This is a genomic window from Kitasatospora sp. NPDC059722 (assembly GCF_042733235.1).
Lineage (GTDB): Bacteria > Actinomycetota > Actinomycetes > Streptomycetales > Streptomycetaceae > Kitasatospora.
Map to the genome: position 1 here is coordinate 78181 of NZ_JBHWGD010000013.1, position 44087 is coordinate 122267.

Below are 44087 nucleotides of genomic sequence, written 5' to 3' on the forward strand. Positions count from 1 at the left end.
GCCCGGGGGCCGGGGGGCGGCGGGCTCCGCACCCGGGCCCGGTCCAGGGCTCGGTCCCCGCTCCCCGATCCCCTCACGTCCCTTTCCCCGTACGCCCTAACTCCCCTTACGCCTTACGCCGCCTCGAAGCCGGCGTGGTCGGCGATCTTCTTCAGCTCGGCCAGCGCGTGCTTCTCGATCTGCCGGATCCGCTCCCGGGTGAGGCCGTGCTGCTTGCCCACCTCGGTGAGGGTGCGCTCGCGGCCGTCCTCCATCCCGTAGCGGGAGCGGATGATCGAGGCCGTGCGGTCGTCCAGCCGTCCGATCAGGTCGTCCAGCTCCTCGCGGCGGAGCATGACCATCACGGCGTCCTCGGGGGACGTCGCCCCGGTGTCCTCGACCAGGTCGCCGAACTGGGTCTCGCCCTCGTCGTCGACCGACATGTTCAGGCTGACCGGGTCGCGCGCCCAGTCCAGCACGTCCTTGATCCGGGCCTCGGTGGTGTCCAGCTCGGCCGCGATCTCGGCCGGCTCGGCCTCGCGGCCCAGTTCCTTGGACTTCTCGCGCTGCACCCGCCGGATCCGCCCCAGCTCCTCGACCAGGTGCACGGGCAGCCGGATGGTGCGGGACTGGTCGGCGATCGAGCGGGTGATCGCCTGCCGGATCCACCAGGTCGCGTAGGTGGAGAACTTGAAACCCTTGGCGTAGTCGAACTTCTCGACGGCCCGCACGAGGCCCGCGTTGCCCTCCTGGATGAGGTCCAGCAGCGGGAGGCCGCTGCGCGGGTACCGGCGGGCGACCGCCACCACGAGCCGGAGGTTGGAGCGGATGAAGACGTCCTTGGCGCGCTCGGCGTCGTCGGCTATCGCCTCCAGCTCCTCGCGCGTGGCGCCCTCGGGGAGCCCGCCCTCCTCCAGCAGGTGCTGGGCGTACACACCGGCCTCGATCCGCAGCGAGAGCTCGACCTCCTCGGCGGCATCGAGCAGGGGCGTCCTGGCGATCTCGTCGAGGTACATGCCGACCAGGTCACGGTCGGCCTCAAGGTTGGTCGGGCGGGCCGCGCGAGTCCGGTCGGCCCTGTCGCGAACGACGGCACGGGTGGCCATGCTTGCTCCCTTTGCTGGTGTTGCCGAGGAATGCCTGCCTGCCCCGAGAGGGCAAGAATGCGGGCCCCGGGGGGCTCACACGTAACGATCCAACGAACAGATTCCGGACAACATTCCCAAGTTACTCAGATTCTTCCCCGCGATGCAGTATCCTGCCGGTTTTCACCCCGGTTCTGAACGCAGGGTGACCAGCCGGGCGCGTCGGGTGCGCGCGACGCGACCATTTCGGAGCGGATATCCGGAGAACCCCCCGGGCGCCCCGCTCGTTCCCGCACACCCCACTCTCCACCCGCTCCCGCACCCCTGCGCACGCAGATCCTCCGCACAAAAGATGCGGAATCGCTATCACCTGGGCGCCCGATCAGCACAGGACGCTGGGAAGGTGTCAGGCATGCACCTGACCAACAGCGCGACTGCCGCCACTGTGCGTCACCGCCGGGCCCTTCGGGGCACGGCGCTGGCGGTGGGCTGCGCCCTGCTGTTCGGCCTGCTGGCCGTCCTGGTGACCCGACACTGGCAACCCCTCTACCGGTTCGACCACGGCTGGATCGCGGAGACGCACTCCTACGCCCGTGGGCACCGGGCCTGGACGGCCGCGGTGCAGACCCTCTCCGACATCGGCGGCACGGTCACGATGCGTGTCCTGCTGGCCATCGCGGCCTGCTGGCTCTGGCTGATCGGCGCCCGGGTGCTCGCCGGGTGGGCCGTCGCGCAGGCCCTGGTCGGGTGGGGCGCCCAGTGGGCGCTGAAGCTCGCCTTCGGCCGCCAGCGGCCGTCGTTCACCGACCCGGTCTCGCACGCGGGCGGGCCGGCCTTCCCCTCCGGGCACGCGATGGCCTCCGCGATCACCTGCGCGGTGCTGGTCGGGCTGTTCTGGCCCCGGGCCGGACGCTCCGGGCGGATCGCCGCCTGCGCGGTGGCGACCGCGGCCGTACTGACCGTCGGCTGGACCAGGATCGCGCTCGGCGTGCACTGGCCGAGCGACGTGCTGGGCGGCTGGCTGGCGGCCGGCTTCGTACTGGGCGCCGTCACCGCGGCGGTCGAGCTCTGGCGCCCGGGCGCCCTGGCCCGCGACATCCGGCGGGTCAACTGGCGGACCAGGCCCAGGGTTCAGCGCGTCATCGCGCCCTCCTTCCGGCCCGCCCGCGGCGACCGTCCAACCGACGGCGCCGATCACCCCGACGGGGCCGCCCTCTGACCGCCGTCCAGGGCCACGGCACTAGCGTGGCGGGCATGTCCCGTACCCAGGAAGCCCCCACCGAGTCCGCCGCCCACGCCCGCTACCCCGAGCGTCCGTTGCGGATCGCCACCGTCCAGGACCAGGCCGTCGCGGGCGACATCCCCGCCAACGCGGCCACCGCCGCCGGGCTCATCCGCGAGGCCGCCGCGGCCGGCGCCCGGCTGGTGCTGTTCGCGGAGAAGTTCCTCGCCGGCTACGAGCCCGGGCTGATCAGCGCCGATCCGCTCAAGTGCGCCGTCCAGCCCGGCGATCCGCGTCTCGCGCCGATCGCCGAGGCCTGCCGCGAGACCGGCACCGCCGCCGTGGTCGGCGCCGCCGCCCAGGACGGGCCGGACCTGCTCGTCTCCGCCTTCGTGTTCGGCCCGGACGGCACGGTCGTCACCCGCTACGACAAGCAGCACCTCTTCAAGACCGAGCAGTCCTACTACCGCCCGGGGACGGTCGGTTGCAGCCTGGAGCTCGACGGCTGGCGGCTCGGTCTCGGCATCTGCTACGACTCCGGCTTCCCCGAGCACGCCCGCTCCGCCGCGCTGGACGGCTGCCACGCCTACCTGGTCGGCGCCCTGTTCAGCACGGGGCACGGCCACCACGAGTCCCGCACCTGGTTCCCAGCCCGCGCGCTCGACAACACCCTCTACACGGTGCTCGCCAACCACATCGGCGTCACCGGCGGCTGGCACACTTGCGGCGGCAGCGCGGTCTGGGGCCCGGACGGCCGCCTGATCGCCGAGGCCGGCGAGGACCGCCGCGAGATCGTCCTCGCCGACCTCGACCCCGCCGTCCTGCGCGGCGCCCGGGAGACCGAGACCCTGCTCGCCGACCTGACCGCCCACCCCACACCCGCCGCCCGCGCCGGGCACGTCCTCGCCTGATCCCGCCTCAGCCGCGGGAGCCGCGGGAGCGGCCCGGGAACGCCGAGAGGCCCCCGACCACACGGGTCGGGGGCCTCTCGCTGCTACGTGCCCCAGGCAGGATTCGAACCTGCGACACCGGCTTTAGGAGAGCCGTGCTCTATCCCCTGAGCTACTGAGGCGGGCCGTGTGGTCACAAGGCCGTCCACAGCGTACCGGATCAGGGGTGGGGGCGGTGGCGGTGGCGGATGGTACGGGCGCCGACGGGGTGTCAGGGTGGGGCAAGTAGCCTTCAAGGAACGTGTTCGAAGTTCGGCTTTCCGATCGAAGGTCCAGATGCGCCCTGCTGTGCACCCCCTCGGCCGACTCCTGCGGTCCGTGTGGCTGTGGCCGGCGGTGGTGATGCTCGGCCTGGGGCTGTTCCGGCTGGGGACGCCGGTGCTGTGGCGGGACGAGGTCGCGACGTGGACGGTGGCGACCCGCTCCCTGCCGGACCTGCTGCGCCTGCTCCAGCACGTGGACGCCAGCAACGGCGCGTACTACCTGCTCATGCACGCCTGGACGGCGGTGTTCGGGGACTCGGCGGTCTCGCTGCGGCTGCCGTCGGTGCTGGCGATGGCCGGGGCGGCGGCGTTCGTGGGGCTCGCCGCCGAGCGGCTGTTCGGCGGGCGGGTGACGGCGGTCGGCTCGGGGCTGCTGTTCTGCGCGGTGCCGCAGGTGTCGCGGTTCGCCCAGGAGGCGCGCGCCTACGCGTTGGTGACCTGCGCGATCGCGGCGGCGACCTGGTTCCTGCTGCGGGCGCTGGAGCGGCCCGGGTGGCGGCGGTGGGCGCCGTACTGCGTGGCGATGGCGGTGGCGGGGGTCCTGCACCTGGTCTCGTTCAGCACGGTGGCCGGGCAGGCCGCCGTGGTGCTGCTGCACCTGTGGCGCACCCGCGGGACGGCGGACCGGCGGCTGCTGTGGCAGTACCCGGCGGCGGTGCTGGTGGCGGCGCTGCCGCTGGTACCGGTGGTGGTGCTGGGCGCCCGGCAGTCGGAGCGGCAGCTGGGCTGGATAGGGACGCCCACGCTGGACGCGCTGTGGCACTTCGGGGAGACCCTGGCCGGGGCGCCGGACGTGTTCATCGCCGTCGTCCTGCTGGCCGTCCCGGCCGTGGTGCTGCCGGGCCGGCGGGTGCAGGCGCTGCAGGCGCTGCTGCTGGCGGTGGTGCCGGTGGTGGGCGTCTGGCTGGTGTCGCAGGGCGGCACGTCGTACTTCGTCGACCGGTACCTGCTGTTCACCGTGCCCGCCTGGGCGGCGCTCGGCGGGGGCGGCGTCGCCGCGGTCTACAAGGCGCTGACGGGCCTCGCCCGGCGTGGCCCGCGGCGCAAGCGGCTGCGCGTGGCCGGGATGGCGCTGGCGCTGGCGCTGCTCGCGGTGCCCTCCTGGGCGGCGCTGCCGCGGCAGGCCACGGTGCGGTACGAGTCGGCACACGCGCACGAGCCGTTCCGCGCGGCCGCCGGGCTGATCGCCGCCGGCTACCGGCCCGGGGACGGGCTCGCCGTCCCGCTGGGCGACCAGAGCTGGGCGATGATCGGCCCCGGCGTCGCCTACTACCTGCCGGCGGACGTCCGCCCGTACCCGGTGTTCGTCGCGCAGGGCGCGGTCGAGGCGGCGGAGCTGTCGCCGACGGCGTGCGCCGTCCCGGCCGACTGCCTGGGGCGGGCCGACCGGATCTGGCTGGTCGTCCTCGGGCAGACCACGGACCCGCTCGCCGCGATGCTGCCGGACGACGCCCAGGCGCTGCGGGCCCGCTACGGCGCCCCCACCCGGGTGACGCCGCTGGACGGTGCCACCCTGGCGCTGCTCGACCGCCGGGGCTGATCCGCGCCGACCCCGGATGCGGCCCGACCGGGCCCGGGCGACCATGGAGCCTCGTGACCGAGGAGGGCGCCCGTGACCGACCGGCCGAGCGGCCCGCCCGACGGGGTCGGCCACCGCGGTGGACGGACGGCGCGGCTCAGGGAGCGCGGCGCCGGGGCGGCCCGGTACGCGCGCGGCCTGCCCGACCGGGTGCCGCTGGTCGGCCGGGCGGTCCACCAGCTGGTCCGGGTGAACCTGCTGGACTGCGCCACCCGGCTCGCCGCACAGGCGTTCCTGAGCGCGCTGCCGGCGCTGTTCGTGGTGGCGGTGTTCACCCCGGTGTCCTTCCGCGACCACGTGCTGCGCGCACTGCGCAGCGAGCTGGGGATCCGCGGGGCGGCGGAGCAGTCGGTCGACCAGCTGCTGGCGAACGGGACGGGCGAGGCCGGCTTCGGCGTGCTCGGCGCACTGTTCACGCTGCTGTCGGCGACGGCGCTGAGCCGGGCGATCCAGCGGGTGTGCGAGCGCTGCTGGGAGCTGCCGCGGGCGGCGACCAGGCTGGCCGCCTGGCGCTGGCTGGTCTGGCTGCTGGTGTGGCTGGCCGCCCTGGTCTTCCAGGTGGCGCTGTGGGACGGCTTCGGGGCCGGCCGCTGGCTCGGGCTGCCGCTGACCTTCCTGGCCTCGACGGCGCTGTGGTGGTGGACGCAGTACCTGCTGCTGGGCGGCCGGGTGCGCTGGCCGCCGCTGCTGCCGGGCGCGCTGCTGTGCGGGGTGGCGGTGGTCGGCCTCCGCGTGGCCGGCCACGTCTACCTGCCGCGCGCGATGGCGCACAGCGTGGCGCGGTTCGGGACGTACGGGGTGGTGTTCACCGGCCTGTCCTGGCTGATCGCGAGCTTCACCGCGTACACGCTGGCGCTGGCGCTCGGGCGGGTACTGGCCGAGGAGGAACCCCTCGCGCGCCGGCTCGGGTCCGGAACGGGTTGAGGGCCCGGAACGGGTTGAGGGCCCGGACGCGGTGAAGGCCCGGACGCGCTGAAGGCCCGGAACGCGGTGAAGGCCCGGAACGCGCTGAAGGGGGAGCCGGTGGGCCCGGCTCCCCCTTCACCTTCGTGTCCTACGGCGTGGACTCAGAGCATCCGGGTCAGCCGGGACTGGATGGACGGCGGGTTGAGGTCCGCCTGGAGGGCCACCCGCACCTCGCTCTTGCTGTCGCCGTCACCGACGCGCAGCGTGCCGATCTCGGTGCCCGCCGCGGCGTGGTGGTCGACCTTGCCGGCGTCCAGGGTCACGGTGCCGCCGATGCCGGGGAAGCCGGCCACGACGAGGTCCTTGGTCGCGACGACCGCGACCTTGCCGCCGAGCCCGTTGTCGACGTAGCCGACGACGTCGCCCTTCTTGACCACGGTCTGGCCGGTCACGCCGTTCTGCGCGGCCTGGATCTGCTTGCCGCTGACCTTCAGCACGGTCGGCAGGATGCCGTCACCGGGGTTGGGCGAGGTGGCCTGCTGGCCGAGGGTGACGCCGAGGATCAGCCGCTTCACGCCGCCGACCTCCTTGTAGGCGGCCCACATCAGGCAGCCGCCGGCCGGGGTGCTGGAGCCGGTCTTGACGCCGATGACGCCGGTCTTGGGGTTGATCAGGTTGTTGGTGTTGGGGATCTTCTGGTTGTTGAAGGTGGTGTCCGGGGTGGACACGATCTGCCGGAAGATCTCGTCCTGCATGACCTGCTCGGCCAGCTTCAGCTGGTCCTTCGCGGTGCTCTTGGTGTCCGCGTTGTAGCCCGCCGGGTCGGCGTAGGTGGTGTTGGCCATGCCGAACTTGGCCGCGGTCTCGTTCATCAGCTTGACGAACTCCACCTCGGAGCCGGAGTGGAAACGGGCGAGCAGCCGGGCCACGTTGTTGGCCGAGGGGAGCATCAGCAGTTCCAGGGCCTGGTACTCGGTCAGCACCTGGTTCTCGGTGAGCGTCACCTTCGACTCGTCGACGTTGCCGGACTCCTGCGCGGCCTGCTTGTCGACGACGATCTTGGGGCCGCTCTCCCCCTTCTTCAGGGGGAACTTCTGCAGGATCAGGTAGGCGTTCATCACCTTGGTGACGCTCGCGATCGAGGCCGGCGTCTCCGGGCCGGAGCTGCCGAGGCTGCCGACGCCGACCACCTCGGCCGCGGACTGGCCCTTGGCCGGCCACGCGAGGTCGAGCGGGTCGCCCGGGAAGCTGTAGCTGCCGGCGGCGGACATCCGCACCTTCGCGTCCGGCAGCGGGCGCAGCAGCTGGGCCACGACCGCCGCGCCGAGCACCACGGCGAGGAAGACCGTCCAGATGGTGATCCGCTTGAGCGCGCGCCGCAGCGGGGAGACCGGGCGGGCGTTGAGGGCCGCCAGGACCTCCATCGCCTCGGCGGTGTTCTCCGGCGAGGGCAGCGGCTCGGGGACGGGCAGCGGCTCGGGCTTCGGCAGCGGCGGGACGGGCGGCACCGGCCGCGGGTCCGGCGCGGGCAGCGGTTCGGGCGCCGGGGCCGGGCCGGGCTCCGGAGCGGGGGCCGGCTTCGGCAGCGGCTCCGGGCCGGGCTGCGGCTCGGGCTCGGGCAGGGGGCCGGGGGCGGGCGGCTCGGGGACCGTGCCGGCGGCGGGGGCGGCCTTGAGCGGGGTGAGGCGCGGCTTCTCCAGCTTCTCGGACTTCACCCGGCCCGGGGCCTTCTCGGCGGGGCCGGACTCGTCGGCGTCCCCGGACTTACCGGACTTCTCGGCGGCCTCGGACTTCTCGGCGGGCTCCGGCTTCTCCGCAGAAGCAGCGGAAGCCGGCTTCTCCGGCTTGCTCAGCCGCACCGCCACGACCGGAGCGTCCGCCTCGGCGGCGTCCTCGACGGCCTCTTCCACTTCTTCCACCGGAGCGTCGCCGTCGGGCGTGTCGTCCTCGGGCATGTCGTCCTCGGCCGTCGGCTCGGCGTCCTCCCCCGGCGCGTCGCCGTCGGCGGTGGCTTCGTCCGCCTCGCCCGCCTCGTCCGCCGGCTGCGCGACGGTCGTCCGCATGCCGAGACGCGGGTCGGCGCCCGCCGGCTTGCCGGACGGCTTCGCGTCCTCCTCCGGGGTGGCATCCGACGCCTCGTCCGGTGCCTCGGGGGCATCGGCCTCGGAACTCCCGGCACCGGACGGCTTCACGAGCTCGTCGGGCAGCCGCAGCGCGGTGGTGCGGTTGTCCACCGGCAGCCGCAGCATCGTGGTCTTGCTGTCCACATCCCGGACACGGAGCTGCACGGTCGAACCGCCCTTGCCCCCCGCCTTGCCCCCCGCCTTCGGCGCGTCGCCGGAAGCGGAGGCGGCAGCGGAGGCGGGAACCGGGGCCGAGGTGTCGGCCGGAGTGTCGGCGGAGGCGCCGTCAGCGGCCGTTCCGACGGCGGTCGATCCGGTCCGTCCGCGCTCCCGGTCCTGTCCGCTCCCGCCGTCCCGCAGCACCCTGTCGGGGGACTCGCCCACGTAACCCAGCCTCCTCAACGCCCGGCGGGGCACCGGCAGACCCGATTTCGGGAAGCCGACGCCCCGCCCCGTGTACCTGTACAGTCTCCGCCACCGACCGGCGACCGGCCGCGCACACCCCGCCCGACCGGCCCTTATTGCCGTCACACGGCGGTATCGCGGTTCGCTCATCGAACAGACGCCCGGCCCGCACCCCCTGGTTCCAGGCCTTCACCGCAAGGTCACGATTCGGAGGCGTACTCGACAAGCCCGTGTGAGAGGCGTCACCCTGTCTCTCATCCACGCGGGGAGGCTTGGATGGGCAAGAGCCGCAGAACTGTTCCCGAGGAACTCTTGCTGCTCGCTTTGGACCCGACCACGGGTACCACGGCGCAGCCGCAGACCCTCGACCTCGGACTCGCCGGGGCGCAGCTCGTCGAGCTGTCCCTGGCCGGACGGATCGTACCGGAGGGAGACCGGATCGCCGTCGTGCTCGCACGGCCGACCGGCGACCCGACCCTGGACCACGCACTGGAACTGCTGCGACGGCGCGGCAGTCCGGTCCGCGCGGCGCACTGGATCGGCGGGCCCCGGCTGGGGCTGCGCCAGACCTACCTGGCGCACCTGGAGCGCTGCGGCATGGTGACCGCCGTGCCGGGCCAGGTGTGCGGGGTGCTGCCGACGACGCGCTACCAGGCGTCCGACGACTGCACCAACGCCGCGATCAAGCAGCGGCTGGACACCGCGATCCGCACCGGTGTGCCACCGGACCCCCGGACGGCCGCGCTCGCCGCGCTGGCCCACTCCGTGGGGCTGGGCAAGCACCTGTACCCGGGCAACGAGGGCCGGTCCTCGCGGTCGCGGCTGCGCGACCTGATCCGGTACGACCCGCTCGGCGGGATGGTCGCGCACGCCGTGATGGACGTGCAGAACGGCCTGCCGGCACAGCAGAACCGCTCGGACCAGGGTTCGTCGGCGACGGGCACGGGCCGGTCCGCCGGCTCCTCCGGCGCCCGCGCGGCGGGCCGGGGCACCGGCGGCCGGGTGGCCGCCTCCCGGGTCGGCGTCCGCTGACGCCCGGTCCGGGGTCCGGGGGCGCACCCGGGCACGCCGGGCGGATCGTCCGGCGAGACGTCCGGCGTGAGGTCCGGCTTCACACCCGGCAGCGCGCGCCGCGGCGTTCGCGCCGTCCGTGAGCGCTGAACGACCCGACGCACCACCAGCGGTACCCGCACCACCAGCAGTACCAGGAGCGAGGAGGGGCGGTCGCCCGCGACGGAAGTCGCCCGGCGACCGCCCCTCTGCCGTCCCCGAGGGGCCCCCGGGTCGCCCGGGGACGTCCGGCGGAGCCTGCCGCAGCATGTGCCACCAGCACGTGCACCGCCGGGAGCCCACACGAATCAGCGCCGGTAGCAGTACCGGTTCGAGCCGCTGAGCCGCATTACCACCTGGGGGGCTTCGCTGTCTCACAGAAGCGCTTTTCCGATGATCAGTTCTATTGCGCTGCTGTGAATCCCCGGCGCCGACCTGGCCCAAGGTGTCATGCTGCTCCGAGTCAGGGGGGTTGGTCCCAATGTCCGAAGTGTTCCGAGGACTGCCGTTCCAACGATCACCAGAGGTCCGGCCGGAGGTCGACGTGTCCGCCAACATCAATCCCACCGTGCGCCGACGGCGCCTGGGCTCCGAGCTGCGCAAGCTCCGCGAGGGCCTCGGGATGACCGCGGAGGAGGTGGCCGGCCGGCTGATGGTCTCCCAGTCGAAGATCAGCCGACTGGAGAACGGCCGCCGCAGCATCAGCCAGCGGGACGTCCGCGACCTCTGCGACGTGTACAACGTGTCCGACGAACAGATGCGCAACAGCCTCATGGAGATGGCCAAGGAGTCCCGCCAGCGTGGCTGGTGGCACGACTTCAACGACATGCCGACGCCGTACAGCGTCTACATCGGCCTGGAGGCCGAGGCCTCCTCGATCCGCGCCTACGAGTCCTCGTTCGTCCCCGGACTGCTGCAGACCGAGCAGTACGCCCAGGCCGTCGTCGAGGGCACCCAGCCGGACACCGACGCGCTCGCCGTCCAGCGCCGGGTGCAGGTGCGGATGAAGCGCCAGGACCGCGTCCACGGCGAGCACCAGCTGGGCAGCCTGTGGACCGTCATAGACGAGGCGGTGCTGCGCCGCGAGGTCGGCAGCCGCGAGGTGATGGCCCACCAGCTCAAGCACATGCTGGAGCTGAGCCAGCGGCCGAACATCACGATCCAGGTGATCCCGTTCGCCGCCGGTGCCCACCCCGGTATGACCGGGACATTCTCCCTGCTGGAGTTCCCCGAGTCAGCCGATTCCACGGTTGTCTACTTCGAAGGGGTGACGAGCGATCTTTACCTGGAGAAGGAGGCCGACGTGCGCCGCTATACCAGTCTCTACGACCACCTGAGGGCGGCGGCGCTCGGTGTGGCGGAAAGCCGGACACTGATAGCAGAGATTGAAGAGGGATTCCACCCATGAGCACCACCATCGAGAGCGGCGCACCCTGGCGGAAGAGCAGTCACAGCGGTGGCAACGGCGCCTGTGTGGAGATCGCCACGCCGGCCGCGGGGGCCGTCGCCGTCCGGGACTCCAAGGACCCGCACGGCCCACAACTGCGCTTCTCCGCCGAGGCCTGGAACGCGTTCGCCGCCGCCGCCGGAGCGGGGGCGTTCGGCCCGGGCGAATTCGGCGCAGGGCAGTTCGGCGCAGGGCAGTTCGGCGCAGCCTGAACCCGGGCCGCTCTCGGCCCAGTTGCCCGTAGCGGTGCCCGTCGCCCCCTCGGCGGCGGACACGGCTACGGGCAACTGTGTTTCCCGGGGCCCGTCCACACCGGGACCGCTCAGCCCACCACCGGGTAGCGGGCCGTCCACGCGGCGCCCTCCGGGGTGTCCCGGCCGTGCAGCTCGGCGCCGTGCACCAGCTCCAGCACGAAGTCGTCGGCGAGTTCGAGGATCGCGCCGCGCCCCTCCAGCCCGGCCACCAGGCCCGGCGGCAGCGCGGTGTCGCCGTGCAGCACGCCGAGCAGGCTGCCGCAGATCGCGCCGGTGGAGTCGCTGTCCCCGGAGTGGTTGACGGCGAGCAGCACACCCGACCGGACGTCGTGCGCGACCAGCGCGCAGTACACCCCGATCGCCAGCGCCTCCTCGGCGACCCAGCCCTCCCCCAGTGCCTCCACCCGGGCCGCGGACGGCTCGCCCGCCCGCACGGCGTCCAGCGCCGCCCGCAGCGCGGCCGTCGTCTCCTCGTGCCCCTGCCGCTCGGAGAGCAGCGCCAGGGCGAGGTGGACGCCCTCCTCCAGGGTGCCGCCGCGGGCGACGCTCTGGACGATCACCGCGAACGCGCCGGCCGCGAGGTAGCCCGTCGGGTGGCCGTGGGTGAGCACCGAGCACTCCACCGCGAGCTGGAACACCAGGCCCGGTTCCCAGGTCGTGAGCAGCCCGAACGGCGCCGCCCGCACGACCGTGCCGCAGGCCTTGGAGTGCGGGTTCTTCGGGTGCTCCAGGGTGCCCAGGCGCTCGCCGTCCGGCCCGCCGAGGGCGGTGAGGCTGCCCTGGCCGGGGGCGCGCTGGGCGTACAGCCACTCCTCGCGGCCGAGCCAGCCGAGGTCGGGGCGGCGCTCGTCCGGGCCCCAGTCGCGCTGCGTCGCGGCCCAGCGCAGGTAGGCGAGGTGGAGGTCGGTGGGCGGGTGCCAGCTGCCGGTGTCGCGGCGGATGTGGGCTCGGATCAGGCCGTCGACGGTGAAGAGCGTCAGCTGGGTGTCGTCGGTGACCGCGCCGGTCCGCCCGTGGGCGGGGACGTAGCCGGTGACGCCGTGCGGGCCGTGCTGGGCGAGGATCTTGTCCAGCGCCTCGAACTCGACGGCGGCGCCCAGCGCGTCCCCGATCGCGCCGCCGAGCAGACAGCCCCGCACCCGGCTGCGGAAGTCCTGCTGCTGTGCGCGTGACCACAGTGGCATCACGACGGGTGCGCCTTTCGTCCGGAATCGGCGGGGGTACGGGGCGGCGCGACGCTCGGGCCGGTCGCGCGCCCTGGCACCTTATGCGAAGACCCGTGCGGCTCGACGGGTTCCGTCGCACACCAGTCTTTCAACAAATTGTTGCTACGTATCCATCCCGGGGCCACGGACGACCACCCCGCGCTGCCTACCGTGCCGGGCCATGACCACCTCCCGCACCCGCGCCGCCGCCGTGGCGGCCCTCACCGGCGCGCTCCTCCTCGGCACCCCGGCGCTGGCCTCCGCCGCCGCCCCCGCCGCGGCGACGCCGCGGGGGGTCCGGCACACCGTGCGGGCGGTGTGCCGGACCCCTCGTCGCCGTGCGGAGCGCGTCAGTCCAGGACGGGCAGCAGCTCCGGCAGGTGGCCGTCCGAGGCGAGCGCGGCGGCCCGGCGCTCGGCGGGCACCTCGCCGTAGGTGGTGGTGCGCTGGCGGTGCGGACGGCCCGCGGCCTCGGCGATCGCCTGGAGGTCGCGCACCGACTTGTAACTCCCGTACGCCGAACCGGCCATGCGCGAGATGGTCTCCTCCATCAGCGTGCCGCCGAGGTCGTTGGCGCCCGAGCGCAGCATCTCGGCCGCGCCCTCGGCGCCCAGCTTGACCCAGCTGGTCTGGATGTTGGGGATGTGCGGGTGCAGCAGCAGCCGGGCCATCGCGACCACGGCGCGGTTGTCGCGGGCGGTGGGGCCGGGCCGGGCGATGCCGGCGAGGTAGACCGGCGCGTTGGTGTGGACGAACGGCAGGGTGACGAACTCCGTGAAGCCGCCACTGCTGTTGGATTCAAGCGAGCGTTGCTGGATCTCCGCGAGCAGCCGCAGGTGCCCGAGCCAGTGCGCCGGGGTGTCCACGTGCCCGTACATCATGGTGGACGAGGAGCGGATGCCCAGGTCGTGCGCGGTGGTGACGACCTCGACCCAGGTGGCGGCGGGCAGCTTGCCCTTGGTGAGCACCCAGCGGACCTCGTCGTCGAGGATCTCGGCGGCCGTGCCGGGGATGGTGTCGAGGCCGGCCTCCTTCGCCCGCTGGAGCCAGTCGCGGATCGAGAGGCCCGTCCTGGTGGCGCCGTTGACGACCTCCATCGGCGAGAAGGCGTGCACGTGGATGCCCGGCACGCGCTCCTTCACCGCGCGGGCGATGTCGAAGTAGGCGGTGCCGGGGAGGTCCGGGTGGATGCCGCCCTGCATGCAGACCTCGGTGGCGCCGACGTCCCAGGCCTGCGCGGCCCGGTCGGCGACCTGCTGGAGCGAGAGGGTGAAGGCGTCGGCGTCGGTGCGGCGCTGGGCGAAGGCGCAGAACCGGCAGCCGGTGTAGCAGACGTTGGTGAAGTTGATGTTCCGGGTGACGCAGTAGGTGACGTCGTCGCCGACGGCGTCACGGCGCACGTCGTCGGCGATCCGGCAGAGCGCGTCCAGGGCGGGGCCGTCGGCGTGGAACAGGGCGAGGGCCTGGTCGTCGGTGAGCCTCGCCGGGTCGTCGGCGGCGACCGCGAGCGCCTCGCGGAGGTCCCCGGCGAGCCGCTGCGGCGCGCCCTCCGCGAGCACCTGCTCGCGCAGGACCTCCCAGTCGCCGTAGACGTCCTCGAAGTCGGCCCGGCGGTCGCCGGTGCGGCCCTCGGTGTCGATGGTGGCGTGCAGGTCGGTCCGCCCGTACGACTCCGGGAGGTCCTCGGGCTCCTGCCAGGGCAGGCCGACGACCGGCGCGTGCGGGTTCGCGAGGCCGGTCGCGGGGTCGGCCAGGGCGCGCACGTGCGGCAGGACGCGCGGGTCCAGCCAGGGCTCGCCCCGCTGCACGTACTCGGGGTAGACGGCCAGGCGCTCGCGCAGTTCGAAGCCGGCCGCCGCGGAGCGCTCGGCGAGGCGCTCGATCTGCGGCCACGGGCGCTCGGGGTTGACGTGGTCGGGGGTGAGCGGGGAGACGCCGCCCCAGTCGTCGATGCCGGCCCCGATCAGCCGCTCGTACTCGCCGTCCACCAGGTTCGGCGGCGCCTGGAGGCACGCGGCCGGGCCCAGGACGTGCCGGGCGACGGCCACCGTGGCGACCAGCTCGTCGAGTTCGGCGTCGGGCATGCCGCGCATCGCGGTGTCCGGCTTGGCGCGGAAGTTCTGCAGGATCAGCTCCTGGATCCCGTGGTAGGCCCGGGAGACCTTGCGCAGCGCGAACAGCGACTCGGCGCGCTCCTCGTACGTCTCGCCGATGCCGATCAGCAGGCCGCTGGTGAAGGGGACGGAGCTGCGGCCCGCGTCCTCCAGGACCCGCAGCCGGACGGCGGGTTCCTTGTCCGGGGAGCCGTGGTGCGGGCCGCCGGGCTCGCTCCACAGGCGGGTGGCGGTGGTCTCCAGCATCATGCCCATGGAGGCGGAGACGGGCTTGAGGCGCTGGAAGTCCGTCCAGCTCAGCACACCGGGGTTGAGGTGCGGGAGGAGGCCGGTCTCCTCCAGGATGCGGATGGACATCGCGCGGACGTAGGCGACGGTGTCGTCGTAGCCGTGCGCGTCGAGCCACTCGCGGGCCTCGGGCCAGCGGTCCTCGGGCTTGTCGCCGAGCGTGATCAGGGCTTCCTTGCAGCCGAGTTCGGCGCCGCGGCGGGCCACCGCGAGGACCTCGTCGGGGGACATGTACATCCCGTGCCCGGCCCGGCGCAGCTTGCCGGGGACGGTCACGAAGGTGCAGTAGTGGCACTTGTCGCGGCACAGCCGGGTGAGGGGGATGAAGACGCTCTTGGAGTAGGTGATGACGCCGGGGCGGCCGGCGGCCTCCAGGCCGGCGTCCCGCACCCGGGCGGCGCTCGCGCAGAGGTCCCGCAGGTCCTCGCCTCTGGCCTGGAGCAGCACGGCCGCCTCGGCGGCGTCGAGCGCGACGCCGTCCCGGGCGCGGCGCAGGGCGCGGCGCATGGCGTTGGCGGTGGGGGGCGGCGAGGTCGGGGAGTCGGTGCGGTCGGCGGCGGTTGCGTCCATGCGGCGACACTACGCCAGGAGTCGTACACCGGGAGGAGCCAACCCTGAGGACGTCTCAGGGTTGACGTACCCCGGCGGTTTACCCCGAAGTGGCCCCACAGGGCGATGACGCGCGCGCGGGCCGGGCCTCTAATGGAAGGGCAAGGCAATCGGGCGGGTTCGCAGAGGAGTTGATGACGCCATGACGAATGAGACGGCGGCGGGGGAGAACGTGGACGGCGGCGCGCCGTACCGCTCACGGCGGCGCACCCTGATGCGCGCGGGCGTGCCGGTGGCGGTGGCCGCGGCGGTCGCCACGGGTATCGGGCTGGTGCCCGCACTGGCCGCCGACTCCCCGCCGGACCTCCCCTCGCTGACGGCGGAGCAGGTGGTGGCCAAGGCGCTCGCCTCGGACACCCAGGCACTCTCCGGCACGGTCTCGCTCTCGACCGACCTCGGGGTGCCCAGCCAGCTGCTCGGGGCGGCGGCCGGCGGCCTCGGTGCCGCGGCCGGGCGCGGCGGCGGGCAGGGCGGCTCGTCGGCCGATCCGCAGGCCAAGCTGCTCGGTCTGCTGGGCGGCGACCAGACGCTGCGGATCGCGGTGGACGGGCCGGACCACCAGCGGCTCGACCTGCTGGAGAACATGGCCGGCTACACCCTGGTCCACAACGGCGACCAGGGCTGGGCCTGGGACAGCTCGACCAACCAGGCCGTGCACCTGACCGGTCAGGCCGCCAAGCACCAGGGCGCCGAGCACCCGAAGGCCCCGCTGGCCGGTGTGCCGACGACGCCGCAGGAGGCCGCCAGGCAGTTCCTGACGGAGAGCGCGAGCACCACCTCCGTCACCGTGGCCGGCACCGCCAAGGTGGCCGGGCAGAACGCCTACCAGCTGAGCGTCAAGCCGAAGCAGTCCGGCTCGACGATCTCCGAGGTCCGCATCGCGGTGGCCGCCGACAACGGCGTGCCGCTCGCGGTCAAGGTGCTGGGCACCGACGGCGGCGCCGTACTGGACGTGCGCTTCACCGACGTCTCCTTCGCGAAGCCGGCCGCCAAGACCTTCGACTTCACCGTGCCCAAGGGCGCCAAGGTGACGGAGCACAAGGCGGACGACAAGCAGGCGGGCGAGCAGGCGGGCGGGAAGGCGGACGCCGAGCGCGGCCCGGACGGCAAGAAGGAGGCCGGCGAGCAGGGCGGGACGAACGTGATCGGCGAGGGCTGGACCTCGGTGATCGCCGCGCACCTGCCGAGCGGTCCGGAGGGCACGCCGGCGAGCGGCGCGAACGGCGCGAACGGTGCGAACGGCGCGAGCGGCGCGAACGGCGCGAACGGCGCCAAGGACGGCAAGCACGGCGGCCACGGTTCGTTCCAGAACCCGGCGGCCCTGGCCAAGGCGCTCGGCAAGCCGGTCGCCGGCGGCACGCTGATCAGCACCAAGGTGCTCAACGTCCTGATCACCGACGACGGCCGGGTGTTCGCCGGCGCCGTCACGCAGTCCGTCCTGCAGAACGCGGCCGGGGTGAAGTAGGGGTGACGAAGACTCCCGTAACGGGGGACGTTACGGAGTCGGCCGGGGGCCGGGGCGCCGAGGCGCGCCCGGCCCCCGTTCCCGCTGCCGCCCCCGCCCCCACCCACTCCGACGACGTGATCCGCACGCGCGGGCTCACCAAGCGCTTCCGGGGCGGCCAGCTCGCCGTCGACGGCCTGGACCTGGCCGTCCCGCGCGGCTCGGTCTTCGGCTTCCTCGGCCCCAACGGCTCCGGCAAGACCACGACCATCCGCATGCTGATGGGCCTGATCGTCCCCACCTCCGGCGCGGCCACCGTGCTCGGCGAGCCGATGCCGCAGTCCGTCGCGACCGTGCTGCCCCGGGTGGGCGCGCTGATCGAGGGCCCCGCGCTGTACGGCTTCCTGTCCGGCCGCGACAACCTCGCCCGGTTCGACGCCGCCGACCCGACGGCCGACCCGCGCACCCGCGCCCGCCGCGTCGACGAGGCGCTGGAGCGGGTCGGGCTCACCGCGGCGGCGGGCAAGAAGGCCCGCGCGTACTCGCTCGGCATGAAGCAGCGGCTCGGCCTGGCCTCGGCGCTGCTCCAGCCGCGCGAACTGCTGGTGCTGGACGAGCCGACCAATGGCCTGGACCCGCAGGGCATGCGGGAGATCCGGACGCTGGTGCGGGAGGTCGCGGCGGAGGGCACCACGGTGTTCCTCTCCTCGCACCTGCTCGACGAGATCGAGCAGGTCTGCACGCACGCCGCGGTGATGTCCCGCGGCCGGCTGGTGGTGCAGGGCACCGTCGCCGAGCTGGCCGCCCGGGCCCAGGGCCGGCTGGTGGTGCGCACGCCGGACGCCGACCGGGCCGCCGAGGTGCTCGCGGCCCACCAGGTCGCCGACGTCGTGCGCGGCGAGGACCGGGTGGACGCCGAGCTCGCCGCCGTCGACGACTCGACGCTGCCGAAGCTGTGCGCGGCGCTGGTGGAGGCCGGCGTGCGGGTGCACGGGTTCGGCCTGGAACGGGGCACGTTGGAGGACGCCTTCGTGGCGCTGACCGGGGAGGGCTTCGATGTCGCGGGCTGAGGCGGTGGCGGTCGCGCCCGGAGGCGGGTCACGGGCCGCCGGGCGGCGGCCGCAGACGGCGTCCGGCTTCCTGGCGCTGTTCCGCAACGAGCTGCACCTGACCTTCCGCCGGATGCGGACCCTGGTGCTGCTGGCGATCCTGGCGGCGCTGCCGGTCCTGATCGGCGTGGTCATCAAGGTCAACACGGACGGCCCGCACGGGGACGGCGGTCCGAGCTTCATCGCGCAGACCACCCAGAACGGCCTGTTCCTGGTGTTCACCGCGCTCGCCGTGGCGCTGCCGGTCTTCCTGCCGATGACGGTCGGCGTCGTCGCCGGGGACTCGGTGGCCGGCGAGGCCGCCACCGGGACGCTGCGCTACCTGCTGGTCGCCCCGGCCGGGCGGACGCGGCTGCTGGCCGCCAAGTTCACCGCCGGGCTCGCCTTCTGCCTGGCGGCCACCGCGGCCGTCGCGCTGACGGCCCTGGCCACCGGCGCCGCGCTGTTCCCGCTCGGCAAGGTGACGCTGCTGTCCGGCGACACCATCGGCCTCGGCGAGGCCTTGCCGCGGGCGCTGCTGGTGGCCGCGGTGGTGGCGCTCTCGCTGGCCGGGCTGGTGGCGATCGGGCTGTTCGTCTCGACGCTCACCGGCAGCGGCATCGCGGCGATGGCCGCCACCGTGGTGCTGGTGATCACCGTCCAGATCCTGGACAACTTCCCGCAGCTGGACGCGATCCGGCCGTTCCTGTTCACCCACTACTGGCTGAGCTTCGCGGACCTGCTGCGCCAGCCGATGTACTGGGACAGCGTGCTGAAGAACCTCGCCCTGCAGGCCGGCTACGTCGCCGTGTTCGGCTCGGCGGCCTGGGCGCGGTTCTCCAGCCGGGACATCAGCGCCTGACCGCGTCTCCCTGGTGCCGTGGCACCAGAGGTGTCCTACCGGGTGGCCGCCGGGGCGGGGGCCGGTCGCGGCGTGCGTGCCGCGGCCGCCCGCTCCGCGCGGTCGGCCCGCACCCGGCGCAGCGCGTCCCAGGTGAGGACGGCCAGCGCCACCCAGACCAGGCCGAAGCCGGCCCAGCGCGCGGGCGGCATCGACTCGTGGAACACCGCGACGCCGATCAGGAACTGGAACACCGGCGCCAGGTACTGCAGCAGCCCGAGCATCGTCAGCGGCACCCGCACGGCCGCCGCGCCGAAGCACAGCAGCGGGATCGCGGTGATGACGCCGCTGAGCGCCAGCAGGCCGGAGTGGCCCCAGCCGTACGAGCCGGCCACCGCGTGGCCGAAGGTGCCGCGCCCGCTGACCTCCAGGTAGACCAGGTAGGCCAGGGCGAACGGGAACATGAAGGCGCTCTCCGCCGCCAGGCTCTCCACGCCGCTCAGCCCGACCGTCTTCTTCAGCAGGCCGTAGGTGGCGAAGGACAGCGCCAGGGTGAGCGCGATCCAGGGCAGCTGCCCGTACGCGACGGTGAGCACCGCGACCGCCGCCGCGCCGACGCCGACCGCCGTCCACTGCGCGACGCGCAGCCGCTCCTTGAGGACCAGGACGCCGAAGCCGATCGTCACGAGCGGGTTGATGAAGTAGCCGAGGCTGGTCTCGACGACGTGGCCGCTGTTGACCGCCCAGATGTAGACGCCCCAGTTGACCGTGATCACGGTGGCCGCGCCAGCCAGCATCGCGACCCGGCGGGGCTGGCGCAGCAGCGGGCGTATCCAGCCCCAGTGCCGCTGGAAGGCCAGCAGCCCCACGACCGCGACGAGGGACCAGACCATCCGGTTGGCCACGATCTCGTCGGCGGCGGCGGGCTCCAGCAGCGGCCAGAACAGCGGGAAGAGCCCCCAGATGCCGTAGGCCGCGGCTCCGTACCAGATGCCGTTGCCGCTCTCCTGCTTCGTTGTGTCCGGCATCTGCCGCCTGCCCTCCGCGCGCGCGTATGTCGAGGTGACGGTAGCGGGCGGGAGGGCGGACTGTCATCTCCGTTTCCGGATTTTGGTCATGACAGCGCCCAAGGGGCGAGAACGCCCAGGTCAGGGCGGGTGCGGGTCACGCGTTGAGCGCCGCGCGGACGGACTCGGCGAGCGGAACGGTCGGGCGGCCGATCAGGCGGGCGAGGTCGCCCGGGGTGCCGGCCAGCTCGCCGCGCGCGATGCCGGCGTCGACGTCCACCAGCACCTCGGCGAAGCCCTCCGGCAGGCCCGCGCCGACCAGCACCCCGCGGTGCTCGGCCGGGGTCACGTCGCGGTGCGCGACCGGCTCGCCCGATGCCGCGGCCAGCTCGGCGGCGAGCTCGGGCAGGCTCCACGCGGTGTCGCCGCTCAGCTCGTAGACCCGGCCCTCGTGGCCCTCGCCGAGCAGGACGGCGACGGCCGCGTCCGCGTAGTCCTTGCGCGGGGCGGTGGCCACCCGGCCCTCGCCCGCGCTGCCGAGCACCACGCCGCGGGCGACCGTGCCGGCCGCGTCGCCCAGGTAGTTCTCGGTGTACCAGCCGTTGCGCAGCAGGACGGACGGCAGGCCGGACTCCGCGATCAGCTCCTCCGTCGCCCGGTGCTCGTCGACCAGCCGGAAGGTGGCCGCGCCCGGCGCGCTCGTGTAGGCGAGCAGCGCGACCCCGGCCGCCTTCGCGGCGTCGATCACGGCGCGGTGCTGCGGGATGCGGCGGCCGACCTCGCTGCCCGAGATCAGCAGCACCCGGTCGCCGGCCGCGAAGGCGCCGGCCAGGGTCCCGGGCTCGTCGTAGTCGACCACGCGGACGGCGACACCGCGCGCGGCCAGGTCGGCCGCCTTCTCGGCGGAGCGGACGGCGACCGCGACCTCGCCCGCGGGGACGGCGGCCAGCAGGCCCTCGACGACGAGGCGGCCGAGCTGGCCGGTGGCACCGGTGACGACGTACATGGGAGTGCTCCTCAGGGATGCGGTGGTGTTGCCCTCGGAACTCACCCTAGGGACTGCACTAACCTTTCGAAAGTACGCACTTCAAAGTAGGGTACTGACGTGAAGGTAATCGAGAAGCTCCCCCCGGCCGACGTCTTCGACCGCATGTGCCCGTCCCGGGGCGTGCTGGAGCACGTCACCAGCCGCTGGGGCGTGCTCGTCCTGTGGGCGCTGCGCGAGCGCGGCTACCGCTTCAGCGAGCTGCGCCGCCGGGTCACCGGAGTCAGCGAGAAGATGCTCGCCCAGACCCTCCAGACGCTGGAGCGCGACGGCTTCGTGCTCCGCGAGGCCCACCCGGTGATCCCGCCCCGGGTCGACTACAGCCTCACGCCGCTCGGGCACGAGGCCGCCGAGCTGGTCGCGGGGCTCGCACTGTGGTCGGAGCGGCGGGTGCCCGAGGTGCTGGCCGCCCGCGAGGAGTACGACGGGCGGCCTACCACTTCGTGACCAGCGCGGCCAGGCCGTCCAGCACGCGCGCGAGGCCGAACGCGTAGGCGTGGTCCGGGTCGTAGGCGCCGCCGTGCGCCGCGCCCGCGGCGGCGCCGACGCGGGCCGCCACCGGGTAGCGCTCGGCGTCGAAGACCCGGGCCAGCAGATCGGCGTTGGCGGCCCACCACTGCTCGTCCGTCATCGCGCTGTCCTGCTGCGCGGCCCGCTCGTCGGAGGCCATCCGGGCGCAGGTCTGGACGAAGCCGAGCACGTGGGTGAGCGCCGCATCCAGGTCGACGTCCGGCAGGCCGGTGCCCTCGAAGGCGCGCAGCTCGTACTCGTACTTGGCCATCAGGCCCGGGCCCAGCGGCGGGCGGCTGGTGGAGACGGCCGCGATCCACGGGTGGGCCCGGTGCAGCGCCCGGTTGTCGTCGGCGACGGCCGTCACGCGGGCACGCCAGCCGTCGCCGGCGGGGGCGGTGCGGGGCATCGTCGCGTAGACGGTGTCGAGCATCAGGTCGAGCAGTTCGGCCTTGCCGGGCACGTACGTGTAGAGCGCCATCGGGGACAGGCCGAGCTCCTGCGCCATGCGCCGCATGGTGACCGCGTCCACGCCCTCGGCGTCGGCGAGCGCGACGGCCGCCGCCGCGATCTCGCCGGTCGAGCGGGCCTGCCGGGGGCCGCGCCGGCCGGGCTTCTCCTCGGCGGTCAGGCCCCAGAGGAGGGCGAGGGTGCGCGCCGGGTCTCCTGCGCTGGTGCGGTCGGTGGCCATGGGGGGATCCTTTCACGGCGCCCGCTTCGTTACGGTCTCACCATGACCAGCTCCCCCGATCCGCTGCCCGGGACGGACACCCCGGAGGCCGTCCGCCACCGCGTCACCTGCCGCCGCTGCCACCGGCCGCTGCACGACCCGGAGTCCCGCATCCTGCGGCTCGGCCCCGAGTGCCGCGACCCCGCCGAGCGCGTCCCGCGGCACGACGTCGACCAGGATCCGCTGCCGGGCGTCTAGTCCGCGGTCCGGGAGCACGTTCGGGGGCACCTGCGGGTCGGCGGGCTACTGGCGGTTCGACGCCGCCGACGCGCACGTGTGCCCGGAGCGGCCGAGCGCCCGAGCGCGCCTCAGCCGCGTCCGAAGAGCCGGCGCAGGAAGCCCGGCTTCGGCCGCGGTGCGGCCTCGGGCCTCGAAGGTCCCGGCTTCGCCGGCTCGGGCGTCCCGTCCGCCTCGCCGGCGACGAAGCGGCGCGCCCGGTCGAGCTCCTCCGCCGGCAACCACGGCGCCGCGAGCGCCAGTTGGCCCACGGACCGCAGGATCGTCACCACCCGGGTGCGGTCCGCCTCCGCGCAGTAGCGCAGCCGCCGCCCGAGCTGGGCGGCGATGTCGGCGCGCGTCCCGGGGTGCGTCCAGCCGATCGCGACGAGCGCGAAGCCGGCCGCCTCGACCACCCAGTCCTCGGGGCCGAGCAGCAGGTCGAGCAGGACGCGGCGGCGGTCGGACCCGGCCCACGGCTGGTCGGTGCGGTGGTGGGCGATGCCCAGGCACGCGAAGGTCTGGACGGCGCGCACCCACAGCTCGGGCTGGTGGGCGAGCAGCGCCCGCCCGAGCTCGTCCTCGCGCGGCGCGGGCGGGTGCGCGAGGACGCCGACGAGGTCGTCGAGCGGCAGCCCGGCGAGCCGGACGGCGTGGTCGTAGGCGGCGGGGACGGTCGGCCAGACGAGTTCGGCGGTGGCCCGGACGAGTTCGGCGCTCGCGGCGGCGGGCGGGGCGACGGCGGGGCGCGGGTCGGTGCCGTCCCAGGTCCACAGCGTGGTGGTGGGCTCGGCCAGCGGCAGGCGCGGGTCGGGGGTGCCGACCGACCGGTAGCCGACGGTGGTGCGCGGCAGCGCGAGGTGGACGGCCAGCAGCGAGCTGGGCGGCTCGACGGTGGAGGCCGTGCAGTCGATCTCGGTGTCGCGCGTGGTGCCGGGCGCCTCCAGCACCTGGTGGAGCACGTTGACGGTCGCCTCGGTGGCGCCGGGGACGAGGCCGAGCCAGGGTGCGCGGTGGCCGAGGCGTTCGAGGAGGTCCTGGGCGTAGTCGTGGTCGGGGTGGGCACGGTGGTGGTCGGCGAGCGCGAGCAGGTGGGCGGCGTCCCCGTCGACGGCGTGGCGCAGCCCGTGGATCGCCGGTCCGGCCTTGGGGTGGGCGGGGTCGGCCGCGAGGACGCGCTCCAGCCAGGGCAGTCCCTCGGCGGGGCGGCCGAGCGTCCCGTAGAGCTCGGCGACGTCGACGGCGAGGTAGCTGCTGGAGTCGTCCTGGTCCGGCGCGACGCGGCGCAGTTCGGCCTCCCACACGGCGAGCGCCTGCTCCGGGCGGCCGTCGGCGCGCAGGGCGTTGCCGAGCATGACGGACGGCATGTAGCCGGGGGCCAGGCGGTGGGCGTGCTCGGCGAGTTCGACGGCGCGGGCGGTGGTGCCGAGGCGGCGGGTCAGGCCGGAGGCCATCGCGAGGAGCAGGGCGTGGTCGGGGTGGCGGTCCACGACGGCCCGCACGAAGGTGTCGAACGGGCGGACGGCGTCGGCGAGTTCGGCGGGCAGCGGGTCGGGCAGCCCGCCGGAGGCACGGGCGACGGCCTGGGCGACGGCGTCCGGGTCGACCAGGCCCGGCAGGTCCTCGCGGGCCAGCCAGGCGGGCGCCCAGGGTCTGCCGGGGTCGAACTGGACGGCGGAGGCGAGCATGCCGATCGCCGCGTCCCAGTCGCCGGCCGCCGCCTCGACGTGGGCCCGGCAGACGACGGTGCCGAGGAAGACCTGGCCGTCGAGCGGGAAGAGCTCGCGGGCGGCGGCCGGGCCTCCGGCGGCGGCGCACAGCTCGGCCAGGGCCTCGTGCAGCTCGGGCAGTTGGGGGTCGGTGATCATCGCGTCGGCGAGGTGGTCGGCGGCGTGCGGCAGGTCCCCGGAATCGATCGCCAGGCGGGCGACCGCCACTTCACCCTCGGCTGCCAGGCGTTCGTCGCCGCCGTCCTTGCGTTCCATGGTCCGATCCCCCGTCGTGCCCGGTATTCCGCTGTGCGCGGTACGCGCGAATATGCGCGAACGAGGTTATCCCGCTTGTCCGACGACATGACGATCACCCCGACGGGGCGTCGCGACGTACCCGGAGGGCCGACTTCCGGCGCCAGGCTCGTTCTAGAGTGGGACTCGTGAGCTCCCTGCCGCAGGAACCCTCGCCCCCGGCCCGCGAAAGCGACCGCGACACCGCCGTCCAGCGTCTCCAAGAGGCGTACGCCGAAGGCCACATCACGCACGAGGAGATGGACGAGCGCCTCGACCGGCTGCTCGTCGCCCGCACCCAGGGCGACCTCGTCCAGGCCCTGGGCCCGCTCCCGCCGGAGAAGCCCGGCACCACCGCCACGATCGGCGCCCTCGGCGGGCGGATCGTCCGGCGCGGCTCGTGGCGGGTGCCGCGCACCCTCAGGGTCGAATCGGCGTTCGCCCGGGTGCACCTGGACCTCTCCAAGGCGGTCATCGAGCATCCGGTGATCGACATCGTGCTGGGCCTCGGCACCGGCCGGGCGAAGATCACCGTGCCCAGGGACGCGGTCGTCGACCTGGACGGCCTGACGAGCGGCTGGAAGGACACCGTCTACCGGCCCCCGCGGAGCACCTCCGGCGGCGGGCCGACGATCCGGTTCTCCGGCGCCATGGGGTACGGGCGGCTGAGGATCCGGCACGCGCGACGCTGAGCGGCACTAGGGTCGTCGCCCGTGCCTGAACTCTCGTCACATCACCAGACCACCGCCGGCGCGTACGACGCCGTCGCCGTCCGCTACGCCGACCTCGTCCGCGACGGGCTCGCGCACCTCCCGCTGGACCGCTCGTTCGTCACCGCCTTCGCGGACGTCGTGCGGTCCGGCGGCGTTCCGGGCCCGGTCGCGGACCTAGGCTGCGGGCCGGGGTACGTGTCCGCGTTCCTGCGCGGGCTCGGCCTCGACGTCTTCGGCGTCGACCTGTCCCCCGCGCTCGTCGGGATCGCCCGCGAAACGTACCCGGGCATCCGGTTCGACGTCGGGTCGATGGACGCGCTGGAGGCGGCGGACGGGTCGCTGGCCGGGGCCGTCTCCTGGTACTCGCTGATCCACACACCTCCGGCGGACGTCCCCTCGTACCTGGGCGAGTTCAGGCGGGTGGTGGCCGCCGACGGGCACGTCCTGCTCGGCTTCTTCGAAGCCGAGGGGGACCCGGTGACGCCGTTCGACCACAAGGTGACGACGGCCTACCGGTGGCCGATCGACGAACTCGCGCGGCTCGCGGGCGAGGCGGGGTTCACGGAGGTCGGCCGGATGCTGCGGGAGCCCGGCGAGAACGAGCGCTTCCGGCGCGGGCACCTGCTGCTGCGGGCCGTGTAGCGACTCAGCCCTGCGCGGCCTCGGCCTCGACCTCGAGCTCGACCTGGATCGGCGGGAGGGGCTGCGCGGGGCGGGGCTTCGGCTCGGACAGGGCGCCGGCGAGCAGGAGTCCGAACCCGACCAGTTGGAAGGGCAGGGTGAACAGCGGGACCAGGTTGGCCCCCAGGACCGGATCGGTGGCGCGGATCAGCGGTTCCAACCAGAGCGTCAGGGCGATGGTGGAGACGACCGGCGCGAGTGCCATGACCAGGCAACCGGCCATGGCGAGGCGGGCGTTGCGGCCCCTCTTGCGGATGTGGTTCGCGGCGACGACGGCGCCCACGAGGGGCGTCAGGACGTCGACGGCGATGACGCCCAGGCCGATGAGGCCGGCGGTGAGTTGATCGCTCAAGGGGTTCCGATCCGGGTGCGGGACGGGGGCGGCGCGAAGATATCGGGCCTGGGGTGGGGAGTACAGCGGTTATCGGGCCGGAGGGCGGAGCGCCGCCCCGGCAAACCGGTCGCGTGCCCGGTGCGGAACTTCGTAGGATCGCGGACAGCGGGACCGCGCAATCCCGCAGGATGCGGCCCGTGGCAGAGCGGCCCATTGCAATCGATGCACCGGAGGACCCCCGTGCATCGATCGGCGGAGGAGGAGCGGCCCTGCTCCGAGTCTGCCCGTGGGTTCGAATCCCACCGGTTCCCGCATCCGCCCCACTCTTTCGACGGCGCAGGAAGTCGGCTGGATCGACTTCCTGCGCTTTTCCGTCGGCCTGGCCGGGGCGGGGCCACCGCCAGGCTCCGGACCCTCGTCCTCGGGGCCGAGGCCGGGGAGTTCGACCACCTGACCTGAGGCCCGCCCCTCGGTCCGCACAGCCGGGGGGTATCTTCCCGATCATGAACAGAGTCCGAGCCACCAGGCTCATCGGGTCGAGCTTCGGGCTCGTCTTCGTCCAGGCCAACGCCGGCGCCCTCCCCGACCCCGTCTCCGTCCCCCTCCGGGTCCTCGCGGTCGCGGCCTTCCTCTTCCTCGGTCTCTTCAACCGCCGACCCGCTCCCGAGGCGACCACCGCTCCCGAACCCCGGTTCGGTGGTCGCTACTGGCTCGTCGCCGCCGCCGAAGTGGTGGGCATAGCCGCCGGCCTCGCCGTCATCAACAAGGCCTTCCACACGCCCACCGCCACCGTCGGCTGGATCGCCTTCGTCGTCGGCGTCCACTTCTTCGGCCTCGCGACCGCCTGGAGCCGCCCCCAACTCCGCGTCCTCGGCGGCTCGATGGCAGCCTGCGGCGCCGTCGGCATGGCCCTGGCCTTCCTCGGCGCCCCCGCAGCCGCCGTCTCCACCGTCGCCGGCATCCTCCCCGGCGTGTTCCTCTTCGCCTCGGTCTGGTGGTCCAGCCGGCCTCAACCGAGCTAGGGACTCGCCCTCTTCTCCAAGAAGTGCTGAAGCCGAAGGCACTGGGTGTGAATCGCTCGGTCGGGGCGCAGGAGTCCCGCAGCTCCGGATGGACGGCGGACCGCTCGCACCGCTCATGCAGCCTGGCGGTCGCGGGTGGTGGCGAGCTCGCGGGCCGCGGCGGCGACGGCGCGGAAGTCCTTGCGGAGGATCTTGGAGTGGTTGCTCGGGACCTTGGCGCTGACCTCGATGTTCGGGTTGCGGGCGAGCACCGGTTCGAGGTTGGCGCGGAACTGCTCGATGTCCTTCTCCTTGGCGCCGAGGTTGCCGCCGGTGGCGACCACGTAGCGGGTCGGTGCGGTCAGGCCGTCGAGGACCGGTTCGAGGGCGGTCGGCGCGCAGAGTTCGATGGCCTGGAAGTTGATGTCGGCGTGCTGGGCGGCGTTCATCCGGGCGGCCATGCCGAGCGGGCGGCAGATCGGGAAGAGCGGGCTCAGGCGGCGGAACAGCTTGCGGATCTTGGCCCGCGCCGCGTCGTCGAGCCAGCCGCTCGGACTGGGCATGGCGCCGTCGACAGAGACCACGCCCGCCACGCGCCCGGGGTTGCGGGCGGCCCAGTTCACCGCGACCAGTGCGCCGTACGACCAGCCCACCAGGATCGGCCGTTCCACGCCCCGCGCCGCCAGCACCGCGTCGACGTCGCGCAGGCACGCCTCGAACGAGTAGTCCGCCGACCGCGCCGACTTGCCGCGGGCCCGCTCGTCGAAGGTGATGTGCCGGTAGCCGGGGCCGAGTTCGGCGATCACGCGCCGCCAGTGCGACTGGTCCGCGTAGGACCCGTTCAGGTAGACCACCGGAGTGCCGGACCCGCCGGTGTCGGTGACGGCCAGGGCCGTGTCCTCGACCTGCACCATGCCGGTCCAAGCAGCGTGGTTGATGCTCATGGTGTGCCTCGTTTCGGAAAGTTCGGACGTGGTCGGGACGGGCGGGGCGGTTCAGATGCTGCGGGCGGTGATGTCGCCGTAGGCGGTGGTCGCCCGGACGCGCAGGTCGGCGGTGCCCTCGGTGTTCCGGAGCGAGTTGTGGATCCGGCCGTAGGAGGTGCCGGCGTCCAGCGAGGCGGACACCCCACGGGCGGCACCGACCGAGATCTCCCCGGACTGCGTCTCCAGCACGACCTCGCCGCGCACCGCCTCGCCGATGCGGATGTCGCCCTGCTGGGCGGTGACCGTGGCCGGGCCGTTCAGACGGCCGACGGTGATGTCGCCGGCCTGGACGGTGAGCCGGGCCTCGGCGACCTCGGCGAGCTCCACCGTGGCCCGAGCGCCCTCGAACGCGACCTCGCCGAGCCGTCCCACGCCGCGCAGTTCGGCGTCGGCCGCCTTCGCCTCGACGCGGGATCCGGACGGCAGGTGGACGGTGACCTCGACCGAGCCGGAGTTGCCGAGCATCCGGCTCTCCGCCTCCCGGGCCGCGATCCGCAGGACACCGTCGGCGTACCCGACCTCGATCCGCTCGGCCGCCTTCACGTCACGGCCCTTGGCGGCGTTGGCCGGCCGGACCTCGACGGTGGTCTCGGCGCGGTCGGCCGCGATGAGGCGGATGCGGCCCGCGGGGACGTCGAGGACGGCGGCGACCGGGGCGGGGGTGGCGAACGTCTGCATCGTCTTCTCCTTCGATCAGCGGCGGGGCCTGGTTGCCCTCGCCGTTTCTGACGATGGAAAAGCTACGTTGCTTTCTAGTTAGCGGCAACACATTCGTTGCGAGAAACTGCCATCACAGCAGGTCAGAGCCAATAAATCGTTGCAGAGCCCCTGAAGAGTAATGCAACGAACAGGTCGGATCGTTGCAATGCGACGCAGGTGAACGCTACGCCCCGGGCGTCGGCGGCCGGCCAACAGCCGGGGCGCGGGACCTCACCGCAGGAGGTTCAGGGCGGCCTCCAGGGCATCCTCGGCCGGGACCTTCACGTCGGGCTCCACGCCGACGCCCTCCCAGTTCGTGCCCGTCACCGGGTTGATCGAGCGGGCCGTCGGGACCGTCACCATCACGTGCGGGGCCACCGGGATGCGGGCCGTGGGGTGGGCGCCTCCCCTGGTCGTCTCGCCGACCAGCGTGCCGCGCTTCAGTGTCTTCAGGTTGTAGGCCAGTTCCTCTCCGCCCGAGAACGTGAAGTCACTGGTCAGCACGACCACCCGGCGGTCCAGGTAGCGCGGCGCGGCGAGGTGTCCCAGCGTCCAGTACTGCCGGATGCTGTCCGCCTTCCGCTCATAGATGTCGTTGAGGTGCACCTCGTCGTTCGCGAAGAGGTAGCTGCACCACAGCTGCACGCCCTCCGGCGCCCCGCCGGCGCATTCACGCAGGTCGATGATCAACGCCTCGGTCGGCGCCAGCAGTTGCATCGCCGCCGCGAACGCCGGGCCGCCGAGCTCCGCCGGGGCGATCATCCGGAGGTCGAGGTAGCCGATGTTGCCGTCCAGCTGCTCCACGCGCCGCACGCCGTAGTTGTTCGCCCGCGCGTACTGGGCGAACCGCTCCCGGGCGACGCTCTCCGGCTCCTCGTCCATCGACTGCGGCTCCTCGCTCCACAGCAGCCGCAGGTGCTTGTCGGGACACACCGCTTGCAGGTCCCGCGTCACCTGCTCGCACAGCTCCTGCTCGGGCAGGCCCTCGTACGCGCCTTCGGCCAGCCGGCCGCGGATCGCCGCCTCGATCGCCGCCGTCTTCTCGGGGTACACGTAGCCGGCGGTGATGCGGGCGAGGGCGGCGTCGAGTATCGCTTCATGAGTGGTCATTCGCGCGATGGTAGGTCTCCGCCGACCGAACACCCAGCGGTTTTCACGCCCCCGGCGAGACCCCCAGCGACCGCACGGTGAGCGACTGCTGCGCGGAGCCCACCGGGCCGTGGACGTCGTGCAGGACGGTGCTGGTCAGGCCGTGCCCTGTCGGGCCGAAGGTGACGGTCGTGTCCATCCCCGTCCAGCGGCCCTCGGGCTGCCGGTGCAGGTGGATGGTGAGGTCCACGTTCGGGAACATCCACTCCGTGTGGTCCTGCCGCACCGCGATCCCGTTCGCCGTGTCCACCAGGGCGACGAACGACGCGAGCGGGCCGATCTCCTCGCCCGCCACCAGCCCGACCTCACTGCCGATCCAGGCCTGGGCCCGGCCCTGCGCCAGCTCCCGGCGCCGGACGTCGATCGACGCGATGTAGCCGCCGTCCCACAGCTCGCTCATCGGCCACGGCTCGAACTCCCCTGGCCCGGCGAGGGGTTCGACCGGGCTGCCGGCCACGGCCGACGTGTCGGAGGTCGCCAGGTACCAGGCGCGGGCGCGGATCACCGCCCGCTCCCCGATGACCAGGACCGCCTCCACCAGCTCGACCGTCCGCCCCGGCCGGATGGTCTCGACGGTGATCTCGCACTCGTCGACGGCGAGCCGGCCCAGGATGTCGAAGGCGATCCGCGACAGCGCCAGTCCGCCCGCCGCGCCCGTCTGCGCCCGGTGCCGCTCGATCGCGTGGACGACGAGGCCGCCCACCGGGCTGAAGTGCAGTTCGTCGTCGTTCCAGGCGCCGCCCGCGTGGACGGTGGGCTTGAAGCGACGCTCGCCGGTGCGCTCGAAGTAGCTGTCGTTCACGCTCGCGATCGTAGGCGCCCGAACATCCCCCCGGAACGGTGACGATCCCCACACCCCCCGCGCGACCCCCGCAGCTCAGCGCGCCGCGACCACCAGCTCCTCGAACGTGGCGGTGGTGGTGAATCCCAGCTGCTCGTAGAGGTGGATAGCCGGGGCGTTGTCCGTGCGCACGTTGAGGCCGATGTGTGCGGCCGTCCTCGCGAGGCGGCGGCACAGCGCGGTGACGCAGGCGCGGGCGAGGCCCCGCCCCCGGGCGTCCGGGCGGGTGGTCACGTTGCCGAGGACGGCGACGCCGTACGCGGCGGAGTGGACGTGCACGCCGGCCGTGGCCAGCAGCCGGCCGTCCGCACCGCGGAGGCCGACGTAGCCGCCGCCGAGCACGAGTCGCTCGTCGAACCAGGACTCGGGGTAGGCCTCGGCGAGGAGCGTGCGGAGGTCGGGGACGTCGTCGCCGGTCAACAACGCGGACTCGAAGGCGGGTTCGGGGAGCGAAGGCCCGTCCGGGAGCATCATGCGAAGCAGCGTCGAACGGTGCTCGACACCGAAGTCCGGCGCCAGGGCGCGGTGAGCCCCCACCGGCAGCATCGCCGTGAAGCGGCGCGGCAGGAACGGGCGCAGCTCGCCCAGGAGCGCTTCGAGCGCCGGGACGTCGGCCGGGCGGGCAAAGGCGAGCAGGACCGGGATGCCGCCGCCCGTGTAGAGCAGGGCCACCGGGCCACCGGTCGTGTACCAGGTGGTGTTGGGCCACAGCGTGTCGTCGAGGTCGCCGAGTTCGAAGAGGTGGAGCGCCGGGTCGGCCAGGAAGCGGGCGGCGAGGGCGGACCGGTCGTGCAGGCTGATGAGGGGCACTCGGTGAGGATACGGACAACCGCCGCGCCCGCTCGGTCGGGTTCGCACGCGTCACGCCGGGAGGAAGCGCACCCCCGGCCCCGAGGCCCGGTAGACCTCGCCGGACGGCAGGTGGGTGTGGCCGGCGGCGCATTCGAGGACGAGGGCGACCGGCTCGTCGCAGGGCTCCTCGTCGTCCGCGGCCGCGTGCCGGACGACGACGCCCGGGCCCTCCTCGTCGGCGAGGTACTTGTCGCCCCACTCCAGCAGCGCGAGCAGCGTGGGCCGCAGGTCCGTGCCCTTCGGTGTCAGCCGGTACTCGAAGCGCTGCCGGTCGCCGGGCGTCGCCGACGTCACCGAGGCGATCCTCGACGCGGAGGAGGGGGCCTGGCCGCGCGACCCCGGCCGGATCTGGGTGTTCCCCACCGAGGTCCCGGAAGGGCACTGGGGGACCGCCGGGCAGGTCAGGCCCCTTGCGGCGATCCTCGCCCGGCTCACCGGGGGCGACCGCGCGCGGGCCGGCGCACTCGCCGCGCAGCGGCTCGCGGCCAGCCGGGCCGAGCACGCCGCGCTGCCGTAGATGTCCAACAACGCGGCGGGAGCGGGGTGTTCGGCACCCCGCTCCCCCGCGCCGGGCCGTGTCCCGGTATGGTCGCCGGGCTGTCACGGCGTGGTCAAAAGGCCGTCAAAGCCGTGGTGCCCGTGCGCCGGCGTGCGCTATCAACGTTCACCGAGAGGACCGCCGACCGACGGTCCACGAGCACGGGGGAACGACACGTGAACAGCTCCGCCTCCAGTACGGGCATGCGCGCGCTCGCCGGCCTCGCCGTCGTCGGCGTGCTGACGCTCACCGCCTGCAACGACAACTCGTCGTCCGACACGGCGAAGACCGCCGCACCCGCCGCCCCGACGACCGCGGCCCCGGCGACCACCGCGGCCGCGCCGTCCGCCACCCCGAGCGCCGCCGCGCCGACGACCCCGGCCGCCGCGCCCACCGCCTCCGCGCCCGGGGGCGCCCTGGCCGCCGGCACCGGCAAGGACGCCGCAGCCGGGACCACCGCCAAGATCGGCGACACCGTCCAGGTGCCGTTCAGCTCCGGCAGCACCAAGGGCAGCATCGCCATGGCCGTCACCTCGATCGAGCAGGGCACCCAGGCCGACCTGGACAGCCTCAAGCTCGGCGACAAGGCCGCGGGCATGGTGCCGTACTACATCCACTACAAGTTCACCAACGTCGGCACCACCGACCTGTCCAACAGCACCCTGACCCACATCAGGGGACTCCAGCCGGACGGCTCCGGGGCGCAGGGCGTGGCGATCTTCACGTCCTTCCCGAAGTGCACGGCCAGCCCGATGCCCCCGGGCTTCACCAACGGCCAGTCCGCCGTCGGCTGCTTCGTGTCGCTCGCGCCGGCGGCCTCCAAGGTCGCGGGCGCCGAGTACTCGGCCGACCCGTACACCATCGGCAAGGGCGTCGTCTGGAAGTGACGCCCCCGGTCTACGGGGTGCCCGCGGGCACCCCGTAGACCTTGAGGAACGCGTCGACCCCGACGGCGGCGATCCGCCCGACCTCCTGCTCCGGCACCGGCAGCGCGCCCCAGAAGGAGCGGTCGGCCACGCCGTGGAAGGTCAGCAGCGTGAACTGCTCGGCGGCCAGGGCCGGATCGTCGACCGCCAGCAGCCCGCGGGCGGCCAGGGCCGTGAACCTCTCGGCGAGGTCGCGCAGCGAGGCGATCGGGCCCGCCTCCAGCCACGCCTCGAGGACGTCCGCCGGGATGTTGGCCACCTCGGCGCGGATCGCGCGGCCGAGCGCGCCGTGATCGCCCGCGGACAGGACGGCGTGCGCGCGGTCGACGGCGAAGTCGGTGAGGTCCTGCCGCAGGTCGACGATCTTCCCGAGGCGGCGGTCGGCCAACTCGCGGATCGTGCCGGTCAGTTCGGCGGAGCTCGTCAGGGCGACCGACAGGAAGAGCGTCTCCTTGTCGGCGAAGTGGTTGTACACCGTGCGCTTCGAGACGCCGGCCTCCGCCGCGATCGCGTCCATGCTCGCGCGGACGTACCCCTCGCGCCCGAACACCGCCGTCGCGGCCCGCGTGATGGCCACCCGCTTCTCCGGGCGCCCTGCTCCGCTCGTCACCGCCACGGCGACTCCTGTCCTGAATGGGAAACTAGCCGGTGCAGTGTATAGCAGTGGGGCGAGGGCCGGGATGCGGCCGGCCGGGGAAGCCCTGCCGGGGGCGAGGGCCGGGCGGGGGCGGGGGCCGGACGAGGGCGAGGGCCGCGGCCGGAAGCCGGCCCGACGGGACCGGCCGCGCGGCGCGGCGGGGCCCCGGCCGGGCGGGGTGTGGCCGGGGCCGGCGGTGGGGCCACCGGTGCCGCCGGGCGGCAGGTGCGCCTGCGGCGGCGGGCTTCGGGCCGCTCCTCCCCCGTCATCCGACCGCCCGCGCCGCGTCCGTGCGGGCCGGGAAGCCCGGGGTCCACCGGGTGGCGCCGGTCGGCAGGACGGCGAGCGCCTCTATCCCCGGCTGGGCGGCCGCCCAGGCGAGGCCCCGGTCGGGACCCATCGCGAAGGCCGCCGTCGTCCACGCGTCGACGCGCGCCAGCCGTTCGCCGACCAGGGTCAGCGAGGCGAGGCCCTGCGCCGGTCTCCCCCGGTACGGGTCGACGATGTGGGCGCCGCGCTCGGCGGTGCCCGAGGTCGCCACCGCGACGTCGTTCCCGGTGACCACGGCGACCACCTCCCCCGGCCGCAGCGGGTCCGCGATGCCGACCCGCCAGGGCCCGCCCGCCGTCTGGACGTCGCCGCCGCCGCTCACGCAGTGCCGCCCGTAGCCGGCCTCCCGCAGGGCCCGCGAGGCCTCCTCGACCGCCCAGCCCTTGACCCAGCCGCTCGGGTCGAGCACCCCGCCGGGCCGCATGGTGAAGAAGCCGTCCGTCTGCGCCGCCACCTCGCGGCAGCGGGCCAGCACCTCCGCGACCTCGGGGTCGCACGCGCCGAGGGCGATCTCCCCGCGCTCGAACCGGTTGATGTCGCTGTCCGCCCGATAAGGGGAGAAGACCTCGTCGATCCGGTGCAGCCGCACGACGATCCGGGCGAGCAGGTCCTCCAGTTCCCGGCCGCCGCCGTGAACGGCGAAGGAGAAGACCGTCCCCATCACGTGCTCGGCGTGCCTGCGCACCCCCGCTGTCATGAGCCCGCCTTGTCGAGGGCGCTCTGCAGCGAGCGGGTGTAGCCGTCGCTGGTGTAGGTGGCGCCGGAGACGACGTCGATCGCGGCGCTCTGGGCCGAGAGGGCCTCCTGGTTGAGCACCGGCAGGGCGTAGCTGTTGATGGACCGGTCCCGCCCGCTCTCGCTCGGGTACCTGACCACGTCGATCCTGGTGATCTTCTTGCCGGCGAGGGTCACCTTGACCTGGACCGGCCCGTACCGGGTGTCGACGGAGTCCCCGGTGATCGCGCGGGTGCCCGAGGTGTCCGAGGCCTGCGCGGGCGGCGCCGAGGAGGTGCCGGACGTACCACCGGAGCCGCCCGAGCTGCCGGAGCTGCCGGAGCTGATCGGGGCGGCGGCGGTCGCGGCGCCCTGGTGCGGCTTGAGCGACAGCAGCAGGATCACGCCCGCGGCGGTGGCGCTGCCGACGACGACGGCTCTGCGCACGGTGGGTACTCCCCTTGCTCGTCGGGAACGGTCGGGAACGGTCAGGGACTTGGGGCTTCGGAGACTTTCGGGGCAGGGACGGTCAGAAGCCGAAGGCCTCGTGGTGGATCCGGCGCACGCCGGCCGCGTGCAGGGCCCGGACGGCGTCCGCGGAGAACTCCTCCGGGCCGCAGAGGAACACCTCGTGCCGGGCGAGGTCCGGGACGAGCCGGCGCAGCACGGCCCCGAGGTCGCCGACCTCGGCGCGGGTGCCGACCACCGGGTGGACGGCGGCGCCGCGGCGGGCGGCGATCGCGGCGAGCTCGTCCTGGAACAGCAAGTCCTCCGAGCGGCGGGCCCGTTGGACCAGCGTCACCTGGCCCGGCAGCGTCTCGAACAGCGCCCGCAGCGGGGTGATGCCGACCCCGGCCGCCAGCAGCAGCACCTTGCGCCGCCGCTGTCGCCGCCCGGTGAACGCGCCGTACGGGCCCTCGGCCCGCACCGGGGTGCCGGGCTCCAGCTTCGCGACGGCGGCGCTGTGCTCGCCGAGGTCCTTGACGGTGAAGCGCAGGAAGGGCGGGCGCACCGGCGCGGACAGCGAGTACGGGTTGGCGGTCCAGCGCAGGCCGGGCGCCTTGAACTCCAGGCGGAAGAACTGCCCGGGTTCGGCCCGCAGCCGCTCCACCTGCTCACCGACGAGGAACACCGACACGACTCCGGGGCCCTCCGGCCGCACCTCGGCCACCCGCAGCCGGTGCCGCCGGTCGCGCAGGTAGGGCAGCGCCAGCCGGCACCAGCCGAGCACGGCGAGGGTGCCCAGGTAGAGGGCGTACCAGGCCGGGCGGGCGGGGCCGTCGCCGAGGTCGGCGCCGGTGGTGAGCTGGTGGCCGAAGGCGAGCGCGACGGCGAGGTAGGTGGCCAGGTGCAGGTAGAACCAGGCGTCGTAGCCGAGGCGGCGGCGGGCGATCCGGGCGGAGAGCGCGCCGGTGGCGAACAGCAGGAGCGTCCCGGCGGTGGCCTTGAGCATGTCGGGGTAGTGGAGGACGATGTCCACGCCCTCCCCCACCACCCCGCGCCCGTCGGTCAGCGCGTAGCCCCACACGATCGTGAGGACGTGCACGGTGACCAGGCCGACCAGGTAGCGGCCGCCGAAGGCGTGCCAGCGAGCGAGCCGGTCGGCGCCGACCTCCCGCTCCAGCAGCGGGATCCGGGCCATGAGGAGCAGCAGGACGGGCGCGGCGTACCCGGCGAGCAGGCCGGAGATCCGGCCGGCCCCGCTCAGCCAGCCCGCGGCGCCGGACACGAAGGCCGTGTCGCGCCACCACAGGGCGAGCACGCCGAGCGCGCCGAGGGCGACGGCGGCGAGCACCGCGCCGGGGACGAGCTCCTCCGGAGCCCGGTGCCGGACCGCCGCGGGCGGCGGTGTGACGGTGGCGGCCATTGCGCGCCCCTCCTCTCGCCTCCGGGTGCCTCTCGGGGAGCGCCATTGTGCTGGCGGGAATTCAACGAGGCCTGAGCCCGCCGTCCGCCGTGCCCGCGAACGCCCCCGAACGACCCGGAAAGCCCGGCATCACCGCAGGTCAGGAGCGTCTTTTCGGGAAGCGCTTTTCTCACCGCCTTCTCATCCGCGACAATCGGCGCCACGGCCGACGGCGCCCGGGCGGGGAAGTCGCCGGGAGACCGCGGAGAGCCCTCGGCCCGAAACCTGCGCCGAACAGGGGTGCTATATGCTGCGCTCGATCTCTACACCCGTGTAGAGGAAACCTGTACGCGAGCCTGCCCCCGACCGACAGCGGGAACCGGCCGGCCGAACGCCGACGTCCAGTCATCGACAGCGACCACGACGCCGTCCCGCCGAGGGACCGGGTGAGGCCGCCGACGTGGCACACGGGCGCGGCAGACACCGGGGGTGAGTGCGTGGCTGGAAGACGAGGACGGACGTCCTCCGCCCAGGAACCGGAACGGCGGCCGGGACGGCCCGCGGCTCCCGAGCCGTCCGCGGCCCCCGGGCGCGGCGCGGCGGCCGGACGGTCCGCCGCGGCGGGCCGGAGCGCCGCACCGGCGCGGAGCCGCCGCCCCGGCGGCGCCCTGCTGCCCGCGGCGCTGGCCCTCGTCCTGCCCGCGCTCGGCGCGGCCGTCGACGAGCTCTCCGGCCCCGGCATGGGTTTCGCGTTCGCGGCCGGCGCCGTCCTCGGGACGGGCCTGGCGGCGGCGCTGAGCACCCGCAACGGCTGGTGGTGGGTGCTGTGCGCCTCGCCGCTGGTCGTCCTCGGCGTCACGGCCGCCGCCGAACTGGCGGCCGACGGCGACGCGTACAAGGGCAAGGCGCTGGCGACCGGCTCCGCGAAGTGGGTCGTCCACGGCTTTCCCGTGATGGCCGCGGCCGCAGGGGCGGCCGTGCTGGTGATCGTGGTCCGGGTGGTCCTGGACGGGAGGAAGCACCATGGCTGAGAACCCCGCCGGCGGCGAGGGCCGCGGCGCGGCCCGACGCGCCGCGCAGACCCCGAAGGCACCGGCCGCGCGCCGGTCGCCACTGCTCATCGCCGGCCGCACGGCGGCCGTCTCCACGGCGCTCGCGGTCTTCGTGTCCAGCGGCGTGGTCTGGTACGAGTACACGTCCCTCACCGACGGCATGACGACGTCCAACGCCATCGCCGAGACGAAGAAGGACGCGCCCAAGCACCTGGACAACTCGGTCAACCTGCTGCTGATCGGCCTCGACAGCCGCAAGAACATGGACGGCACCGACCTGCCCCCGGAGTTCGTCCAGGACGAGCTGCACGCCGGCCACAGCTCCGACATCGGCGGCTACAACACCAACTCCCTGATCCTGCTGCACATACCGGCGGGCGGCGGCAAGGTCCAGGCCGTCTCCATCCCCCGCGACGACTACGTCATGACGTTCAAGGGCGACGGCACCCAGATGGGCATGGCCAAGATCAAGGAGGCCTACGGCAACGCCAAGGACAAGGCCACGCCCGCGCTCCAGGCCAAGGGCCTCAAGGGCGCGGACCTGGAGAAGGCCGGCCGCGACGCCGGGCGCGCGGCGACGATCCGCACCGTCCAGACCTTCCTGGACCAGCCGATCGACCACGTCGCCGAGGTCAACCTGATGGGCTTCTACGACATCGCCAAGGCGGTGCAGCCGATCGACGTGTGCCTCACCCACGACACCAAGGACCCGGCGATCGAGGGCCAGGGCTCCGGCGCCGACTTCCACAAGGGCATCAACCACCTCAACGCCTCCCAGGCGCTGTCCTTCGTCCGCCAGCGGCACAACCTGGACGGCCCGGACGGGAACTCCGGCGACTTCGCCCGCACCCACCGCCAGCAGGCCTTCATCTCGTCCGTCACGCACAAGCTCAAGCAGGACGGCATCATCAGCGACCTGGGCAAGCTCAAGGACCTCTTCGGCGTCGTGCAGAAGGACCTGGTCATCGACAACCAGTGGAACGTCCTCGACTTCGCCCAGCAGGCGCCGGCCCTGACCGGCGGCAACGTCGAGTTCAACACCCTCACCTTCGACGGCTTCGGCAAGAAGAACGGCCAGGACGTCAACCTCGTCACCCCGTCCAAGATCCAGAAGGTGGTCAAGCAGGTGTTCGGCTACGCCGACGCCTCCGCACCCGCGCCCGCACCCGGCGGCGGCCCGGGTGACTCGCCCACCACCGAGGCGGCCCAGCCCGCCCAGGCGCCGACGACGCCCGCCGCGGCCGAGGCCGCCACGGTGAACGTCTACGACGCCTCCCCCGTCAAGGGCGCCGGCGCGTCGGAGTCCAAGGCGCTCGTGGCGATGGGCTTCAAGGAGGGCAAGGTCCTCCAGGCGACGTCCAAGCCGAAGACCACCACCGTGGTCTACGGCAAGGGTGCCAAGGACGCCGCCGACCAGATCGCCGCCCGCTACGGCGTGACCGCCACCGAGTCGGCCTCCTCCTCGCCCGGCCACGTCACCGTCACCCTCGGCACCTCCTTCACGGGCGCGGCCGGCGACAAGCCCGCCGCCCCGGGCGCCGGCGCCTCGCAGGCTCCGGCCGACCCGGCCGCCGCCCTGCCGATGCAGGGCCCCGGCGTCGACGCCCAGTCCGACGGCGGCATCCCCTGCGTCTACTGACGCACCCCACCCACCGCGCCGAAGGCGGGGCCCCCACCCGGGAGTCCCGCCTTCGGGCGTTTGCGGCCGACCCCTCGACACTTTCTCCGTACTATGTATAGTGTACTGCGTACGGGATAATCGTACGCCCTGTTCCGAGGAGAGGTCCACCGCCGTGCAGATCACCGACTCCGTCGTCTCCCTGACCGTCCCGGACGTCTCCGCGTCCGCCGCCTTCCTCCAGCGGCACTTCGCCTACACCGAACTGATGTCCGCCGACGGCTTCGTCTCCCTCGGCCACCCGGGCGGGGGCGTCAACGTGGTGTTCCTCCGGCGCGGCATCGAGGTCCTGCCGGAGAGCTACCGCGACGACACCGCGGCCGGCGTGATCCTCGCGTTCACCGTCGCCGACGCCGCCGCCGAGCAGGAGCGCCTTCGCGGCGAGGGCGTGGGGATCACCATGGAACTGCGCCAGGAACCGTGGGGCGAGAAGCTGTTCCAGGTCACCGACCCGAACGGGGTCGTGATCGAGGTCGTGGAGTGGGTCCGGCAGTAACCGGCGGCGGGCACACGCGACGGCGCCCCCTCGACCGGCCGGGTCGAGGGGGCGCCGTCGCACGCGCGGAGGACGTCAGTCGACCGTCCACGTGTCGTTGCCCGCCAGCAGCGTGGCGAGGTCGCCCGGGCCGCGGTGCGCCACCGCCGTCGCCAGCTGGTTCGCCATCAGCTCGTCGTACACCGGGCGCCGCACGTCCCGCAGCACCCCGATCGGGGTGTGGTGCAGCGTGTCCGCGTCCGCGATCCGCGACAGCGCGAACGCCGCCGTCGCACTCGCCGCGTGCGCGTCGTGCACCACCAGCGAACCCTCGTTGTCCGACGTCACCGCCGCCGTGAACAGCTCGCCGTCCGGCCCCCGGAACACGCCCTGGCCGCCGTCCGCGCCGAAGCGCACCGGCGCGCCGTGCTCCAGCCGGATCAGCGCCTCGTCCCGGGTGCCCGGCTCCTTCAGCACCTCGAACGCGCCGTCGTTGAAGATGTTGCAGTTCTGGTAGATCTCCACCAGCGCCGTGCCCTCGTGCAGCGCCGCCGCCCGCAGCACCGACTGCAGGTGCTGGCGGTCGGAGTCGATCGTCCGCGCGACGAACGAGGCCTCCGCGCCGATCGCCAGCGACAGCGGGTTGAACGGGGCGTCCAGCGAACCCATCGGCGTCGACTTGGTGATCTTGCCGAGCTCGCTGGTCGGCGAGTACTGGCCCTTGGTCAGGCCGTAGATCCGGTTGTTGAACAGCAGGATCTTCAGATTGACGTTGCGGCGCAGCGCGTGGATCAGGTGGTTGCCGCCGATCGACAGCGCGTCGCCGTCACCCGTCACCACCCACACGCTCAAGTCCTGCCGCGACGAGGCCAGGCCCGTCGCGATCGCCGGCGCCCGACCGTGGATCGAGTGCACGCCGTAGGTGTTCATGTAGTAGGGGAAACGCGATGAACAGCCGATGCCGGAGACGAAGACGGTGTTCTCCCGTCTGATCCCCAGCTCCGGCATGAACGACTGCACGGCCGCCAGGATCGCGTAGTCCCCGCAGCCGGGGCACCAGCGCACCTCCTGGTCCGTCTTGAAGTCCTTCGCGGTCTGCCGCTCCTCGGTCTTCGGCACCAGGCGCAACGAGGGGAACTGCTGCTCGCTCATGCGCCCACCTCGCTGCGCTCGGCGGTCGCTTCGCGAAACACGCACCCCTTGATCGTTCGCTCGCTGCGCTCGCTCATCGGTGGTCCTCCTCGTCCAGGGTGCCGATCGCCGCCCACAGCACGTCCGCCAGCTGCGCCGCCTTGAACGGCAGACCGCGCACCTGGTTGTAGGACTCCGCGTCCACCAGGTACTTGGCGCGCAGCAGCAGCGCCAGCTGGCCGAGGTTCATCTCGGGGACGATGACCTTGTCGTAACTCCGCAGCACCGTGCCCAGGTTGGCCGGGAACGGGTTCAGGTGGCGCAGGTGCGCCTGGGCGATCTCGCCGCCGTCGGCCCGCACCCGGCGCACCGCCGCCGTGATCGGCCCGTACGTCGACCCCCAGCCGAGGACCAGCACCCGGGCCTCGCCGCTCGGATCGTCCACCTCGACCGGCGGCACCGCGATGCCGTCCACCTTGGCCTGCCGGGTGCGGACCATGAAGTCGTGGTTGGCCGGGTCGTAGGAGATGTTGCCGGTGCCGTCCTGCTTCTCGATGCCGCCGATGCGGTGCTCCAGGCCGGGGGTGCCGGGCAGCGCCCACGGGCGGGCGAGCGTCTTCGGATCCCGCTGGTAGGGCCAGAAGGCGCCGTCCTCGCGGTTCGGACCGGTCGCGAAGTCCGGCTCGATCACCGGGAGTTCGTCCACCTCGGGGATCCGCCACGGCTCCGAGCCGTTGGCCAGGTAGCCGTCCGAGAGCAGGAACACCGGGGTGCGGTAGGTGACCGCGATCCGGGCCGCCTCCAGCGCCGCCGCGAAGCACTCGGCCGGCGTCGCCGGGGCGACGATCGGCACCGGCGCCTCGCCGTTGCGCCCGAACATCGCCTGGAGGAGGTCCGCCTGCTCGGTCTTGGTCGGCAGGCCGGTGGACGGGCCGCCGCGCTGGATGTCCACGACCAGCAGCGGCAGTTCGAGCGAGACGGCCAGGCCGATCGTCTCGCTCTTGAGCGCGACGCCCGGACCCGAGGTCGTCGTCACGCCGAGCGCGCCGCCGAAGGCCGCGCCCAGCGCCGCCCCGATGCCGGCGATCTCGTCCTCGGCCTGGAACGTCCGCACGCCGAAGTTCTTGTGCTTGCTCAGCTCGTGCAGGATGTCCGAGGCCGGGGTGATCGGGTACGAGCCGAGGTACAGCGGCAGCCCGGAGCGCTGGGCCGCGGCGATCAGGCCGTAGGACAGCGCGAGGTTCCCGGAGATGTTGCGGTAGCGGCCGGCCGGCAGCTTCGCCGGCGCCACCTCGTAGGAGACCGCGAAGGTCTCCGTCGTCTCGCCGAAGTTCCAACCCGCCCGGAACGCGCTGATGTTGGCCTCGGCGATCTGCGGCTTCTTCGCGAACTTGCCGCGCAGGAAGCTCTCGGTGCCGCCGGTGGGCCGGTGGTACATCCAGGACAGCAGGCCGAGGGCGAACATGTTCTTCGCCCGCTCGGCGTCCTTGCGGGCCAGGCCGCTGTCCTTGAGCGCCTCCAGCGTCAGCGTCGTCAGCGGCACCTTGTGCAGGTGGTAGGCCTCCAGCGAGCCGTCGGCGAGCGGGTCCGCGGCGTAGCCGACCTTGGCGAGGGCCCGCTTGGTGAACTCGTCGGTGTTGACGATGATCTCGGCGCCGCGCGGCAGGTCCGCCAGGTTCGCCTTGAGAGCGGCCGGGTTCATCGCGACCAGGACGTTCGGGGCGTCGCCGGGGGTCAGGATGTCGTGGTCGGCGAAGTGCAGCTGGAAGGACGAGACGCCCGGCAGGGTGCCGGCGGGGGCCCGGATCTCGGCGGGGAAGTTCGGCAGGGTGGAGAGGTCGTTGCCGAAGGACGCCGTCTCGGAGGTGAACCGGTCACCGGTCAGCTGCATCCCGTCGCCGGAGTCGCCCGCGAACCGGATGATCACCCGGTCCAGGCGGCGGACCGGCTTGGCGTGTCTGCGCTGCGCACTGGCCGGCACGGCCGCGCCGGGGCGGCCGTCACCGGGACCCGAACGGTTCTCGTCGCCGTCCGAGCCGTCCACTGCCTCTGACTGATCGACCTGACTGGTCACTGCCGCGGACCTCCTCGTGGGCACGCCACCGCGGGCGCGACCCTGTGCCCCGTCCGCCTGGTGCACCTCTGGCATCCTATGCGCGCGCAACCGGCCGGGGCCGGAACTCCCGCGTGCGGCGGGAAATGACCGGTACGCGCCCACAGCACCATCAACGCGCGGCGGCCGGAGATCATTCCGGCCCCCGGCCCCGGCCCGATCCGCAGGACGGGCCCTACGAGTTGATGTAGGTCAGCACGGCGAGCACCCGGCGGTGGTCCTCCGGGCTCTGGGCCAGGCCGAGCTTGAGGAAGATGTTGCTGACGTGCTTCTCGACCGCGCCGTCGGACACCACGAGCTGGCGCGCGACCGCCGCGTTGGTGCGGCCCTCGGCCATGAGGCCGAGCACCTCGCGCTCGCGCGGGGTCAGATTGGCCAGAACGTCGCCCTTGCGGCTGCGGCTGAGCAGCTGCTGCACGACCTCCGGGTCGAGCGCGGTGCCGCCCTCGGCGACCCGCAGCACCGCGTCGGCGAACTCGCGCACCTCGGCGACGCGGTCCTTCAGCAGGTAGCCGACGCCCCGGGTGGATCCGGCCAGGAGTTCGGAGGCGTAGCGCTCCTCCACGAACTGTGACAGCACCAGCACGCCCAGCTGCGGGTAGCGGCCGCGCAGCTCGACGCACGCGCGCAGGCCCTCGTCGGTGTGCGAGGGCGGCATCCGCACGTCGGAGACGACGACGTCGGGCAGGTCGCCGGCGTCGGCCAGGTCGTGGACGGTCTTGAGCAGGGCGTCGCCGTCCCCGACGCCCGCGACGACCTCCAGGCCGCGGTCGGTGAGCAGCCGGGTCAGGCCCTCCCGCAGCAGTACGGAGTCCTCGGCAATGACGACGCGGCGCATGGCGACCTTCCGGCAGGGGTGAGCTGACGGGCCCAGTCTTCCCTATCAGGGCGGCGGCGCGCCGGGGGTTGCCGGGCCCGGGGGGGGGGGGGGGGGGCCCCCCCCCCCCCGGCCCGGCGGCCCCCGCCGGGGGCGGGCGCGCCCACACCCCCCCGCGCGGGCGGGGGGGCGCGGGCGCGGCCCGCGCGGG

At 73.7% G+C, this 44087-nt stretch carries 42 protein-coding genes and 1 tRNA gene; 20 read left to right on the forward strand and 23 right to left on the reverse strand.

Annotated elements, in window-relative coordinates:
- Positions 1 to 113 precede the first annotated feature (113 nt).
- A complete protein-coding gene (locus tag ACFV4F_RS11270; RefSeq protein ID WP_380443808.1) occupies positions 114 to 1085 on the reverse strand; it encodes a sigma-70 family RNA polymerase sigma factor in 972 nt (323 codons plus the stop codon).
- Between the two features lie 391 nt (positions 1086 to 1476).
- On the opposite strand from ACFV4F_RS11270, the gene ACFV4F_RS11275 reads away from it, so the two are divergent.
- Both ACFV4F_RS11275 and ACFV4F_RS11280 read left to right on the forward strand, forming a co-directional pair.
- Complete coding sequence (locus ACFV4F_RS11275; RefSeq protein ID WP_380501688.1) at positions 1477 to 2283, forward strand: phosphatase PAP2 family protein; 807 nt, start codon at positions 1477 to 1479, stop codon at positions 2281 to 2283.
- Positions 2284 to 2318: 35 nt separating this feature from the next.
- The gene (locus tag ACFV4F_RS11280; protein ID WP_380501690.1) at positions 2319 to 3197 is read left to right on the forward strand and encodes a carbon-nitrogen hydrolase family protein; all 879 of its coding nucleotides are present in this window, start codon (positions 2319 to 2321) and stop codon (positions 3195 to 3197) included.
- Positions 3198 to 3285: 88 nt separating this feature from the next.
- Here the strand turns inward: ACFV4F_RS11280 and ACFV4F_RS11285 are convergent.
- Positions 3286 to 3358 (reverse strand) — tRNA-Arg (locus ACFV4F_RS11285).
- Positions 3359 to 3512: 154 nt separating this feature from the next.
- Here ACFV4F_RS11285 and ACFV4F_RS11290 point away from each other — a divergent pair.
- A complete protein-coding gene (locus tag ACFV4F_RS11290) occupies positions 3513 to 5039 on the forward strand; it encodes a glycosyltransferase family 39 protein (protein WP_380501692.1) in 1527 nt (508 codons plus the stop codon).
- A 72-nt stretch (positions 5040 to 5111) separates the two neighbouring features.
- A complete protein-coding gene (locus ACFV4F_RS11295; RefSeq protein ID WP_380501694.1) occupies positions 5112 to 6002 on the forward strand; it encodes a YhjD/YihY/BrkB family envelope integrity protein in 891 nt (296 codons plus the stop codon).
- Between the two features lie 143 nt (positions 6003 to 6145).
- Here ACFV4F_RS11295 and ACFV4F_RS11300 read toward each other — a convergent pair whose 3' ends face one another.
- A complete protein-coding gene (locus ACFV4F_RS11300) occupies positions 6146 to 8491 on the reverse strand; it encodes a hypothetical protein (RefSeq protein ID WP_380501696.1) in 2346 nt (781 codons plus the stop codon).
- Positions 8492 to 8788: 297 nt separating this feature from the next.
- On the opposite strand from ACFV4F_RS11300, the gene ACFV4F_RS11305 reads away from it, so the two are divergent.
- The 3 genes from ACFV4F_RS11305 (at position 8789) to ACFV4F_RS11315 (ending at position 11221) form a co-directional block, all read left to right on the forward strand.
- Positions 8789 to 9544: a GPP34 family phosphoprotein gene (locus ACFV4F_RS11305; RefSeq protein ID WP_380443796.1), complete on the forward strand. Its 756-nt coding sequence runs from the start codon at positions 8789 to 8791 to the stop codon at positions 9542 to 9544.
- Positions 9545 to 10106: 562 nt separating this feature from the next.
- Positions 10107 to 10970 (forward strand): helix-turn-helix domain-containing protein, encoded by an 864-nt coding sequence (locus ACFV4F_RS11310; RefSeq protein WP_380443794.1) that lies wholly within the window; start codon positions 10107 to 10109, stop codon positions 10968 to 10970.
- Positions 10967 to 11221: a DUF397 domain-containing protein gene (locus ACFV4F_RS11315; RefSeq protein WP_380443792.1), complete on the forward strand. Its 255-nt coding sequence runs from the start codon at positions 10967 to 10969 to the stop codon at positions 11219 to 11221. The genes ACFV4F_RS11310 and ACFV4F_RS11315 overlap by 4 nt, the downstream gene beginning before the upstream one ends.
- A gap of 110 nt (positions 11222 to 11331) precedes the next feature.
- Here ACFV4F_RS11315 and ACFV4F_RS11320 read toward each other — a convergent pair whose 3' ends face one another.
- Both ACFV4F_RS11320 and ACFV4F_RS11325 read right to left on the reverse strand, forming a co-directional pair.
- Positions 11332 to 12447, reverse strand: coding sequence for an ADP-ribosylglycohydrolase family protein (locus tag ACFV4F_RS11320; protein WP_380501698.1), 1116 nt, complete (start codon positions 12445 to 12447; stop codon positions 11332 to 11334).
- Between the two features lie 371 nt (positions 12448 to 12818).
- On the reverse strand, positions 12819 to 15440 hold the full coding sequence (locus ACFV4F_RS11325) for a bifunctional FO biosynthesis protein CofGH (RefSeq protein WP_380501700.1): 2622 nt from the start codon (positions 15438 to 15440) through the stop codon (positions 12819 to 12821).
- A gap of 181 nt (positions 15441 to 15621) precedes the next feature.
- On the opposite strand from ACFV4F_RS11325, the gene ACFV4F_RS11330 reads away from it, so the two are divergent.
- The 3 genes from ACFV4F_RS11330 (at position 15622) to ACFV4F_RS11340 (ending at position 18873) form a co-directional block, all read left to right on the forward strand.
- Positions 15622 to 16944: an outer membrane lipoprotein carrier protein LolA gene (locus tag ACFV4F_RS11330; RefSeq protein ID WP_380501702.1), complete on the forward strand. Its 1323-nt coding sequence runs from the start codon at positions 15622 to 15624 to the stop codon at positions 16942 to 16944.
- A gap of 116 nt (positions 16945 to 17060) precedes the next feature.
- Positions 17061 to 17993, forward strand: a complete 933-nt coding sequence (locus ACFV4F_RS11335) for an ATP-binding cassette domain-containing protein (RefSeq protein WP_380501704.1) — start codon at positions 17061 to 17063, stop codon at positions 17991 to 17993.
- Positions 17980 to 18873: an ABC transporter permease gene (locus tag ACFV4F_RS11340; RefSeq protein WP_380443785.1), complete on the forward strand. Its 894-nt coding sequence runs from the start codon at positions 17980 to 17982 to the stop codon at positions 18871 to 18873. Before ACFV4F_RS11335 ends, ACFV4F_RS11340 begins: the two co-directional genes overlap by 14 nt.
- 35 nt (positions 18874 to 18908) lie before the next feature.
- On the opposite strand, the gene rarD is transcribed toward ACFV4F_RS11340, so the two are convergent.
- Together rarD and ACFV4F_RS11350 are read right to left on the reverse strand one after the other, a co-directional pair.
- The gene (gene rarD / locus ACFV4F_RS11345; protein ID WP_380501706.1) at positions 18909 to 19880 is read right to left on the reverse strand and encodes an EamA family transporter RarD; all 972 of its coding nucleotides are present in this window, start codon (positions 19878 to 19880) and stop codon (positions 18909 to 18911) included.
- 136 nt (positions 19881 to 20016) lie between these two features.
- Positions 20017 to 20865 (reverse strand): SDR family oxidoreductase, encoded by an 849-nt coding sequence (locus tag ACFV4F_RS11350; RefSeq protein WP_380501708.1) that lies wholly within the window; start codon positions 20863 to 20865, stop codon positions 20017 to 20019.
- A gap of 144 nt (positions 20866 to 21009) precedes the next feature.
- Between ACFV4F_RS11350 and ACFV4F_RS11355 the strand changes: the two genes are divergently transcribed.
- Complete coding sequence (locus ACFV4F_RS11355; protein WP_380501752.1) at positions 21010 to 21351, forward strand: winged helix-turn-helix transcriptional regulator; 342 nt, start codon at positions 21010 to 21012, stop codon at positions 21349 to 21351.
- On the opposite strand, the gene ACFV4F_RS11360 is transcribed toward ACFV4F_RS11355, so the two are convergent.
- Positions 21338 to 22105, reverse strand: a complete 768-nt coding sequence (locus ACFV4F_RS11360) for a TetR/AcrR family transcriptional regulator C-terminal domain-containing protein (protein WP_380501710.1) — start codon at positions 22103 to 22105, stop codon at positions 21338 to 21340. The genes ACFV4F_RS11355 and ACFV4F_RS11360 overlap by 14 nt on opposite strands.
- A 42-nt stretch (positions 22106 to 22147) precedes the next feature.
- Here ACFV4F_RS11360 and ACFV4F_RS11365 point away from each other — a divergent pair, with 42 nt between their 5' ends.
- Entirely contained in the window at positions 22148 to 22342 is a 195-nt protein-coding gene (locus ACFV4F_RS11365; RefSeq protein WP_329932154.1) for a DUF6011 domain-containing protein, read from the forward strand.
- A gap of 110 nt (positions 22343 to 22452) precedes the next feature.
- On the opposite strand, the gene ACFV4F_RS11370 is transcribed toward ACFV4F_RS11365, so the two are convergent.
- Positions 22453 to 24345: a hypothetical protein gene (locus tag ACFV4F_RS11370; RefSeq protein WP_380501712.1), complete on the reverse strand. Its 1893-nt coding sequence runs from the start codon at positions 24343 to 24345 to the stop codon at positions 22453 to 22455.
- A gap of 167 nt (positions 24346 to 24512) precedes the next feature.
- Here ACFV4F_RS11370 and ACFV4F_RS11375 point away from each other — a divergent pair, with 167 nt between their 5' ends.
- Together ACFV4F_RS11375 and ACFV4F_RS11380 are read left to right on the forward strand one after the other, a co-directional pair.
- The gene (locus tag ACFV4F_RS11375; RefSeq protein ID WP_380443775.1) at positions 24513 to 25055 is read left to right on the forward strand and encodes a DUF1707 domain-containing protein; all 543 of its coding nucleotides are present in this window, start codon (positions 24513 to 24515) and stop codon (positions 25053 to 25055) included.
- A 21-nt stretch (positions 25056 to 25076) separates the two neighbouring features.
- Positions 25077 to 25718 (forward strand): class I SAM-dependent DNA methyltransferase, encoded by a 642-nt coding sequence (locus ACFV4F_RS11380; RefSeq protein ID WP_380443773.1) that lies wholly within the window; start codon positions 25077 to 25079, stop codon positions 25716 to 25718.
- Between the two features lie 4 nt (positions 25719 to 25722).
- Here ACFV4F_RS11380 and ACFV4F_RS11385 read toward each other — a convergent pair whose 3' ends face one another.
- Positions 25723 to 26109 (reverse strand): hypothetical protein, encoded by a 387-nt coding sequence (locus ACFV4F_RS11385; RefSeq protein WP_380443771.1) that lies wholly within the window; start codon positions 26107 to 26109, stop codon positions 25723 to 25725.
- A 485-nt stretch (positions 26110 to 26594) separates the two neighbouring features.
- Between ACFV4F_RS11385 and ACFV4F_RS11390 the strand changes: the two genes are divergently transcribed.
- Positions 26595 to 27113, forward strand: coding sequence for a hypothetical protein (locus ACFV4F_RS11390; RefSeq protein ID WP_380443769.1), 519 nt, complete (start codon positions 26595 to 26597; stop codon positions 27111 to 27113).
- Between the two features lie 113 nt (positions 27114 to 27226).
- Here ACFV4F_RS11390 and ACFV4F_RS11395 read toward each other — a convergent pair whose 3' ends face one another.
- The 6 genes from ACFV4F_RS11395 to ACFV4F_RS11420 all read right to left on the reverse strand — a co-directional run bounded on the left by ACFV4F_RS11395 (position 27227) and on the right by ACFV4F_RS11420 (position 31913).
- The gene (locus ACFV4F_RS11395; RefSeq protein WP_380501714.1) at positions 27227 to 28036 is read right to left on the reverse strand and encodes an alpha/beta fold hydrolase; all 810 of its coding nucleotides are present in this window, start codon (positions 28034 to 28036) and stop codon (positions 27227 to 27229) included.
- A gap of 51 nt (positions 28037 to 28087) precedes the next feature.
- The gene (locus ACFV4F_RS11400) at positions 28088 to 28756 is read right to left on the reverse strand and encodes a DUF4097 family beta strand repeat-containing protein (protein ID WP_380501716.1); all 669 of its coding nucleotides are present in this window, start codon (positions 28754 to 28756) and stop codon (positions 28088 to 28090) included.
- 252 nt (positions 28757 to 29008) lie between these two features.
- On the reverse strand, positions 29009 to 29887 hold the full coding sequence (locus ACFV4F_RS11405; protein ID WP_380501718.1) for a S41 family peptidase: 879 nt from the start codon (positions 29885 to 29887) through the stop codon (positions 29009 to 29011).
- Between the two features lie 43 nt (positions 29888 to 29930).
- Positions 29931 to 30728 carry a thioesterase family protein gene (locus ACFV4F_RS11410; RefSeq protein ID WP_380498003.1) on the reverse strand — a complete coding sequence of 266 codons (798 nt, stop codon included), beginning with the start codon at positions 30726 to 30728 and terminating at the stop codon, positions 29931 to 29933.
- Between the two features lie 75 nt (positions 30729 to 30803).
- The gene (locus ACFV4F_RS11415; protein WP_380443760.1) at positions 30804 to 31577 is read right to left on the reverse strand and encodes a GNAT family N-acetyltransferase; all 774 of its coding nucleotides are present in this window, start codon (positions 31575 to 31577) and stop codon (positions 30804 to 30806) included.
- Between the two features lie 51 nt (positions 31578 to 31628).
- On the reverse strand, positions 31629 to 31913 hold the full coding sequence (locus tag ACFV4F_RS11420) for a winged helix-turn-helix transcriptional regulator (RefSeq protein WP_380443758.1): 285 nt from the start codon (positions 31911 to 31913) through the stop codon (positions 31629 to 31631).
- 58 nt (positions 31914 to 31971) lie between these two features.
- Between ACFV4F_RS11420 and ACFV4F_RS11425 the strand changes: the two genes are divergently transcribed.
- Together ACFV4F_RS11425 and ACFV4F_RS11430 are read left to right on the forward strand one after the other, a co-directional pair.
- Complete coding sequence (locus ACFV4F_RS11425) at positions 31972 to 32136, forward strand: hypothetical protein (RefSeq protein ID WP_380443756.1); 165 nt, start codon at positions 31972 to 31974, stop codon at positions 32134 to 32136.
- A 197-nt stretch (positions 32137 to 32333) separates the two neighbouring features.
- On the forward strand, positions 32334 to 33044 hold the full coding sequence (locus tag ACFV4F_RS11430) for a hypothetical protein (RefSeq protein WP_380443754.1): 711 nt from the start codon (positions 32334 to 32336) through the stop codon (positions 33042 to 33044).
- Between the two features lie 10 nt (positions 33045 to 33054).
- On the opposite strand, the gene ACFV4F_RS11435 is transcribed toward ACFV4F_RS11430, so the two are convergent.
- From ACFV4F_RS11435 to ACFV4F_RS11450, 4 genes are all read right to left on the reverse strand, one after another.
- Entirely contained in the window at positions 33055 to 33699 is a 645-nt protein-coding gene (locus ACFV4F_RS11435; RefSeq protein ID WP_380443752.1) for a TetR/AcrR family transcriptional regulator, read from the reverse strand.
- 286 nt (positions 33700 to 33985) lie between these two features.
- A complete protein-coding gene (locus ACFV4F_RS11440) occupies positions 33986 to 34747 on the reverse strand; it encodes an FAD:protein FMN transferase (RefSeq protein WP_380501720.1) in 762 nt (253 codons plus the stop codon).
- Positions 34744 to 35211, reverse strand: coding sequence for an FMN-binding protein (locus tag ACFV4F_RS11445; RefSeq protein ID WP_380501722.1), 468 nt, complete (start codon positions 35209 to 35211; stop codon positions 34744 to 34746). The genes ACFV4F_RS11440 and ACFV4F_RS11445 overlap by 4 nt, the downstream gene beginning before the upstream one ends.
- 82 nt (positions 35212 to 35293) lie before the next feature.
- On the reverse strand, positions 35294 to 36631 hold the full coding sequence (locus ACFV4F_RS11450; RefSeq protein ID WP_380501724.1) for a ferric reductase-like transmembrane domain-containing protein: 1338 nt from the start codon (positions 36629 to 36631) through the stop codon (positions 35294 to 35296).
- Positions 36632 to 37107: 476 nt separating this feature from the next.
- On the opposite strand from ACFV4F_RS11450, the gene ACFV4F_RS11455 reads away from it, so the two are divergent.
- The 3 genes from ACFV4F_RS11455 (at position 37108) to ACFV4F_RS11465 (ending at position 39836) form a co-directional block, all read left to right on the forward strand.
- Positions 37108 to 37641, forward strand: a complete 534-nt coding sequence (locus tag ACFV4F_RS11455) for a DUF6542 domain-containing protein (RefSeq protein WP_380501726.1) — start codon at positions 37108 to 37110, stop codon at positions 37639 to 37641.
- A complete protein-coding gene (locus ACFV4F_RS11460) occupies positions 37634 to 39301 on the forward strand; it encodes an LCP family protein (RefSeq protein WP_380501728.1) in 1668 nt (555 codons plus the stop codon). The genes ACFV4F_RS11455 and ACFV4F_RS11460 overlap by 8 nt, the downstream gene beginning before the upstream one ends.
- A 154-nt stretch (positions 39302 to 39455) precedes the next feature.
- Positions 39456 to 39836, forward strand: coding sequence for a VOC family protein (locus ACFV4F_RS11465; protein WP_380440050.1), 381 nt, complete (start codon positions 39456 to 39458; stop codon positions 39834 to 39836).
- Positions 39837 to 39911: 75 nt separating this feature from the next.
- Here the strand turns inward: ACFV4F_RS11465 and ACFV4F_RS11470 are convergent, their stop codons facing one another.
- The 3 genes from ACFV4F_RS11470 to ACFV4F_RS11480 form a co-directional block, all read right to left on the reverse strand.
- The gene (locus ACFV4F_RS11470; RefSeq protein ID WP_380440048.1) at positions 39912 to 40967 is read right to left on the reverse strand and encodes a 2-oxoacid:ferredoxin oxidoreductase subunit beta; all 1056 of its coding nucleotides are present in this window, start codon (positions 40965 to 40967) and stop codon (positions 39912 to 39914) included.
- A gap of 73 nt (positions 40968 to 41040) precedes the next feature.
- Positions 41041 to 43020 carry a 2-oxoacid:acceptor oxidoreductase subunit alpha gene (locus tag ACFV4F_RS11475; protein ID WP_380440046.1) on the reverse strand — a complete coding sequence of 660 codons (1980 nt, stop codon included), beginning with the start codon at positions 43018 to 43020 and terminating at the stop codon, positions 41041 to 41043.
- A gap of 214 nt (positions 43021 to 43234) precedes the next feature.
- Positions 43235 to 43897 carry a response regulator gene (locus tag ACFV4F_RS11480; protein WP_380440044.1) on the reverse strand — a complete coding sequence of 221 codons (663 nt, stop codon included), beginning with the start codon at positions 43895 to 43897 and terminating at the stop codon, positions 43235 to 43237.
- Between the last annotated feature and the right edge of the window lie 190 nt (positions 43898 to 44087).

Excerpts from the sequence above, each read along its gene's own strand:
- ACFV4F_RS11270 (WP_380443808.1), bottom strand. The coding sequence starts at position 1,085 with ATGGCCACCCGTGCCGTCGTTCGCGACAGGGCCGACCGGACTCGCGCG.
- ACFV4F_RS11275 (WP_380501688.1), top strand. The coding sequence starts at position 1,477 with ATGCACCTGACCAACAGCGCGACTGCCGCCACTGTGCGTCACCGCCGG.
- ACFV4F_RS11280 (WP_380501690.1), top strand. The coding sequence starts at position 2,319 with ATGTCCCGTACCCAGGAAGCCCCCACCGAGTCCGCCGCCCACGCCCGC.
- ACFV4F_RS11290 (WP_380501692.1), top strand. The coding sequence starts at position 3,513 with ATGCGCCCTGCTGTGCACCCCCTCGGCCGACTCCTGCGGTCCGTGTGG.
- ACFV4F_RS11305 (WP_380443796.1), top strand. The coding sequence starts at position 8,789 with ATGGGCAAGAGCCGCAGAACTGTTCCCGAGGAACTCTTGCTGCTCGCT.
- ACFV4F_RS11315 (WP_380443792.1), top strand. The coding sequence starts at position 10,967 with ATGAGCACCACCATCGAGAGCGGCGCACCCTGGCGGAAGAGCAGTCAC.
- ACFV4F_RS11320 (WP_380501698.1), bottom strand. The coding sequence starts at position 12,447 with ATGCCACTGTGGTCACGCGCACAGCAGCAGGACTTCCGCAGCCGGGTG.
- ACFV4F_RS11325 (WP_380501700.1), bottom strand. The coding sequence starts at position 15,440 with ATGGACGCAACCGCCGCCGACCGCACCGACTCCCCGACCTCGCCGCCC.
- ACFV4F_RS11330 (WP_380501702.1), top strand. The coding sequence starts at position 15,622 with ATGACGAATGAGACGGCGGCGGGGGAGAACGTGGACGGCGGCGCGCCG.
- ACFV4F_RS11340 (WP_380443785.1), top strand. The coding sequence starts at position 17,980 with ATGTCGCGGGCTGAGGCGGTGGCGGTCGCGCCCGGAGGCGGGTCACGG.
- rarD (WP_380501706.1), bottom strand. The coding sequence starts at position 19,880 with ATGCCGGACACAACGAAGCAGGAGAGCGGCAACGGCATCTGGTACGGA.
- ACFV4F_RS11350 (WP_380501708.1), bottom strand. The coding sequence starts at position 20,865 with ATGTACGTCGTCACCGGTGCCACCGGCCAGCTCGGCCGCCTCGTCGTC.
- ACFV4F_RS11355 (WP_380501752.1), top strand. The coding sequence starts at position 21,010 with ATGTGCCCGTCCCGGGGCGTGCTGGAGCACGTCACCAGCCGCTGGGGC.
- ACFV4F_RS11360 (WP_380501710.1), bottom strand. The coding sequence starts at position 22,105 with ATGGCCACCGACCGCACCAGCGCAGGAGACCCGGCGCGCACCCTCGCC.
- ACFV4F_RS11365 (WP_329932154.1), top strand. The coding sequence starts at position 22,148 with ATGACCAGCTCCCCCGATCCGCTGCCCGGGACGGACACCCCGGAGGCC.
- ACFV4F_RS11370 (WP_380501712.1), bottom strand. The coding sequence starts at position 24,345 with ATGGAACGCAAGGACGGCGGCGACGAACGCCTGGCAGCCGAGGGTGAA.
- ACFV4F_RS11390 (WP_380443769.1), top strand. The coding sequence starts at position 26,595 with ATGAACAGAGTCCGAGCCACCAGGCTCATCGGGTCGAGCTTCGGGCTC.
- ACFV4F_RS11395 (WP_380501714.1), bottom strand. The coding sequence starts at position 28,036 with ATGAGCATCAACCACGCTGCTTGGACCGGCATGGTGCAGGTCGAGGAC.
- ACFV4F_RS11400 (WP_380501716.1), bottom strand. The coding sequence starts at position 28,756 with ATGCAGACGTTCGCCACCCCCGCCCCGGTCGCCGCCGTCCTCGACGTC.
- ACFV4F_RS11405 (WP_380501718.1), bottom strand. The coding sequence starts at position 29,887 with ATGACCACTCATGAAGCGATACTCGACGCCGCCCTCGCCCGCATCACC.
- ACFV4F_RS11440 (WP_380501720.1), bottom strand. The coding sequence starts at position 34,747 with ATGACAGCGGGGGTGCGCAGGCACGCCGAGCACGTGATGGGGACGGTC.
- ACFV4F_RS11450 (WP_380501724.1), bottom strand. The coding sequence starts at position 36,631 with ATGGCCGCCACCGTCACACCGCCGCCCGCGGCGGTCCGGCACCGGGCT.
- ACFV4F_RS11460 (WP_380501728.1), top strand. The coding sequence starts at position 37,634 with ATGGCTGAGAACCCCGCCGGCGGCGAGGGCCGCGGCGCGGCCCGACGC.
- ACFV4F_RS11470 (WP_380440048.1), bottom strand. The coding sequence starts at position 40,967 with ATGAGCGAGCAGCAGTTCCCCTCGTTGCGCCTGGTGCCGAAGACCGAG.
- ACFV4F_RS11480 (WP_380440044.1), bottom strand. The coding sequence starts at position 43,897 with ATGCGCCGCGTCGTCATTGCCGAGGACTCCGTACTGCTGCGGGAGGGC.